The following is a 57671-nucleotide window of genomic DNA, read 5'->3' on the forward strand; positions in this document are numbered from 1 at the left end:
CTTGCTGCTGCTGCATGATTACTTGATCAGCGCGAGCCACACTATTTTGTATCTCTCTTAAACGCGCCACATAAGCTGCGTACTCAACGGTTAATGCCTCAAAGCTAGCCCCCTCGGCGGTCAAGCTCGAAATAGGAGTTAAGCCTCGCACGGTCGCCTCCACTTCCGCGATCAGCCGAGCTCTACGGGCAAGCAGAGCACCAATTTCCTGATCTGCACCCGCGACATTGGCTTTGAAATGGGTATCGTCGAGCTCGACCAAAGCCTCGCCGGCCTTCACCGACTGCCCCTCGCGGACGTAAAGTTTACGAACAATGCCACCCTCTAAGCTTTGAATACGCTGAACAGCAGAAACAGGCTCAACAGCGCCTTCGGCTCTAACAACCTCATCGATGTGGGCAAAAGCCGCCCACAACACCACAAAAACCACTAAACCTGAGCACAACCACACCACTCGACGAGCCCGATAAGCCGCACTTAATTGAGTCATATATGCCATCACACGGTCTCCTTGCGCGGCACCAAACTCACTCCACGCACGGTATGGCGCACTTCATTTTTTCTAGCTGGAGGGCCATCAGCAAGCACTCGACCGTTTTCCAGCACAATAATTCGAGAACACAAAGCTAACAATTGCGGGCGATGCGTTGCCAAAACGATCGTCGTTGACGACGACAAGCCATTCAACATATCGATAACGTTTTGCTCTCGTGCTTGATCCATGGCACTCGTCGGCTCATCGAGTAGCAATAGGGATGGATCACGTAATAAAGCCCTAGCTAGTGCAATGCATTGACGCTGACCGCCAGAAAGGCGCTGACCAAATTCACCGACTGGCGCTGCAAGCCCGCCATCTAATGTTTCTGCCATCGCTGTAATCCCAGTAGCCGAAAGTACGGAACGGAATCGCTCTTCAGGAATTGGGGCGTGTTGGCCTGCGGTTAAGTTATCGAGTACAGAACCAAAAAACAGAACCGGTGTTTGCGCCAACCAGCCACTGTGGCGGCGTAGCTCATCGACCGACCATAACGCGGATTCGAGTCCGTCAAAATACACACGGCCAGAACTCGCTTGTAATTGCCCAGCCAATAACGCTAAGAGCGTGGATTTACCACTCCCCACCGCACCAACGATGCCGATCCGCTCTCCAGCATGAATTTCGAAATTAAGATCGGTCAGCGTAGCTCGCTCAGATCCGGGATAAGTAAAAGAAACCTCAGACAATCGAACCGAACCATCAAAATGCCCCGTATCAACGCCGCTACTCTGACGGCACTCTTGAGGCAATTCAACGATATGCTCTAAACCTTCAAGTGCGGTTCTCGTCTGCTGATAACGCAAGCAGAGCATTGCGATTTGCCCCATTGCAGCAGCTACGCGGCCAGACAACATCGTCAGGGCAATTAGCCCACCCATTGAGAGACTTCCTGCGGCAATAGAGTAAACCCCTCCGACTATCAACGCGGTATTAACCAACTGTTGAACAGATGCCGAAGCGTGCGAGAGTTGATTACTCGCTTCTCGAGCGGAAATATTGGCATCAGCTAATTCTGCGATGAGCTGCTCCCAACGAGCCAGCATCATTGGTTGAGCATTGAGCTGCTTTGTCTCTCCCAACGCCACCAAGTTTTCCAACAAAATGGCTTGCCGCTGACTGGAAAAACGTGAGGCCTCATCAAGCGCTGCTTTCATGCGGCGCTGAACAACAAAGGCATAAGACACCAACCCGATTAATGCAACAATCGGAATCAGCACCAACCAACCACCCAACCAGGCAATCACAGCCAGAAAAATCAGCGTAAACGGCAAATCAATGAGCGCTAACAAAGTGGCACTAGTAAAGAAATCACGAACGCTGTCAAACTCTTGAATTTGCTTGGAGAATGTCGCAACAGACTGCGGGCGATGCTCCATGCGCATACCCAGCACACGCGAAAATAAGATTCGAGATACATTCCGATCAACCTCACGCCCGGTCAGGTCTGAAATTTCAGCTCTGGCCTTTTTTAAAGCGAGATCAAAACCGACCGCAACCACAACAACCAGCGCCAACACCCATAAAGTTTCATAGGCTTGATTGGGCACGACTCTGTCGTACACATTCATAGAAAACAACGGGAGCAGCAAGGCAATAATATTGATGAAAAGCGATGCCAGCAGTAGGTCTCGATACCATGGGCGCAAAACATCTAATTCACGCCAAAGCCAATGCCGCTGAATGCGTTCAGGCAAGAGTGACTTCCCTCTAATATCCAGCGGGTCTGCAATACCTACGTGCCAGGCCCGAGTCACATTCGTTGGGGGCTGAGCAATGACTTGCCATTCCCCCCTTAGCCATAAGCGTAAGGAGTTGGTATCGCGAGCCAATACTCCACATTGACCATCAGCCAGCTCAAGCAATGCGGGCAATAAAGGTAAATTTGACTCTATTGGATCTAGCTTTACGCCATTAGCGGCGGCAAATCGAATTAAGCTTGTGTCATCGTCAGACTCGGGGCGAGCTACTTGTGCAGCTCGCACGCCTAAAACTTGCAAGGCAGCATCAAGTGCTTCAAATCGCTGCATACTCATTGTGTCACCAGCGTTCCTTCGTCAATCAGCTTTTGCAGCAAATCAGCTTCAGACACGCCGGCGGCAGAACCACCATACAAGACATCAAGCGAGACCCCGATCAGCTCGATCTTTTCGGTCACCTGCGCACCATTGGGTTTTATACTCAATGTAGTGATACCACCTGACTCGAGTAAGTCAATTTTCAGATCAGCATCTACACCCGTTGACACGCCTGAGAGCAAGGTTTTGAGATCAATCTTGTCCTCACCGACTGTAAAGTCGGTGATTTGATCTCGAGCTGGCAACTCGGCACTGCCAACATCTGCAGCAGAAAAAACGAATACATCGGCATCAGCGTTGCCAGTCAACGTATCATTTCCAGCACCGCCAGAAATGGTATCTGTACCAGCACTACCAATAAACAGGCCATCAACGGCTTCACCGGCCATCACCGCGCCCGCAGGGTCAAATAAACTCACTTTAATACTTTGGCTGGCGCCAGTAGCTGTCACCCCGGCAAGAGTCGACTCAGGAACCAAAGTCAGCGTGAAATTATTCACTACACCCATACTGGAGAATGTGAGTGATGCAACATCGCTTTGATTCACTAACCAATCGCTACCGTCACGCTCACCCGCACTGAGTGCAAAACGATCTGGTAAACCTTGTATACGTAGCAAAGCGCTCTCGCCGGGAGCTGGATTATCCAGCGCCAAATCAAGTCCTAATGGGACATTGGCTACATCACGCGTAAACAAAATTTCGCCATACTCGCTAGTCAATATCGGAGGAGATGCAACAGGTGTGAGATCAATCGTCAGATTGAGTGACACTACATCACTATCATCTGTCTGCTCGACACCTCCTACCAGCGCCCGATCATGGCTATACACCCCGATCTCAACATCCAATCGGCCAAACGCAGAAGCGCCAGGGAATAGCGTGATCGACTCCAGTACAGACTGTGGAATCAGGCCATCCGCGAGCATCGTATGTGGCACGATCAAATCAGCCTCGAATCCACCCGCAACCGCTTTAAATTCAGAAGAGAGCCGTGAATTCGGTCCAACGATACGTCCTGAGAGAATTCCCTCAAGTGCACTGGCATCAGAGCTATCTTTAATCAGGACGCTAATCCGAATACCCTCGTTACCGTTTGGATTTTCAGTGGTTTCGGCGCCCAGCTTGAGATTGATCGAACTACCTTCAGGACTAGACAGGCTGCCACTAGGGTGAGTGAGTTGCACCCCATCAGCGATAGGCATTACCTGCACAACAAATGGCGCTGCAACTGCTTTCACATCGGTGACCGCACCACTTTCTACCGTAGTTGCCACTAACTCAAGAGCTAAATCCCCCGCAAAATTTTTCGGCGGCAACAACCTTAAATTGCCAATATCTGCCGCGGCAAAGCCCCAGCTATAGGTAACACCACCATCGGTAGAGCCATTATTGGCACACTGTTCTAGTACACCTCCCCGATCAACAAACAAGACCGCATCCGCAGGAAGCCCCGTCAACCTTAAAGTCATTGATTCGGTAGAAATATTGCCATTGGTATCAAATAATTGCGCCGACAGCCCAGTCAACGCGATGTAGCTGTCTTCATCACCAATGCTATTTTGCGCTGCCACCGTTGCCAAGTCAGTCACGGGCTGCAATAAAATATCAATCGTGGCGGTTACATTTCGAACATGCGTTGCAGGGACTGTGCTAACCCCAGTTGTCGTGTCGGTAATTTCCAGCGTAACCGGCACTTTAATCACATCACTGACATTCAGCGGTGGGTGAAAAATTACAAGATTAAGTTGAGTTGGATCATCCAATACCCATTTCGCACCATCTTGAGTTAAGACCCCGGCCGGAGCGGACAACGTACCTAAACGACCATCGGCAGGAAGCTCAAAAATTAGCTTAGTAATTGTTTCTTTACCCTGAGCAGACTCATTGAGTTCATCATTCAATAAACTATTCAGATCAAGTCGAATATTAGTTGCCAAATCTTCACGCCACACGATTTGGTCCAGCGCACCAATATCGTCAACGCGAGGTTCAACCTCCAAAATCATGGTTTCTGAAGTTTCTTTTACATCACCAGATGGATCGGTGGAGACTTTATAAATAGGGAAGGAAATACGCCCTGCAAAATCCTCATCTAAGCCTACAATTTGCAAACTCGACAAAGTCGCTGGCGTAAATACATATTCAATAATGGCCTTGCCCTGCGGGCCAAATTTGTAATGCATGTCTGCCCCAGCTAAGCCCGCGCCATAGGGCAGATCGGATGCCATCACGCGGAAGGTCACCACATCGTTTGCATCACCAGCCGCACTGGTATTGATATGACCAGTCGTTGAGATGGGGGGAGTGACACCATCTTCGCTATTATCCATCCCCTCAACTGCATCCACCACCGAGAGCACAAGCTGACTTACCTCGCTGGCCTCACCCGCAACATGGCCTGTGAACTCCAAGTGGATTTTCGCGGTAACGACTTCAGCATCTACACCATCAAGTACACGCACCTTCACCAAAAGATCAATATTGCTCGTTGGATTATCTGCATGCCGCACCACTCGTAAGTTATCCAAAATACTCACGGCCGTATCAATAGTCGATGCGGATGTTAAATTGCTACCCAACTGCAGCAACCAGTTTCCATGACCATCGTGCAAAGCTCCAGGATAATCGATATACCAACCATCGCCCGCCGGCAATTGCAGTTCGATTTGATCGATATATTCCGAACCATCAATATCATCTTCGCTAAATGTAATGCCTGAAAGCGTAATGGCCCCTGAGCCGCTATCGGAGTAAGTCGATAACAAAGACTCAATTCGAGTGAGGATTGGTGAATCAACCGCGGTGTTATCCACTTGCTTCCATACATTCACATTGAGTTGAGTATCAATTAGCGCAGTGGCGGTTGCTCCGGTTTCCGACGTATCGGTGATGCTGTATTGGGCGCTCAGCAAGAAATGACCCGAAGCATCTTCTGGCCCCACCCATGTTAAACGGCCGGCATTGATCAATTGCTCCAACGTCAAGCCATTTTTCGCTGCCAACTGCGCTAGGTCTAAGCCCGCACCTACAGCGAGTATTTGACCATCCCAACGCAAGCTACCACCTGCATCGCTTTTAATCACAATGCCTGTGATCTTCTCACTGCCATCGATATCACGTAAGCCGGTGAGTCCATCCCACGGAGCCAGCCCTAAATTGAGCACGACGGGAATATCTTCGGCCGCTCGCGTATTAATCTCGGTGATGTTGACGGTATCCACCACGGGTAATAGCTCGATATGAATCTGATGAACAAACCGAGCGACGTCCCCATCTGGCTCTGTATTTATTTGCGTCAGGCGAGGCTCAAACTGAGCGCCACTGAAGTCTGCTAATGGTTTGAAATAAACCGATGCCAGTTGCGCCAAGGTCAATTGATAAACAGGAAGCCCATCCTCTGAGCCGACGATCGGCAATAACAATGGGTTACCTGCCGCATCGCTGAGCTGAACAGCCAATGGTACATGCGACAATAAGAAAGAAATGGATTCTGTGTTTTGATTGTCTTTTGTCGCAAGCTGGATATTGAGTTGGATTAACTCATCTTCGTTGAAAGTTCCGCTAATCACCCGACTGGCTTCATCATATGTCCAGCCATGACCATCTGTGACTAATGGTTCATCGGCAATCCCCTTGAGGGCGACCGTTACATTTTTGGTCGTGATTGCAGTGACAGGGCTTGGCGATAGACCATCTTGTACAGATTCGGTCGCAATCGCCGTAACTGTCAGAGTAAACTTCCCTCCTGCAATATCGTTCGAACTCCAATCTTCGGCCGGAATTAGCTTCACGCGGCCCGCGGTTAAATCTGTCGCCGAAAAAAGCAGATTTCCACTGGCATCGGGCGTCACGGCAACACCATTCACACTCACGCCCCAGCCAGCAGGACCACGTACGCTAAACGATAATGTCTCAGATCCATCACGATCGGTGAGCGCACTTTGGGTAATTAGCTCACGCATATCAATCGGCACATCCTCGGTACCCGCCACATTACGTACCGTTAAGGTCGGTGTATCAGCCGCAGGGATGACATTGATCGTGATGAGTTTGTTATTTGAGGCGCTATCGTTATTGTCTTTCTCCGTCGCGGTTGCAATTAGTTCAAAACTGAGCTTTCCTGCGCTACCCGCCTCAGGTATTGCTACCAATGCATGGACCTGAGCCTCAGTTAGCGACATACCATTAGTTACAACGGTTGAACCTGTTTTTAGTGATAAGCCAGCACTAATGCCATCAATCCGATAGCTCAGTTTTTCTGAACCGTCGGTATCAAACAAATTGGCATCTAAGATTAACGGTAAGGCTGCGCCATCCTCAGCCGTGTTGTACGTGAATTGCGAATTCGTAGACCATTCCGGCTCATCAGCACTGCTGGTGACCACTACTTTGCGCGAAGCCTGCACCTGATGATCGGGGCCAACGTCTACCGCAATGGTCGCCGCAGCCTGAATCACCGGCTTAGATTGCGGCGAAGCATAGGAAGATTGGGACGTATTCAGTGCCGGTGTGAACGTCAACAAGCCATTCGGACGGACCAAATCATCCGAGCCAATCGCCAACTGCGCCGCATCGAGATAAGGATTACCGCTTGCATCTACAGACAACAGCACACCATTAAAACGCAGCGTGCCCCCGGCGAGCTTGCCAGCATCAAAAGTAATCCGAGTAACGGTTTCTCCGTTATCCAAGTCTCCGCGATCAACATAGAGGCTAATCAATTGCACCCGATCTTCAATCGTCGATATCGGCTCAATCACTATCTTGCCGTCATTGTCACGCACATCGAGCTTGATAAAACTCTCAACAACATCGCCGTCACCATCGGTTACCCGATAGGTGAGATGATCAATAATATCCACCCCACCTAGATTAAATGCGGTATTGGCCTTGACCTCGACACGGCCATCAGACCACATCGTCAGGGCACCATAGCCATTACCTAGGTCGTCCACCAGAGCAAGATCGACCGAACCATCAGCAGGAATTACATAGGTATTTCCGCGATAGATAATTGATGTGATTGCGCCATCATCAGCACCAAGCAATTGATTGTCTTGCAGTAGGTTTTCGGAAAGCGATTGCCCCTCTGTGACCTCTGCCTCCACACTTTGAGATACCGGGACATCATCAACCACGCCTACTTGCAGACGCATTGGTGGGCTCAGGTCTCCATCGACATCCTTCATTCGTACATCGAACAGCACGTCGAGGGTGTTCTTACCATCCCCTGCGGGATGGTCAAGGGGGCCAAGCAGCTCAAAATCCACTTCCCCATTGCTCTTCAAACGAGCACGGAAGACCGAGTTGCCCGCCGCATCCTGCGCCATCCACCAACCATCCACCCCAACTGCCGTTGCTATTGAGACCGCTCGGCCACCGCTTGTCAAAGTACTAACGAGCGTAAATTCGGCATTGGTCGTCGCATCACTCCCCTTGAGCCCCAAAATGACCCCAGTATCGATTGTGCCCACATTGGTTTGCAAACCATCCTCATCCACCAGCAAGGGGGGTAAATCCACCAAAATCGGGTCACGCCCATCATGAATGGTGACTCGAACCTGCCCCACCCCCAGAGAGCCATCACTATCGAGCAGATAAATTGGTACGGCCAAAACGATGGCATCAGAGCTGGCCACACCGGGCAGGTGATCCAAAGCGCCGTACAATTCAGCGGTAACGATCACTTTGCTCGTTTGATCAATCGGAGAACTCACGGGCTCAGTGATAATGAGACGAATGACCTCAACGCGTGTACTTGAGAGCACTGCCGAAATGCTGCCGTCGCCATTCATACGCCAAATCAGCGCAACCCCCGCTTGCGTTAGGGGCACGCCACTATCATTGCAAACCGCAAGACCATCTTCGATGCCAAACCCCGCATCAATCACAGGATCTTGGGCTGCACTCACCTCTAGACTGACCGATTGTTTAGTGACCCACGCCTGGCCTAAAGCCACAGGGTGCTCGCCCAGTTCCAGCTCAACATTGCCAACGGTAGGATTTGCACCATCATGCACTTTGATATCCAACGGCACCGCGGTGGTGTCGTGATCAAAATCTTCGATATCAACCACAATAGGCACAGCAATAAATGCTTGATGCTGCAGCCCGATTAACTGATCTAAAGCCGCCAATAATGTAAATTGATAGTTCACAGTGGAGCCCGTTTCTGCGGCTAGGCTACCTATCAATTGAACTGTAAAAATCTCTTCGCGAATTGAGCCATTCAGCGTAAATCCGCGCAAGGTAAGCCCATCGCCAGATAGCTCAAACTGCACACGCAAGCCGTTGCTATATAATTCCGGCTGGAGAGAAGCTTCAGCAAAAGCCATCGATCTGATTGAGTCCGAGCCAATCGCTATCGCCAAGGTGCCAGTCGCATTCTGAGCCTCGGGTAACGCCGTCTCACTGACTTCAACACCTTGCGTGCAACTAGCACTTGGATTAGCTCCATCATTCAGGGCAACGCTAAACAAGCCTGTTCGTGTTGGGGTACCATCCGAGTCCAACGCTTGTACCGGCAGGACTAAAGTAAAACTTTCTCGTCCAATATGATCGATAGGACGTAACCAGGTGATTTTGCCGTTCGCAGCCAAATCCCCATTTGCCTCAACCGTTGCTGACAACGCCAAGGTCATAACAATCGCGCCCGCAGCTTTTGCAACAATCGTATTGGGCCCCGCAAATTCGTATGCAAGATTAACTCCGCCACTTTTCAGGCCTAGCGCCGTTAAATCAACCAGTAGTGAACCTAAAGGGTCGGCAAACTGGAGCGTGCTAGGATCCAAATTATCCGACCCCGCCGTAACAGTGAACGCATAATTGCTTTCTTTCGGCGTACCAAATTGTGCTTCAGTAAAGCTACCCGCTGCGTCAGACAAACTACCGGGCTCTCCATCCAGCACCGTAATATTGACCTTGGCCAACGAAACATCACCATCGGCGTCCTTCGCGGCATAATGGAACGATACAATTTGATCGATCTGATGATCTAAATTGCGATGAGCGACGAAGCTCCAGCTACCATCCGAGCCGATCGTGAGGTTGCCTTGCACAAACGGGATCAGCGATGGGGTGCCTGGATTGACCGCATAGCGCGTACCACCACTCACCGTACCATCCGAGTTAACGGTTCCACCAACAATAATTTCGTAAACGCTAAACGGCGGTTCCGTCGAAATATCATTGGCCAAGACAGTCCCAGAAGTTGAGTCACCTTCGAGAACCGTTGCAAAATCATCCACCGAGAAGGGCTCAGCATCGCCAATGCCGAATGACACTTTAGCGAGAATGGTGTCGGTATCACTTGCGCCATGGTAGGTTTCGTTCTGCGTCATCTCGACGTTGACATAATTCACCAACAGCGGTGCTCCGGCAGCATCATCAACCGGGTGCATTAACTCCGCTTTAATCGAAACGCCCTGCAACACCAAGCGCAGAACAATTTCACCATCGGAACGCGTGAGAGTCAGTGTTTGACCATCGGGAGCCAGCGCCAAAGTCGTCGCCATGCCTTGCGAAGTAATGCCATTGAGTTGTGTTTGGTCAGCTGCAAAACGAATCGCATTGGCGCCAGTCACTCGAAGCAGCGATGTATCCTCGGCCACCTGATCCAAGGCAAGCTGATCTTCACTCAGATACAGCACTTCCGACATAGCAATGCTTGGGGTCTCATCACTAGCACTATTGCCAGCTAAGTCTTGCACAGCAGCCTGCAGCGTCCAATCTCTGACGACGTCCAAGCCACTGCGATCGATTGCTGCCGTCCAGCGCCCAGCAGCAACAAGGCCAGTGAAGGATTTGCTCGTGATTCCATCCGATAAGGTGACGGTCACTGTTTGACCATCTTCGACTTGGAAAACAGAGCCCTTAATCTCATGAATCAGGCCCGCCTTGATCGCCCAAACATCAATACCTTGATCGCCGGAAGTGGCAATATCGTAATCAGTATCAATATCGATAAATGCTGAGCGATCTATCGCGGCAAGATCGCTTGCAGTTGCAGGATTCCCAGCCCGATCCTCGGTCCAAGCTTCAACGCGCAACTGCCCCTCGGCCAACGAAGCAAAGTCAAAAACATTACTCGTCCAGAGACCACCCGCAATAACAATCCCTTCTTGTGTAATGGTTTTATTATTGCTGTCGGTAATGACGATCCGAACAGTCTGGCCATCCTCAACATCGATAACAGAACCACTAACACGCCCGGTTGATTGCTCGGCAAAGCTGTATATATCATCACCGCCTTCATTCACAAAACGAACGGTAATTTGCGCCTGCGTATCTTTTATCAGCGTTTCTGCCATTACCGCAGGATTGCCAGCATAATCGGTCGCAGCACTTTGAATGCTAATGACCCCATCACTGAGTGTGGACACATCCAATCCCACCAAGCGCCACTGGCCATCGGCCTCAATCGTGGCAGTTCCTGCGACCTCTACACCATTCACATCGCGCAACACCACCGACACAATACGACCGGCCTCAATATGTGCTGCCTGACCAGTTAATGACAACGCTGAAACTTCAAATTGATTAATCACGGGGCCAGCATTGCTGCTTGTCGCGGGCAGAATATCCGCTAAGGTATCGTGAATGATCGTATCGCTTGCGCTAGCCCTGTTGCCTGCAAGATCGGAAACAAGCGCATCGACCGTCAACACCCCTTCGGCTAACCCTGCAAGTTGCAGCGTTGAAACGGAATAGGTACCGCCACTGACGATCGCCGACAAAATCCGGCTCGCCCCGATCGAATCGGTCACGGTTAAGGTGACTATTTGCCCATCCTCAATCCCGTTCACGGTTCCCCGAATCACGGTTTGATCGTCTTCAAGCCGATTTAAATATTCAGGATACCGCCCCTCATGAACGTAACTATCGACAAATTCAACCGTAATTGTGCCGTAGGTATCTTTGTAAAATTGAGCCGTTGCTGTTGCCAGATTGCCCGCATAGTCAGTACCGCTTGCGGTAAGAGTGAGCTGGCCTTCTTGAAGTACACTCAGATCCACATTTGGCCACAGCCAACTTCCATCAGGGGCAACAATGACTTTCCCTGAGAGGGTTACAAGCCCATCGCTCAGGTTTAAAGCGATTTCACGACCGGGTTCAATATCGATAACTCGCCCAGTGAATATCACCGCAGTTTGCTCGGCCAGACTGATTCCCTGCCCCTGATTACTCGCTAAATCAATAACTTGAGCGACAGGATCATAAACAATCGTATCGTTTGCTAGCGCGGTATTACCAGCTAGGTCAGTCACACTGGCCTGCAGGCTTAACACGCCAGGCGCTAACGACGAAAAATCAGCCCCCTCTACACGCCAACTGCCTCCTTGCCAATCGCCGTTCACATCCTGAACTGCACCCGCAGTCACGGCGGTAAAAGTCAAAATTCGCCCCGCCGCATCAGTCACGGTTAGCGTCACAGTCCGACCATTTTCTACATCATTGATCGTGCCAAACAATGCCTCGCCACGGCCTTCAACTGCATTAAGTAGCTCAGGATAAGCCCCCTCGTGGATATAGTCATCTGCAAAAGTCGCAGTTACCAAGGCACCACTTTCTCGGTACAAAGTCGCGGTGTTTTGTGCTGGATTACCCGCAAGATCGACCGTCGAAGCGATCACGGTGACAGGACCATCCACAAAGTGCGAGAGATCGAGAACTCCCGTGCTCCATCCCCCATTCACAATCAACAAACCTGTGAGCCTAATGACTTGACCAGAGGCATCTTGCACCGTGACATCCACGCGCTGACCATCTTGTACATGCGTCACAGACCCAGCAATCTCGGTGTTACGGCTTTCGTCCGTCGCGATATAAATATCGCCACCTTGCTGGGTTAACATTACCGGAGAGACTTCTGCCAAGGTATCTTTTACGCTGTCATCAATCGCGCTCACCACATTGCCATAAGGGTCAGCGGCCGTAGCCTTTACCCGAATCGGACCTTCGGCCAGACGAGATAAATCCACATCATTAAGCTGGTAATAACCGCCTAAATCGTAGGTGGTCAGAATAAGCTGACGGCCTTCGATGTCAGTGAGCACCAAAGTAATCAGCTGCCCCACCAATAATTCGCTCGTGGTCCCAGATAAGTCCACTTGCGGTGTTTCGCGGCGATTAATCCAACCATCGCCGCCATCGGCGATTTTGACCGTAATGGTCGCGTTGTCAGGGATCAGATCAGCTGGAATTGCATTTTGTTGTACTACATCAAGATCAATAGGCTGCTCTAAATGGCGCGTTTGATAACCCGAATCAGCAATCGTTTCATCCGCAGTTCGTTCGATCAAAGCCACAATACTTGCCAGATTGCTGGTACTCAATACTGGAGGCGTATTGCTGCTAGGATTAGATCGACTTGATGAATTAGCTCGGACCGCAGCTTCTGCCTCAACCTTTGCCGCGCCTTCTGGGCTGAGCTTGGCAAGCTCGGCACCATAATCAATATCAATGATCCGCGCATTGACTGGCAATGGCTCATTGTCACCAACTAGCTCCAGCACCCCCTCCGGCAACAGGCGCCATAGTTGATCGCCAATTAGCAAATAAATTACGCCACTTTCGAGTTGTGCCATCAGGACCACCTGTTACAAGCAATATATTCTTTCCAAGCCTGTAACAATACAAGATGACGTTTTCATGTTAACTAGGGAAATCCCTTACTTTTACTTAAAAATTCCAAGAAAATTTTGTCAGATTGCAAACAAGGTAATCACTATGATTTAGCACACATCCACTATCACACCCGCAGTACACCTTACACAGCTAAGCTCACCATTTTGCTGGTCGATAATAAAAAAAAGCCTTGGTGAACCCCAAGGCTTTGCTAAATCGTTTAAATCAAAATTATTATTCGGCTTCCGAGGTTTTTTGCCGCGCAAAATAAAATTGCCCATTTCGAATTGTTGCCTCAAGTAAACGCCGACCGTAGCCCAACATTAACCCCGCTTGCTGATCTTGTTCACCAATCGCCAAAACACGTTCAGCGCCCTCTGGCATTTGCACCACTAACTGCGTAAGTTCTAGCCAGTCTTCCAGTGAATTTGAATAGGTCATCATGCTCTGTTCCTCCTTAACTGCGAGTTCAATGCAAATACCACCATCCAGTACATCAGCTCACTGCACCTGATTAATCTATCGGAAAATAAACTCAGAGATTAAGCGCGCTGCGAAAACTCAAGCCAGTATATCGAGCGTTGGACGCGGCAAAAGTGAAGAATTCGTTAATTTAACTCAGCACTGACTCCACACCTCGATTGGCCAATTGGTCGGCGCGCTCGTTACCTGGATTGCCCGCGTGCCCTTTCACCCAGCGCCATTGCACCGTGTGCCGCGCAACTTGTTCATCGAGCGCACGCCATAAATCTTCGTTTTTAACTGGCTGTTTGGCCGCGGTTTTCCAGCCGTTTTTTTTCCAGCCATGAATCCATGTTTCGATGCCGTTTTTTACGTATTGCGAATCGGTGTGGATCGTCACTTCGCATTGGCGCGTTAAGGCTTGCAGCGCGGAAATTACCGCGAGCAGCTCCATCCGATTATTTGTGGTGTGCGCTTCGCCACCAAATAAGTCTTTTTCATGCGCACCGTAGCGCAAAAATGCGCCCCAGCCTCCCGGGCCTGGGTTGCCTTTACAAGCGCCATCGGTATAAATTTCGACCATGATTCAAACTCTCTTTTCAATTGGGGCAGCACAATGCTAAAAACGATCACCGCTATTTTACTCGCAAGCAGTGCCAGCTACACCCTCGCCAGCCCATTTTGCCCATGGAAACTCCCCAGCGCTGATGCAAAATCAGACAAGTACATCAATTTAACCGTGGTGCAATTTATTCAGCTAAACGATGAAGAATTACAAATTAGCTATGGCGGTGGCAATTTGGGTAGTGGACATGATGTTCGCCTACCAACCAAAAATCGGGAAGAAGGCACAAAACTACTGAAAAGCATGAGCGACACCGCCAAACAGTGCGACAAATAAGGCAATGTATATGCCTGAAGGCCATATACAGAAATCATTACACCGCAATACCCTCAGACCCGTTTCATACCAATTAGGGTAAACCACAACCCGGCGTGAAAGACCAAGCCCAGATAATAAGCAAGCAGATAACGCGCAGGGTCTTTTAGCAGCCAAGGTGCATACAGATAGCCCACGCACATTAGCAACGAAAACCAGCGCCAATGCGGAGATCTAATCCAAGCCCAGCGCTGAACGATCAGCCCGACACAAAGTGAAACAGAGAACAAACTTGCCGCAGATAGTGCTGGCAACAGCCAATAGCGCCCCAGCTCGTCTCCAGTGAAGGCATAAAAAGAAATCAGCCAAACTTGCCAACCAAAAAATTGGCTCTGGTTTTCTAAAATGCGCATTTCCAGAAAGGGCAGACACAAGGTCAGCACAAAACACAGCACCAGCGCGATACCGATTTTGCGCGCTTGCTCACTGCTTAGCATTATTTGCATCTATCCTTTTTGGCCTGCAATTGCATTTTTTCCGCCACGGCTGCAGCACTGCGCTTGGGTACGACGATTTGACTCCAATCGGGCTCAATCACATTCATGCCGCGTACACGCTTAACAACATCTAGACAGTAAATCCCGCCACCAGCCGGCCACAACTTATCGCCGGCTTGCTCCAAGAATCGACTTTTATCCAACCAGCCTTTACGCTGCAGCGGCGGGCGGTAGCATAAAAATTCGCCGCGAACCAATTGCAAATCCAGTAAGGACAGCCAGTCTTTCAGTCGGTGCAGCGCCAAAAACTGACCCTGCCAAGCCACTTCGTTAGCGCGCAAACGGCGCAAGCCCCATAAACTCCACGGATTAAACCCAGTGATTAGCACTCGGCCTTCGGGGCGCATCACGCGCTCAGCTTCACGCAGTACAGAGTGAGGGTCGCTGGAAAAATCGAGGGTATGCGGCATCACAAGCAAATCGAGGCTTTGCTCAGCAAAGGGCAGAGATTCTGCAGAGCAGCGAATTTGAGTGCCTGCAGTTTCCCCTACGATGCGGCGCCATGGCATGCGATTGGCGCGCAAGCAATCGAACTGCGGCAATTCAAGCTGCATGGCTTTGTAGCCAAAAATATCGACCGTGGTACGGTCAAACCATGCTGCTTCGCTATCGCGCAGATATTGCCCTAGCGGAGTCGCGAGCCAAGCGGCAAAATGATCAATAGCTGCAGTCATACAACGTCCAAGGAAGTAAGCCCATGCTCAATATCAGCGCCATTCCAATCTTTGAAGATAATTATATCTGGGCGCTAGAGCAAAATGGCAAGGTGATTGCGGTCGATCCGGGTGAGGCGGCACCGTTGCAAAGTTGGCTAACACAACAGCAATTTGAATTGGCGGCCATCCTGATTACCCATCATCATGCCGATCATATAGGCGGTTTAGCCAGTTTAGCGCATCCGGACCTACCGATTTATGGGCCTGCGCACATTGATTACATTAATAGACCACTACACGGCGGGGAAAGTTTAGCGCTACTCGGAGAACAGTTTCAGGTGATCGCTACGCCTGGGCACACGTTAAATCATCTTTGTTACTTTGGAGCAGGTTTGCTCTTGGCGGGAGACACGCTTTTTTCGGCGGGCTGCGGCCGATTATTTGAAGGTACGCCAGCTCAAATGTATGCCAGCTTAACTAGCTTGGCACAGCTACCGCACGATACTTTGCTGTGCTGCACGCATGAATACACGCAAAGCAATCTTCGCTTTGCGCTCGCCGTAGAGCCGAACAACCTCGCCTTGCAACAACGAGCCAAACAAGTCGCTGAGCTGCGAAGCTTAGGTCAACCTAGCCTGCCTTCGACAATCGCGATCGAATTGGCGAGCAATCCATTCTTACGTTCCGAGCAGATGGCGGTTCAACAACGGGTACGTGAACAAATTCCAGAGGCGAATACACCAGAACAAGTTTTTGCTGCTTTGCGAAAATGGAAAGATAACTTTCGCTAAACCACTATCCAAACTGAATAAAATCGCCCCATTCATCGGTTAAAAGTCGCAAAAGCAGCAATTGCACTCTGATCATACTCTTTTATCAGTAGTGGCTGATTGACAGTCGCGGAAAGCGGCCTTTACTATCGTGCAATTCAGTATTTTTCAGGAAACGGGCCAATGAATCTTCGCCTGTGCGCCGCACTTCTTTCCGCCCTATTTGCTTTGCCGGCTTTCGCACTCGAAGCGGGCAAACTCGATTACCAGCTCAATAGCATCAACCCACCGCTGTCAGCGAACACCCAAGCCGCAATTAGCCAATTATTTAGTGACGCCGACCCGCTGGCCGAACGCGATTTATGGGTACGGGTGCGCAATGGTTTTGCCATTCCCGATATTGATAGCCCGCTAGTGACTAAATGGGAAAACTATTACGCTAGCCGCCCCGAATATTTAAATCGAATTATCGATCGCAGTAATCGCTATCTATTCCATGTGGTTGAAGAAGTCGAAAAACGCGGCATGCCGATGGAATTTGCACTACTGCCGATGATTGAATCAGCATACAACCCCAAAGCCGAGTCGCACGCTAAAGCGGCGGGTATGTGGCAGTTTATCCCTGATACCGGCAAACGTTATGGCTTGGAGCGCACCTGGTGGTACGACGGGCGCCGTGACGTGGTTGCCGCCACCGACGCTGCGCTGACCTATCTGCAAGACATTCACGGCATGTTTGACGATTGGCAACTGGCATTAGCCTCATACAATTGGGGCGAAAACGCCGTTAAACGCGCACGTGATCGCAATCTGGATGCAGGCCTACCCGCCAATTACGTTGATCTGCGTATGCCGGATGAAACGCGTAATTACGTGCCTAAATTATTAGCAATTCGCAATATCATCGCCGATCCTGCGGCGTATGGCGTCAAACTGCGCGACATCCCCAATAAACCGTACTTTACGACACTGCAGCCGGGCAAACATATGGATGTCTCGGTCGCGGCTAAATTGGCAGAAATCAGCGTCGACGAATTATTACGCCTGAACCCTGGCTTTATCCGCCCAGTGATCGCACATAAAGACGATAGAAAACTGGTGTTACCGATCGAGAAAAAAGCCGTTTTCGAGCGCAATTTGGCCAATTACGACAAACCGCTACTCAATTGGCAACCGTACGTAACACAACAAGGCGAGAGCTTTGACCAATTAGCCGATAACTTTGGCATTGAATTGGCAGAGCTGCGCGATATCAACGATTTGGGCAGCGCTAGCAAATCAGCGCGCGGCCAAACGATCTTGGTACCAAAAGTGGCGGGGCTGGATATTTCCGAACGCCAAACGCTCGCCGCGCTACATAAAAATCGCGAATCTGAAGCGATTGATACCGGCGAAAAAGACGCGCCTAAACCTGTGCTGATTGCCGCCAAAACCAGCAGCAAAGTGGGTCGTGAACATAAAGTGGCCAAAGGCGATACGCTATTTAATATCGCCAAACGCTATAACCTGAGCGTAGCCGAACTCAAAGCGATGAACGATTTGAAAGGCACAACGGTCGCTTTAGGCGACACGCTGCGTGTGGGTAACGCGAGCGAGACGCCAAAATCCTACGTCGTGAAGCGTGGCGATACGCTGGCCTCGATTGCGAAAAAGCTCAATGTTGACCTCGGCGATTTAAAGAAAATGAATCGCAAACCTATTACACCGGGAATGACCTTGGTAATGAAATAAACCCCTTCAGGCCGCGACACTCTCCACAGTGCGCGGCCTTTGGGTATTTTGCTGTAAATCACATCGGCATTAGGCTATAAGGCAATACACGGCAGCGTATTGCAAAAGAGGCGTTCAATGGTCAGCTGGGTTTTGGCAATTTTAGGTGTCATTTATGGTTTGCTATCGCATGAAGTAGAAACGGGGCTGATCCTCGCCATTGTCGGCTACCTAATAGGCCGTTGGTTTGAAAAACGCAGCGCAACAGCACCCGCCGCCCCGGTACGCAGTTTGTCTGCCGAGATGCAAGAACTCAAACAGCGTGTCAGCCAATTAGAAGCTGAGCTTGCTCAACTAAAAGCAATCAAACACAGCACCAGCGTAGAAAACCCCGCTGAGCAAACTACAAACGACGACGTTTTGGTGGCGAGCGCGATAATGCCAGCTCAAACCCACTTGTCGATGGATGAGCCCGTCAAAACTCAGGCAGCCAACGAACTTGAAACCACGCTCGCAACGCTAGCGCCCCGACCCACACCAGCTCGCCCAACACCCAAACCCGCCACACCGAACTTGATCGAGCAGGGTATTAACGCCGCTAAAGAATGGCTGCTCGGCGGCAATACCGTCGTGCGTTTAGGGATGATTATTCTGTTTTTCGGCGTCAGCTTTTTGCTCAAGTTTGCTGCCGATAATCAGCTGCTGCCGATTGAGCTACGCCTCGCTGGATTATCACTCGGTGCGGCGGTGATTTTTGTCATCGGCTGGCATTTGCGTGAAACGCGGCGTAGTTACGCGCTGATTATGCAGGGCGGCGCGCTGGGGCTGTTGTATTTCACGATTTACGGCGCGCTCAAACTCTATCACCTACTACCCGCCTCGCTCGCCTTCCCGCTGCTGGTATTGCTCGGCGTTGCCGCTGCGCTGTTATCCATCCGGCAAGATGCCAGTGCACTGGCGGTGATGGGGATTTTGGGTGGATTTCTAGCCCCGATTTTAACCAGCGATGGCAGCGGCAATTATGTGCTGCTGTTTAGCTATTTTGCGGTACTCAATGCCGGTATCTTTGCGATTGCGTGGTTTAAGGCTTGGCGACTGCTTAATTTACTGGGCTTTGTTTTTACCTATGTGATTGCCACGGCATGGGGCCTGTTTGACTATCGCAGCGAGATGCGCGCCAGCGTTCAGCCTTTTGTCGTGATTTATTGGCTGTTTTTTGCTGGTATTAGCACGCTGTACGCGATTCATCGCAGCCACAACCTGCGCAGCATCGTTGATGACACGTTGGTATTTGGCACACCAATCGTCACACTGGCGATCCAAGCTCAACTAATGCACGGCACAGAATATGGTTTGAGTGTCAGCGCGCTGATTGGCGCAGGCTATTATTTGGCCATCGCGACATGGCTGCACGGCAAACGTGATCAACAATTGCAGTTATTTTTTGAGAGCCAATTGGCCATCGGCGTTTTGCTCGCCACCTTGGCGATTCCCTTTGCGTTTGATGGCAATATCACCGCCGCGATGTGGGCGGTAGAAGGCGCTTGCGTGGTTTGGGTGAGTTTGCGGCAGCAAAAAAAGCTGGCGCTCGGCTTTGGCTTAATTTTGCAATTTGCCGCTGGGTTGGCTGTCATTAGCGCTAGCGATTACTACACCAGCACCGCCATTTTGAACGGCGTTTATCTGGCGGATCTACTGCTCGCGCTCTCTGGGCTATTTTGCGCTTGGCAATTGCACGAGAGCCAAAGCGATTGGGCTTTAAAACAGGCACTCATCCAAGCCGGTTGGCTATTGGGCGCGTGGGGTTTGCTATGGTGGGGCTACGCCAATTGGAGCGAGGCGCAGCGCTTTTTGGAGCGCGATGCCGGTTTCAATCTGGCGCTATTGCTGGCTGTCGCCACCGCAGCGCTGTTTCAGCAATTGTTTTTGCGTGGCATCTGGCGCAATGCGCGCTTTGTCGCCATCGCACTAGCGCCAATTTTGCTCTACGCGGCGATCGAGCTTTTCCCGCTTTACCCGCATTTCTTAAGCCTATGGGCTTGGCCTATCGTACTACTAGGTTTGTTTGCCCTACTCTATCAACAAGACCAATCCGAGCAAGGTTGCGAGACGTGGCAACACGTGAGTGCCGCATGGCTAACATGGGGTATCTTTGTCAACGAAACGTATTACATGGCCTACCAGAATATACATAATGATGTATTCTCATTATCGCTGTTTGCCATCGTAGCCTGCGTCGCCATTGTTGCTGTCCGCCAACTCGCTTGGCCGATCAAGCCGCATTGGCGAGCGTATTGGGTTTATGGCACAGCTCCGGTAAGCGCATTATTATTTGCCTGGAGTTTTTATAGTGCGCTCTCAGGCGGGCATTCAGCCTTGCCGATTCTGAATGCACTCGACTCGGCACAAATCGCCGTGTTTGCTGCGCTGATTTACTGGGCGAGGCTGGCGCTGTTCGCACTAAAAATACCGCGCATTCAACCCGCGCTTTTTGCCAGCTTGGGCGCCGCTATTTTTGTCTGGCTCAACGCGATGTTGCTCCGCACACTGCATCACTGGCAGGGCGTGCAATACAACTTTGACGCGTTACGTGCCTCAACCCAAGTGCAGATGAGTTTATCGATTTTCTGGGCTTTGATTGCGCTGGCGCTGATGTTTGCCGCGACACGATACTTTGGCCGCGTGCTGTGGCTAGCCGGCGCCAGCTTGCTGGGCATCGTCGTCATTAAATTATTTGCCCTCGATCTTTCACACATCAGCGGTATTGAGCGCATTATTTCATTTATCGGCGTTGGGCTATTGCTGCTAATGATCGGCTACCTTGCGCCAATCCCACCACAACAAGATGAATCCATATTAGAAAAACTTAACAACAGAAATAAATAAGAAATATATAAGAAAGCTAGATTGAAGTTAAAACAAAGCTAGCCTAAAATCTCTACCCAATAAAAAATGATTTTAGGGTGGAAAAATGGGTCGCGTAACAATCAAAAAAACCGTCACTACGGGCATTAGCCTCTTGGCGAGTGCACTCTTGATTGCATGTGGTGGCGGCGGCGGGATGGAAAACTCTCGTTTATTACAGCCAGACCCAATGAACCCCAATGGGGGCGGATCATCATCCGATGGTGGCTCAGCCCCAACTGCAGCGGTTTGCGCCACAAATAACCCTTACAAAGCGGATGCAGGCAGCACCACCGTAGGCACACTAAAGAATGAAAAAGCTTGGGTTAAAGACTATGTTAACTCGGCCTATTTGTGGTACCAAGATACGCCGCAGTTCGACAGCAATGCAGCTCAATTTAGCGATGAAAGTGCCGTTTATACTTCGCTCAATAATTACTTTGAAGCGCTCAAAACCCCATTAAAAACGGCGAGTGGTGCCAAAAAAGATAAATTTAGTTTTATTTATCCAACCAAGAAATGGGAAGAATTATTCTCATCAGGCACAACATTCAATTACGGTATTGAATGGAAATACAGCAGTAAAACTGCACCATGGTCCATGCAAGTAGCCTATGTAACACCAAACTCACCTGCAGCTAACGCCGGTGTTTTGCGTGGTGACACTCTGATATCAATTGATGGACTAGCTGCAAATGGGACTGCAAATGAAACGGCATTCAATGCCGCGATGTATCCAAGTTCTAGCGCGAAACACGCCTTCGTATTTGCTCGCAGCGGAGCCAATGACATAAGCGTAGATATCACGCCCGGCAGCGTGACGGCGCAACCTGTGTTACTCAGTAAATCAATCGAATATGAACCAGGTAAAAAAGCAGGCTACATCGTCTTTAACGAACACATTGCAACGGCGGAAAATCAATTAGTTTCTGCCGTTAAATCGCTCAAAACCGACAATGTCGATACTCTGATCTTGGATTTGCGCTACAACGGCGGCGGTTATTTATATATTGCCAGCCAGCTGGCTTACATGATTGCGGGTGATGCGGCCGCCAACGGTAAAGTGTTTGAACAATTGCAGTACAACGACAAACGCGCCGCAGACACCGCCAAAGGCAAGTCGCTATTCGAAACAACCACTTGCGACTTAAAAGGGCAAAGTTGCGCCAAAGTTGAGCCACTACCCAGCTTAAATTTAAAACAAGTCTTTGTGATTGCCAGCGGCGACACTTGTTCAGCCAGTGAAGCTATTATCAATGGCTTGCGCGGAATCGATGTTGATGTGCAAATCATCGGTAACACGACCTGCGGTAAACCATACGGCTTTGTTGGTAAATCGAACTGCGGCATTTCTTACTTCCCAATGGAATTCCAAGGTGTGAATGCCAAAGGTTTTGGCGATTATGCCGATGGTTTTAGCGCGCAATGCAGCGCGACTGACGATTTGAGCAAACCATTGGGTGACACTAGCGAAGGCATGCTCGCTGCGGCGCTTTACAAAAAAACCAATGGTTCTTGCAAAACCGCAGCGGCACACGCCTTAACGCTTGGCAATTCTGATGAAGCCCATCTGCGCCGCCCTGTTGTACTGGAAAACAAATTTTGGATCGCACGTTAATCCTTAGCCTAGGGCTTGCGCTCGCACTCAGTGCGTGCGCAAGCCCGCAGCCTGCTCAGCTGGAAAGCAGCTCGACTAATTGCAAAGCAGAAATACAGTCTTTTGTTGCAACTGCAACGGGGCAAAATGTCGCACTTGCCGACGATTTATTCCTGACGAGCAATACATTACTGCTAGAGCCAAGTACTGCTTTAAAATTAAGTGGTCGAGTATTGGGTAAGCCAGTTGCTTTTCAGTTAAAAAAGCAAGGCAATCAATGCTGGATTGAAGGACAAAACCAGAAAACCAAATTAGAACACTGCCAATGCAAAACGCCCTGAACGGGCGTTTTTTGTTGGGTTTAGATTAACGCGGCGGTGAGGTGCGTGCGGGTTTGAGTTGTCGATCAACTTCTTTCCAACGAGCGTGATGTTCACGAATCAGATGGATCGCATCTTCGATCGTATCGACGACGATCGGAATTTGCATATCAACTGGGCTGGCCAAACCCGCTTCGTTGCTGACCATATAATGCTGTGCCCAATCAACCAGTTCGTGCCACATTTCGCCAACCAAAATCAGCGGCGTGTCGTACAGTTTGCGCACTTGTAACAGCTGCCAAACCATAGAGAGTTCTAGCAAAGTACCAATCCCACCGGAAGTCACGATAAACGCGTTCGAGCGCAAAATAAAGTGGTGCAGGCGCGAGAAGAAGGTTTTGTGTTCAAACACACGACCGACAAAATCGTTTACGTTTTGCTCAAAATCCAGATCAATGCGAATCCCAACGGAGGCTTCAGGCTTATTCGGTGCGCCTTGGCTTGCGCCTTCGTTGGCGGCTTGCATCAAGCCCGGGCCGCCACCAGTCACAATATGGCAGCCCATCGCAGCCAATTGCGCGGCGAGTTGCTTCACAGCTTCGTAGCGCGGTGTATTTTCTTCGATCCGCGCAGAGCCAAAAATGGTCACATGATAATCAGGGGTATGTGCTGGACGTAGACGCGATAAATCATCGACTGCATCCCATAGTTTCAACACTGCTTCACCTACAATATCGAGTGCTTCATCATCGTCAATGACACCAATGGGTTTGTTATACGAATTAATCATGATTGCCCCTTCTTGTTCTTGTATTGTCGACTTCGACCCTTTCAGCTTAGGCGCAAACACATGGGCTTGTACAGGTATTTACGCCGCGCTAAACCAACCTAGCTCAGTGGATAGAAGCATTTAGGCTAGAATAAGTTCCTTGTTCCCCACCAAGTCAAATTCATCGTGGAAAACAACTTAAAACTGAATAATACTGCGCTACTACGTCAAGACTGCCTGATTGTTGGGCAATGGCACAAGGGTAAAACGCACATCGATGTACGCAACCCAGCCAATCAAGCGCTGCTGGCGCACGTGCCACGCTTTGGAAAAGTTGAAACCGAACAAGCCATCTTGGCAGCCAACGCGGCACTGCCAGCATGGCGAGACTTATCTGGCAAAGCGCGTAGCCAGATTTTACGGCGCTGGTTTGAGCTAATCCGCGAGCATCAAGACGATCTGGCGCAGATTATAACGGCCGAGCAAGGTAAGCCACTGATTGAGGCGCGCGGAGAAATCGCCTACGCGGCCAGTTTTATTGAATGGTTTGGCGAAGAGGCCAAGCGAGTGTATGGCGACGTGACGCCGCACCCGCAAGCGGGCTCGCACATTATCACGCTCAAACAGCCAATCGGCGTGTGCGCGGCGATTACGCCGTGGAATTTCCCGGCCGCGATGATTACGCGCAAAGTGGGGCCCGCTCTCGCGGCTGGCTGCACCATCATCGTCAAACCCGCCTCGCAAACGCCGCTGACCGCGCTGGCTTTGGGCGAATTGGCGCAGCAGGCCGGCATTCCCGCTGGCGTGCTCAATATCATTACCGGCTCAGGCCAAGAGATTGGCGCGGCGCTGGCTGAGAGCGAGATCGTGCGCAAAATTTCGTTTACCGGTTCAACCGAAATCGGCCGTCAACTGATGGCGCAAAGCGCGCCAACGATTAAAAAACTCTCGCTCGAACTGGGCGGCAACGCGCCGTTTATTGTTTTCGCCGATGCTGATCTGGATGCGGCCGTCACAGGCGCCATCGCCAGCAAATTTCGCAACGCAGGGCAAACTTGTGTGTGCGCTAACCGCTTTTTAGTTGCGGATGAAATCTATAATCAATTCGCGAACAAATTGGCGCATGCCATCGGGCAACTCAGAGTGGGGTATGGGCATGAAGATCAAACCCATATTGGCCCACTGATCGATACCCATGCCATTAAAAAAGTTGAAACGCATATTGCCGACGCGCTGGCGCAAGGCGCGAAACTCGCGTGCGGTGGACGTCGTCACGCGCTGGGTGGCACATTTTTTGAACCCACCTTACTTACCGAAGTCCCCGCCAGCGCAGTAATCAATCGCGAAGAAACCTTCGGCCCCGTGGCCGCGCTGGTGCGATTTAGCAGCGAACAAGAAGCGATTGCGCTCGCCAACGATACGGAATATGGTCTTGCTGCGTATTTTTATACGCAAAATTTAGCGCGCACGCTGCGCGTGGCCGCTGCACTTGAAGCGGGCATGGTCGGCATTAATACGGGGCTGATTAGCAACGAAGTTGCGCCGTTTGGCGGTATTAAGCAATCGGGCCTAGGGCGGGAAGGATCGAAATACGGCATCGACGAATACATGGAAACCAAGTATTTGTGTATTGCCGGATAAAAAAATCCGCACGGGCTTTCGCCCTGTGCGGTAGAGGATGGAGTCTGTAATCCTGAAGTCGAAAACTCTAGGATGAAACGTAAAGCCCAATCAAAACAGCACCTCATCTTCAGATCAGGTGCTGTATTAATCGATGGGTCACTTTAGCCAGAATTGCGTCATCCTCAAATAAGCAAATCTCCCATCAGGTATTCACCTGAAACCAATTATGCTTTTGCGCCAATACCATTATTGGCGCATGGCTTCCTGCTGTTTTTTCACTTTGGCCTTGATTTCATTTAACTGTGCAGCTGGTAAATCGGGGCTAAATGTCGCCCCACCCATACCGTCGGCTTTAAATGCAATCGGCACCGAGAACGTTTTGCCGCAAGCTTTGCCTACCCAAATTTCTTGCCACTGACCACGAATCATCATCTGACGCGTTGGTTTATCAAGCTTGAGCGTAAAATACTCACCACCAGTAACGGGTTTGCCGATTTTAAAATCAATGGGTGTGATGTCTTCTTTGGTACAGTTTTCTTTGGTCGCCAATTGCTGGAACACTTCAGTCACCACTGGGTCACGCATCACTTCGCGGCGTAAATTCAGTGGCGCAATGCTATTGCCAATTTCGCTGGCGCGCGCCCAAGCGTCTTTATTGCTGCATTTACGATACCAGTTAGCGCGCTCTTTACTGCTAAAAGCTGTGACCGAGCTGGTAATGTCGTTACAGACCGACTCAATCGCCAAGTTAAAACCTTGTTGCGCAGATTTATACATCAGCTCGGCTGCGTAGCGTTCTGTTTCACGCTCTTTGAGTGAACGGGCAGCCATCGCTTGATAACGTGCGGGATCAATTTGGCCATTCGCTTTAATTAGCCCATTCATCGCCTCTTGTTTGAGCAAATTCGACATCATCAGCTGTGCTTCTGGCAGGTTTTTAGCGACCATCGGATCGAGTATGGCGCGGGCTGCAGGAATATTTTTCGCCGTGCCTTTGCCCATCATATACATTTGCGCCAATAGCACCTTGGTTGGGTTACTAGCTTTACCCGCTTTCACATCACTACTGGCTATTTTAAACGCTTGCTGATAATCATCTTTGGCAATCGCCTCGTTTAAGCTGACATCGTCGGCCCAAGCCAGTGACGCACTTAAGCCCAACAATAGCAAGCCTACTTGGATCTGCTTTTTCATACTGCCTCCATCCTTTTTAATTATGCGGCTATCTTACTGTAGTCAGCCCGCTTCGCCTACAAAGCCAGTGGTGTAAGCCACAGCGTGTTGACGTTCGGCACGGTATTTTTGCGCATTTATGAGCCAATACCAGTAAAAATTGGGCTATTTACTGAGGCGTGCTATTCAGCGCCCGCCAAACTACCTATTATGCTTTCTTCGCTGTTTGAGATCTTGGTATGAGCGCCACCCCTGCCCTATTACGTAACCGCAATTTTATTTTGCTCTGGCTCGCCTCGATCGTCGGCAATTTTGCGCTCGCCGTCGCGATGCTGGCCGAGACTTGGTACGTGGTCAAAACCTTGGGCGCCAAAGAGCAATTGGGCTTGGTGATGATCGCCGGATCAGTACCGAGAATTGCACTGATGGCAGTCGGCGGCGTCTTGGCCGATCGAATGAAGCGCAGCAAGATTATTTTGGTTTCGCTCGGGGCACGCGTGCTGATGCTATTCGGGCTAGTCGGTTTATTGGCAATTAATCGACTCGATATCTGGGCCTTAACCGCATTTGCTTTTTTATACGGCGCGCTAGATGCCTTTTTCTGGCCAGCACGTGATGCCTTGATTCCCGCCATTGTGCCCGAGCAAGATTTAACCCGCGCCAACTCGATCATGCTCACCACCAATCAAGTCGGCTTGGTGTTTGGCCCTGTACTTGGTGGTGTGCTGCTGGCGATGATGAGCTATGAAATGATTTTCAGCCTAACAGGGGGTATGCTCGCGCTAGCCACGGCCTGTATAGCGCTCATCAATGAACCCTTCGTTAAAAAAGTACGCGAAGTCGGTAGCACGATGCTGATCGAACTCAAAGAAGGCGTGCAATATGCGATTAAAACACCGGTGCTGCGCGCCTTAATGCTGATTTACGCCGCAGCCAATTTGCTGTTTATGGGCCCGCTGGCGCTCGGTATCCCGATTATTGTTACCGAGAATCTCAATGGCGAACCGGCTACGCTGTCCTTCTTGCAAAGCGCCTTTGCCGCCGGCATGGTGATCGGCGGCATTTTGCTAACGATGTACCCGCCAACGAAAAAACGTCTGCTGATGATTACGATCATCATCGGGCTGGAAGGCGTCTTTTTATCGCTCTTGGCGCATACGCATTGGGTTTGGGTGGCGGTGGGCCTGCAAGCGCTGATTGGGCTGGGCGTCGCCGGCAATAATGTGCCGATGATGTCGCTAATTCAGCAGTATTCCGACAAAGACAAACTCGGCCGCGTGATGAGCCTGAACAGCATGGCCTCTATGGGGCTGACGCCAATTTCGTATGCAATGGTCACGGGTCTGCTATCGATTCATCTATCAATGGCATGGATCATGCCGATTTTTGGCCTGACGATGGCAGCATTAATGCTGTTGTTGACACTCAAAATGCCTATCGTGCGTGAAGCCAATTAAGGGCTAAACGATGGGCTTGGACACGGTTGAATTGGTGATGGCGATTGAAAAAGAATTTGCCGTCACCATCGCCGACGAGGATGCGGCTCAGATCTTTACCGTTGGGCAACTGTGTCATTACGTTCAACTTAGGCTGGTTGCCGAGCACGGTTTAGTAGTGACGAGCCAAGATGCGATCTTGCGAAAAATCGCGCAAATTCTCAGCCGCGAATTTGGCATCACGTCCGATCAGATTCATCCGAACGCCCGTTTTATTGACGACCTAGGCTTAGATTAGCGGCGTCATTCGTGAAAACTGCAACACCACAATCAGCCATAAACAACTGAGTAATAACGACATTAATATAAAACTGTCGTCATTCATGAATTGAAGCCCAGCTACAATTCCCAATTGGCATATCCCTAGGCATAGTGATACTTCGTTTCGCGGAGCCCACTATGTATCGCCGTTTTACCGCCCTCTGTTTACTGTTGTTGCCCTGCATCAGCTCTGCCGCCAATCTGCAAATTCAGACGTGGTACGGCGGTGCTAAAGGCGCACACACGATTGCGCACGATGATTATTGCAGCAGCGTCACCACTGGCATTGAGCAAAATGCCATTCCGATTTTGAATCAGCGCGGCCTCAAAGCCAGCCTAGGCCTAATTGCCGGATCATGCTCGGATGCGCAATGGCAAACGCTGAAAACCCGTATCAAGCAAGGCCATGAGCTGTTTAACCACACGCTCACGCATCGCGGCATGCTCGAGCCTGGCTCGCTTGCGCCAATTAGCGGTTGGGATAATGTCAAAGAAATCGTTAGCGCTCAGCAATTAGTCCAAAGCAAGCTTGGCTACACAATGCATTTTGTCGCCTTCCCGAGCGATTTAGCGACGCCTGAGGCCAAAGCCTTTGTTGAAGCCCTGCCCGACACGCTCGGCGTGCGCGCGGCCAAGCATCTTTACGATGGCAAAGCAGCAGGGATCAACGAGGCCGACGATGTACAGCCGATGTTTGTGAAGTGGGATAGCTATTGGCGCGACGGCAAATGGTCGCTGTATAAACCCAATCGCGGCAATATCTTAATCCAACACGCGCAAGCGGCAATCGATGATGGCGTGTGGACTTATAGCACGATGCATGGCGTTGCCGATGCGTCTTGGGAATCGGTACCAGTAGATCAATACACTGCATATGCCGATTTTCTGGCCGCCAAAGTCAAATCAGGCGAACTGTGGGTGGCGGGCCCGAGCGATATTTTGCGCTATCAAATGACGCGGCAATTCTGTGGCATTCAGCTCAATGGCGACACGATTAAAGCCGATCTGAGCGACTGGCGTTGCAGCCGCTACGCCAGCGCAGTTACCGTCGATATTAAACTGACAGATCAACAACAAGGGGTTTTCACCCAACAGGGAAAACCCTTGGTGAGCCAGATGCTGGATAAAAAAACCGCACGCCTCGCATATAACCCGAAATTAGGAGAAGTAAAAATTAATTAAGGGTATATGCCGCTAGAGCATAACCCAAAAGAATTACCGGGCAATACCCAACATGGAGTGAATCTGATGCCGGTAGCAGATCACTCAAGCCAAAAAGAAGGATGGAGAAAATGCAATCTAAGCAGTTCAGCCAAGTACTGGTGATCGCGCTGCTGGCTAGCGCGGGCTTTAGCAGCGGCCTCGCTCACGCCTTAAGCCCAACGCCAAACCCGACGGTGCAGCCTAGCTACCCAAGCTGGGATAATGCCGCAGTCTATAACGGTGGTCAGCGCGTCACTTACAATGGTGCAGTCTATGAAGCGCGTTGGTGGACCCAAGGTAATAACCCAGCCGAATCAGGCGAATGGGGGCCATGGAAACTGGTTTCGGGCGTGCAAATTACCCCAACACCGAGTCCGTCACCAACACCGAGCACTCTAGTCACCGAATCACTGACGACGACGCGCCCGACCATGGGCGGCACCTGCAGCAAGCCAAGCCCTAGCAACTGGCAAGTAGGGCAACAGATCAACGCAGGTGAAGTGGTGTCAGTTGGAGGCGGTCTTTCCAGCAACGGCGGAATGATCGTCTTCAAAGCCATCGTCGCCCATCTAAGCAGCGCACTGAACAAACCACAGGTGAACAGCACCAGCGTGACTTACGACAGTGCCATTTGGCAATCGGGCACTTGGAATATTCCGCCTTGCCCACCACCAACCCCCACCCCATCAGCGCCACCAGTGAATCAGGCGCCAAGCATTAGCTTTAGCACTGCCCAAAGCGTGAGCTGCCAAACCCCATTCTGGCTAAATGCCAATGCCAGCGACAGCGATGGCAGCGTGGCCAAAGTCGAGTTTTACATTGATAACAATCTGGTCGGCAGCAAAACCAGTGCGCCATACGAGCTAACCGTTAACAATAGCAATGGCTGCTCGTCTATTGGCAGCAAAAAAACCATGTACGCGATTGCCACCGATAATCTGGGCTTGCAAACTCGCTCTGCGACCGTGACCGTCACCATCATCAGCGACGTACTGCCGACACCAAGCCCAACACCAGGGCTGAGCTACGCGGCATGGAATGCAACCGTGGCCTACACCACAGGCCAGCGTGTTAGCTACAACGGCCGTGCATTTGAAGCCAAATGGTGGACCCAAGGCCAAACGCCGAATGCGGCCGATCAATGGGGACCGTGGAAGGATTTGGGCTTAATCGCTAACGCTACGCCTAGCCCAACGCCAACCATCACCTCTTCACCAAGCCCAACGCCGAGCACGACACCTAGCGGTCCAGCCGTAGTGAGCTCAGTGCAAGTCACCACGTGGAAAAATGGTGCGAAAGGCGCGTATTCATTGGTGCACGATGATTACTGCTCGATGTATTACGCCAACGATCCGTACATCAAGATTATTGATCCGGAATTGAGCAAGCGCGGCTTGGTGGCCAGCTTTGGCATGATCACCAGCAATTGCTCGGACCAGCATTGGGCGGCAGCGAAAGAATTTATGAGCCGTGGGCATGAAATCGTCAACCACAGCCGTAGCCATCCAAACCCGTATATTCCAGATGCCAGCCTTGAGGCTGAAATCACTGGCGCCACGGCGGATATGGCGGCCAAGCTCGATGGGTACAAACCTAGCTACTTTATCTGGCCGGGTGACGTGGCTTCAACGAAAGCGATCGACTTTATCAAAGCGCAGCCCAACTTCATTGGTGGTCGTGCCACGCACTTGGTCGATGGCTCAGGCCCGAACAATGCGGTTGACTACACCACGATGCCAGCGGGCGTAAACCCAGCCAACTTCGATAACCCATATCGCGTGAAGTGGGATTTGTTTACTGCTGATGGCAAATGGTCGTTGTATCCGATGGGCAGTGAGATCTTGAATCTGCACATTGATGCGGCGATTAGCCAAGGCGGCTGGGCAACTCGCACCTCGCACAGCGTCGACACCGGTTATTACGAGGTGATTCCGCTCGATCGTTACATCAAACACCTCGACTACGCGAAAGCCAAAGTCGACAGTGGCGAGCTGTGGATGGATACGCCAAGCAATGTGATCAAGTATCGCTATGCACGAGAGCACTGCAGAGTAATCGCACCGGCTTCGACGCAATTTGCTGCCATTGCTTTTGATACCAGCTCGGCTGAATGTAAAAAATACGCGACGCCAATCACGCTGCAAGTCAAAGCCATCTATCAAGGCGGCGGTTTAAGCGCGCTGCAAAATGGCAAAGCCTTACCAGTACGAAAAGCAGAGAACGAAACTTACTATGTCACGGCAGACCCGCTCGCCGGCTCAGTGAGCTTTGCATATTATTTGCCATAAAACTAGATAGTTAATCACCTTTAATCCCCAGCGCTAGTCCTTCTGGCGTATGGGGATTTTTTCCTTGCGCTGCACATGGTAAGCTGCGCACCTTGTCGGTTTGAAATTGAATTGTTGTGGTTACATTAAAGAAACGAAACGTCATTACCGTCACCGACCTAGATCGCACTGAAACATGGGTAAAGTATTACAATGGTTTATGCGAAGATTGTGTCGGCAGCTGCTGTACGATGCCGGTGGAGGTGAAAATCGTCGATTTAATCCGCATGGGCGTGGTCGATGAGTTTGACGCGGTTGAGCCGGCCAAAAACATTGCCAAGCGCTTGATGAAAGCGCGCATTATTGAGCATTTCAATTTCAAAAATGAAATCTACACCTTAGCGCGCCGTAGCAATAATGACTGTATTTATCTCGATGCCACTACGCGGCTATGCACGATTTACGAAGATCGCCCCAATACTTGCCGCAAACACCCGCAAGTTGGCCCGCGCCCCGGTTACTGCGCCTACAATCAGAAAAAATAAGGGTATATTGCGCTAGGGCCTTATAGAAAATAGTCTTGCTCATATACCCTACCAGCGATCGTCTTTTTTATCCCACTCGTCTAGCTTGGCTTGCTCGGTTTCTTGTTGCGCTTTGCGCGCAGCTTGGAGTTGCTGACTGGCAGCAGCTAAAGCAGACTGACACTGCTCTCGTTGCCAATCGTCCATTTTGGACTTGAGTAATTCAAGTTGGACGGCGGATTGATATGCAATCAGTGGATTTTCATCACGAAGGCCAAAGATCAAATCGCCGAATTGTGAAGGATGAACAGACATCTAAATTCTCAAAATCAAATCCTAGATCATCGTTGGGAATGGCTAAATTGGCAACTAGGTGCAAATTAAAACAGCTCTTCCCCACCACTTTCGATTTCAACTTGCGGCAGGCTATCATAAAAAATCATTTGATTACGGCCACCGTCTTTGGCGGCATACAAGGCCTGATCGGCGCGGCCTAAGGTGACACTCAGCACTTCGTAGGGGCGAATATCGGTAATGCCGCCACTGATGGTGACTTGGCCAATTTGCGGAAAATTATGCGCGGCCACTTTTTTGCGAAAACGCTCCACCGCCATACTGGCGCCTTCGCGGGTTTGCGGCCCAAGAATAATTACAAACTCTTCACCCCCAAAGCGAAACAATCGATCATTGGTGCGAAAACAGCCACGCATTAACTGCGCCATAATCAGCAGCACTTCATCGCCGTATAAATGGCCCAATTTATCGTTAATTCGCTTGAAATGATCAATATCGAGCACGACCAGAAAATAATACGCCAGCCCATTTTCTTGTCGCCGCCCAGCTTGCAGCGGGTGCACACCGGGCAGGTTTTGTAAGGCGGTGACGATTTTGAAAAACTGACGTTCCAGTGTTTTGCGATTCAGTAGCCCAGTTAAGGTATCGGTTTCACCATAATCGAGCAGCGCGATGTGATTTTCATAAATGCGCGCCATGCCTTGCAGCATACGAAAATCGGAAGGCACCAAGCCTTTATGCAGCCGCAAATCAAGCAAGGCATAAACTTCGTTTTGCCGATGCAGGCCTAAAATCACTCGGCTGCCGTTGGCATCCACCTGCAATGAGCTTTCCGACACCAAAGCGCCGTGTAGTAATGGATCAATATCACCAGGCTGTGATTTTTTTGGATCATTCAGGCTTTCAGCCGAATGCTGGCGAATCCCCCCCTCGTCAAATTCGACCAATAGACCCAAGCGTTGTTGCTTATTACCTGAGAGAGTGCGATAGAAGCGCAATGATGCACAAGGCAGCATTTCAAACAGCGTTAAGCACATACTAACGGCCAAGTCGTCACGATCGATCAAGCCGGTAAATTCCGCGAGCGATTGGACAAGATCCTGAGGTGATTTTGTACTGACCGTCATAATCGTTCAAAGAGGGGGTCTAGAAACTTCACCATAGACACCGCGAGCCCTACTCGCAATAAGCAAATCACCGCATCCGTACAAGCTAAACGGCGATAACGGCCTCTGCACACTGAAACCATTGCGGGTAATCACGTTTCAGGCGGGCAATATACTGGCGTGACACAGGCACGGTTTCGTTAGCCGCCAATAGCACCCAACCTTCGCGCCCGCGTTTTTGCGCGCCCTTTACTTTCTTGGGGTTCACCAGATACGAGCGGTGCACTTGAATCAATTGCGCTTCATCGAAATACAGACGAATGGCGCGCAGTCGCAAAGTGATATAAGCGGGCGCGCGTAAATCTTGCGCCACAATCGCGCTATAGCCTTTTTCTGCGCGGATAAACTGCAATTTATCGCGCCGCGAGGCGATTTCGTACAATTCCGCTAATAATTGCGGCTGCCGGGCCAGCGCATACAGGCTACGTCGCACCACCTGCAATTGTTCCAGCACACTTTGAAAGTACGCCTGCTCGCGCTCGCTTAAGCGGGATTTAAATTCAATACTCAGCAAGTAATCGTCCAACTCGCTGCACAGCGCCCCCGCATCAGCAGTTGGTGCTTGCTCAGCGCCCTCGTCGTCGAGCAAACGCCAGTGGGCCGCCGCCACCCGCGGGTCTTCAGCCAAAAATTGCGCAGTGACTTCCAGCATTTTTTCTAAACTGCGTTGCTCGTTTAAGCGTTGGCTAAATTGGCTAAACGCAGTCAGTGTCGCCATTTCGCTAGGTGCATCTGACGACAGCAACTCAGTCGGCGCAAGCGACTCCTCCACGCTAAGCAAGGGTATTGCCACAGCAGAATTCACTGCATTGAGCTGCCAAGCCATACCCTCAGCATTAATATGCAATTGCTGCAACACGGTTTGCGCTGGTGCTGGTAGCTCTGCAATCGCAGGTGCTTGAGTTAAATCGCTCAAGCGGGCTAATTGCGCGGGCAATACTTCGATCACGTCTTTAATTTGGCGCACTTGCTGCCATTGCCATTGTGCCTGTTGGCGCGCGCGATGCAGCCGCCAGCCGAACAAGGCCAAGCCAATCAGCATCAAGCACAACAGCGCCGAGCCCACGGCGGCAATCACGCTTGGGTTTTGCTGCCACCAAATACGCACATCATTGCGATAAGCGCGCAGCGGCACGGCGGCGACTTCGATTTGGCGCAATAAGCTATGCGCGCGCGCATCGCTGGTGATTTCCCATAAGGCGATGCCCTGCAAGCCACGGCGCTGCACATAATCGAGCTTGGCTGCCAGTGCGCGCTCGGTTTCGATGCTGATAAATTGCTGCGCCCTTGGGCTATAAAAATAGCTCTCCTGCGCCAGCGCATCCCAATGCTCGACAAAACCTTGCCCTTGCTGCAGCGCGGCGATTTCATCTTGGCCAAACACGCCAGTCGGGCCAGTTTGCGCGTTATCCCATGAGCCCATACTGACGCCGCCGTGCGTTTGCGCCAGCCCATTGCCCTGTGCGTTCACACCATTAAAACTGACACCTTGGCTGGGGATCATCAAGGCCAGCTGATTGGCTGGCAAACCGGCATCAATCAGGGTATTGACCGCTAAGTCAATACTCAGCCGGCCTGCAGGCATATACAGTGGTGATTTGTGCGAAGTTTTGCCACTCCAAGCACCGACAAAATCGGTGGCAATCAGCATCACATAATCGCAATGCGGCGCCAGTTCGCGCCATGGGCTAGCAGCAATAATGGCCGGCTGTACGGCCGAAGTCAGGCCAATAATCAGCTGCGGCGCTGCTTGACGCAGCGCGCGAACAAATTGCAGCAAATGAGCGCCGTCTTGCAAGCTGGCCGAATTACCGTCGCGCCCGCCACCGCCCGGATAGCGCCAATCGATCTCAATCCCGTCAAAGCCGTGTTGCTGCAAAAATTGCAACGTCGATTGCACCGCGCGTTGCCGCAACACAGGGTCAGCCAACACGGCCGAAAATTGCGCCGAATAATTCCAGCCGCCGACGGCCAATACGGTTTTTAACTGCGGATATTGCGGCTTGATCGCTTTGAGCAGCGCATAATTGCCGCGCAACAGTGTGCCATCGGCTTGCGGATAGGGTTTATTTAAATCGGCAAACGCATCACCCGCTTGCAACTGGCCTTGCGCATCAAAGTAGGCAAAAGCGTAGGTGAGCTGATCGAGCCGCGCCAGCGGCAAATCGGCCAGCGCCTTGGTTTGGCTGTAGCTCACCCAAAATGGATAATAAGCCCGTACGCGCTCGGCGGCCTGCGCAGCCGCGCCTAGCCAGCCCAACAGCACGCAGAGCATGAATAACTTGCGCATCATTCCTCCCAGTCACGATCTTTTTATGCCGTCGTGATTTGAGGCGCTAGCTTACAAGCTTATTCCGTGCTTGACCATGTGATGCCCGGCAAACTCGCCGATCGGCTGCCCGACTGTGGCAAATTGTCACTGGCGTGATAGCTAAACACCAGCGAATATTTGGTTTTTTCCGTGCTATTGCGACTGGCCGCGTGGAAAGTGCGCGCGTCAAATAGCACCACATCACCCGCGCTCAGCGTCGGAAACTCGGCCTTGTCCACCCACGGCGCAGCATCGGGATGAGTCGCCAATAAAAACTCGCGCTCATCAAACGCAGCATCGGGGAAATTGACCAAATGCGAGCCGGCAATAAAGCCCAAACCGCCATTGGCCGGCGATTCATCGCCCAGCGCCAGCCAGCTTGACACCAGCTCAGGGCGCGCAAAGCGCCAGTAACGCACATCGCGGTGCCACAAGGTATCGCTACTAAAACTCGGCTGCTTGGTCATCAGGCTATTGTGATGCGCTTGCGTCAGCGTGATCTCGTTGCTGCCCAGCAATTGGCCGATCAGTTGCAAGGCATTACGCTGCCCCGCCCAATTGAGAAACACCTCGCCGCGCCCCGCCATGCCGCGCAAACGGCGTATCGTCGCCCCGCCCTGCTCATCACTCGATTTGGGCGCGCCCGGGTAACCCAATTCGGCTTCTAACTCCAACGGCGGCAGGCGCAATTCAAGCTGGCGCATCGCCTCAGCACGAATCGCCGCCACTTGTTCCGCCGGCGCAAAGCCACGCAAAATCACCACGCCATCACGCGCAAAAGCACTGGCAATCGCACCGACATCGGCAAAATCGGAAAAAGAAGTAATAGCCACGAGCATCAATCCAAAAGACAGAGGTTGATTGTACTGCAATGACAAGCACAAGCCCATGCGCAAAACCCCATCATTGCTAGCCGTACAGCGCAAACGGCGATGGGCTCCAATGTCGATTGATTCAAATTCCACGCAAGAAGATCGCCGAATTTTCGAATTCATCATGCGACGTACAGCCTGCTGGCGCAGGCGGTGAACCGGCGTTCGAGCACCGGACGACTATTTTTATGCGGCGTAGCCGCAAATATCTTAATGCGCGTTCCGCCGCGCGGGCAGGTAGGGGGCTTTGCTTCTCCAAAGCCCCCTACACCCCAAAAGAGCCCCGATCGCCGCGAAACCCCGCTTGAAAAAGCCATGGCGAGGCGCCGCTTCAACTCGCCACGCGCTAACGTCGCGTGGCTCAAACAAATCGCGTCTTAAAACCTCGCCATAACTTTTTCAAACGGCGCGGCTCCACGGGCAATTCGTCCTAATTGGCTGTACCTGTAGGGTCGGCTTCTGCCGACCGGCTCAGATCAAAATGATCAACTACATGAATTGCACCTTAAAGCGAAGCCAATCTTACGGGTATATCTAGCTGATTCAGATAATGATTGATCCCTAGCGCAACACCACGGTCGGTATATACCGCGATGGTTGATCTGGGGCTTGAATTCCCGTTAAAGCGAAGGCCGAGTGAGGAGCGAGACCTAGGCCCGCGACGATTGAGGCCACGGCGGAGCCGACTTCGCCTCGGGGCGCCTTTGGGGTGCAGGGGGCTTTGGCGAAGCAAAGCTCCCTGCCTGTCTGCGCGGCGGAACGCGCACCAAAAACATCGTGCCGTAGGCACTGAAAATCATTACAATCGTTGAAATAAAATTGGCTGCAATCGGGCAATAGCAGACCTAAAGATTGTAGAGTCGCTATTGGAAGAAAACTCGGGGCGAAGATAATTTGCTTAGCTTGCGGCATCCTACTGATTTATTTTCCGAGGGAAATATGGACTCTCACTTACGTGAACAATTTCAGAATCTTCGAGTTAGTATTAGTCCAAGTAAAGCTGGAAATTGTATTTACCAATTGTTCGTTCAAAATACTGGTAACTTTCCATTAAGTGAAATTTCAATTCATTATGGGCCACTCCTGCATCCGGGCTATTTTGGCTTAGATGCCACCCATATGCCTCGTGATATATGGGTGAAGCCAGCAATCTTCATCGCGAGCCTTTTGCCTAGCCAAACAATCATAATGGATGTTGAAGGGTCTGATGCTCATGAGAGATATGACGGGCCAGAGGTTACGAGAGTAGCTATTGATATGCAACTTCACACAGAAAACGGCCAAGAAATGGGTTATTTCCTTGCACCAGTTAACGTAACACTCTTGAATGCACGAAAAAATAATTATTACTATTAAGTGTCCGTATTGGGTCGAAAGCCGCCCAATGTAACGACCAGCTAAGTAATTAACAACACCAAGATGATCAAACAAAGCCCTTTCTGGCCACACCTTCGCCGCCAGTTGGCACACCGCGCACTATGGCTGGCCTTGCTGGGGCTGCTGTTGACAAGTTTGGCGGGGCTGGCTTGGTGGCTGGAATTATTTAGCCATTTTTTGCCGTTTTATCTGCTGCTTGCCCTCGCGGGTTTGCTGCTCGCCAGCCGCCTGCGCGAGCGGATTTTTGGCTTGGTTTTAGTTGCCACAATCGGCGCAGTATGTGGCTGGACGCTATATACGCCAACCGCTATAGGCACATACCAGCCCATCAAAGTGATTGCATTTAACTTATTGTTTTCCAACACGCAATACCAAAAGGCCGAGCAATGGTTAACCGCGCAAGGTGCGGATGTGATTTTGCTGACTGAGGCCACCACGGAGTGGCAAAGCCAATTAGCCGCATTGCAGCAAACGCTGCCGTATGGCTGTGCGGCGTGGGAAGACAGCCCGTTTGGCATTGCGGTCTTGCTCAAGCAGGCGCCGCGCCGTTGTGAAGTGCGCTTTGCGCCCGCCATGCCACAACAATTTCCCCACCTGCGGGTCGAGCTTGCCGGTGGCCTAGTCGTGTACGGCATTCATCCGCCGCCACCGCTCGGTGCCGAATTGGCCGCGGCGCGCGATCAGCAATTGCGCTATTTGGCGCAACAAATCGCGCAAGAAACCGCGCCAGTGTTAGTGCTGGGCGACTTCAATATCACACCCTTTTCGCCAATTTACCGTGAATTTCGATCGCAAGCCGCTTTGGCTGAACTGGGTTTTAATTTTGCACCCAGCTGGTCACCGATCATTGGCTGGCCGCTACTGCCGCTGGATCGCGCCTTGGCGCGCGGCATCAGCGTGCAATTGACGATCGGGCCAGCCTTGGGGTCGGATCATCGGCCGATTGTTGTTACCACACAGTAATCGAGCTCGATTAAGACGCGGGCAGCGTAATCATCGCCTGCAATCCGCCTTCGGGATGATTGCTCAGCACCAGCTCGCCGCCGTGCGCTTGGATGATATTACGCGCGATGCCAAGCCCGAGGCCGTGGCCGTGGCTGTTGCTGTGGCGGCCGTGTTCGAGCCGCACGTAAGGGTCGAACAAGGTGTGCAACGCGTCTTCTGGCACACCCGGCCCATGATCGCGAATCACAATCACGCATTTGCCGACGCCTTCGTAAACGCTGATTTCGGCGCTTTGGCCGTAATACAGCGCATTGTCGAGCAGATTGCCAATCGCCCGTTTTAGCGCCAACGGCTTGCCTTTCACGCGCAGGCCACAGCGGGTAAACGCCACTTCGTGCCCAGATAGGCGCGCGTCGCGCACCATGCGCCCGAGCATGGCATCCAAACTAATTGCAGTGTGATTTTCGTGAATATCGCTGTCTTTCACGCTTTGCAACGCGCCCTTGACCATCATATCGAGCTCGTCGAGGTCTTCGTGGAACTCGGCGCGCGCCGCGTCGTCATCGAGCATTTCGGTGCGCAGTTTCAGTCGCGTAATTGGCGTGCGTAAATCGTGGCTGATCGCGGTAAAGAGTTTTTCACGGTCTTCCAGATAGCGCACGATCCGTTCGCGCATTGCAGCAAACGCTTGCGCTGTGCGCACAAACTCCACGCTGCCGGTTTCAGGCAGAATGGGCGATTCGCCGCGACCAAAGGCTTCAGCAGCGTTCGATAGCGCCGCCAGCGGCCCCGTAATCCAGCGCACGACAACCCAACTGAGCAGCAACACCGTCACCAAGGTGACAAATTGCAGCAGCCAGCGTTCAGGCGGCAGCGGGTCGCTATTGTCCAAAAAGAATGGATCGGGCATTAAGGTGGCCAAATACAGCCATTGCCCCGGCTCGATTTGCGCTTGAATCACCAAAATCGGCGCAGGCCGCGGTTGGATCAGCAGCGTGTTTTTAATCCAATGATCGGGCAGCTCGCTAATTTGCGTGCCGGCATTATTCACGACCAAGCGTTCTGGCTGCGCAAAGCTGACTTTAAGCGCATAAAGTTGCGGCAGTCGCTCCAATACATCCCGATGTATTTCATTCAAAACCATATTGGATAATGGCTTTGGCGATATACCGTCAAAAACAACCTCATCGGTATTGGCGCTAATAAAAAAGCGCGTGCCGCCCATTTCGCGCATTTGCTCGATCACCAGTTGGCGGTAATTAAGCGGCAGGCTGTGAAAATACTGAATCGCACTGATTGCGCCCGTGGCGACGTGCATCGACGCCTGTTTAACTTCTTGCTCAGATTTTCCTTTGAGGTATGTGGCCCAAATCAAGTTACCCAGCAACTGGGAAGCCAATACCCCCAAGGACATCACCAATAAAAAGCGGGCCAGCAAGCTGGCCGGCAATAGGCGCTCAAACCAATTGGGCGCACGGCGGCCCAGCCACGAGCTGAGCCAAGCGCGCCAGCGCGGTACGCTGGCTTTGCTGGCGCTGAGTTCCTGCCCCGCTTCGATCATCGCCGCCGTGGTGCGTGGGTCAGACATTGCTGAGGCTCACCTCAGCCGAGAGCACATAACCCGCGCCGCGCACGGTTTTAATCAAGCTAGGCTGTTTGCCATCATCGGATAAGCGCTGGCGCAAGCGGCTAACTTGCACGTCGAGCGAGCGATCGAGCGGGCCAATATCGCGCCCGCGCGTTTCTTCGGCCAATTGGCTGCGATCCAGAATCTGCCCCGGATGCTCCAAAAAGAATTTCAGCAACTGAAAATCCAAACCGGTGAGTTTGACCGAATCGCCGCTCGGTGATTGCAAAGTGCGCTCCACGGTATCCAGCGTAAAGCCAACAAAGCGGAAATAACGCCCGCCCGCGCTGACATTATCCAAACCAGCGCGGCGATGGATGGCTTTGATCCGCGCCAGTAATTCGCGCGGATTGTACGGTTTGGCGATGTAGTCGTCGGCACCGAGCTCCAATCCAACGATGCGGTCGGTGTCGTCCGAGCTGGCGGTCAGCATAATAATCGGCACATTGCATTGCTTGCGCACCGCTTGGCACAGCACAAAACCGTCGGTATCGGGCAACATCACATCTAAAATCACCAAGCTCAGGTCATCGCGGCAGCGCTCGAATTCTTGATAAAAGCTCTCGCCATCGTGCGCCAAACGCACTTCGTACTGATTGCGCTCGAGATACGCTTTGAGCAGCATGCGGGTTTTTTGGTCGTCATCAACAATCAGAATTTTTCTCATTGTTCGGTATTTCCTTCTTGAATATTCAGTGCCCGCACCATTGCCGCCATGCGCTGTTGGTTTTCCTGCACGCTGATGCTGTCATCGAGATAGAATTTTTGAATCTGCGCCACCATGGCGTCTTTAAATTTTTCATCGGCGGCCATACGGTGCACCAAGCTGGGCGCCTGCATGGCTTTGCCACGGTTAAATGTTTGCCATGAGCTTTGCGCGCAACGATCCATCGCGGCCAGGGCTTTTTGATCGAGATCTCGACGCACGCTCACCGAACCTTTAATGCGGTTATAGCCTTGTTGAATCGCCGGCGAGACCATCAATTGCGCGACTTTTTCTTGCGCGGTTTGCTGCGAATAATCGCCGCTAAACATCACAAATGAATCAATACTGTACAGATGATAATTTTGGGTATTAGGCACCGTGGTACACGCAAATTGCTGCTCGAGCTTTTGCCCCATCGTGAGTAATTCACCTTTAAACCAATCGCCCATAATCACCATACCCACTTGGCCATTGGCAAATTGCTGGGCAATGTCGGTCCACGATAATTCGCGTTGTGATTTATTGCTGGCATACGCGGTATAAGCCCGCATCTGGCGCAAGCGATTCAAAGCACGGGCAAATTTGGGGTCAAGATAAGCATTGGCATTGCGCCGTACAAACACATCACGGTAAAAAGCGGGGCCACCTTCCATCAGCACCAGCGTTTCAAACAAGGTCGCCACCTGCCACGCTTCGGTACTTTGCCCTAAGGGTGTGATATTGGCGGCGGATAAACGCAAAGCCGCGCGCTTAAAATCATCCATTGTTTTCGGTTCGGCAATGCCCAATTCGCGAAATAACTTAGCGTTGTAATACAAATTGTTAATGCGGTGCACCCCCAGTGGTGCCGCCACCGTATGGCCTCGATGCAATAATAATTCGTTCACGGTCGGCGAAAGCGTTTTGGGCCAAGCATTGTTTTTGGCCACATTATCGAGCTCTAAAATCAAACCCAAATCGGCCCACTCGGCAATCGCCGGGCCAATCAATTGGGCCACAGCCGGTTGCTTGCCGGCTAAGACACGACTTTTGAGCACGCGCATCGCACCGATACCGCCGCCGCCCGGAATCGCGGCATCGCGCCATTCAATTTTGTCCTCAAGGAGCTTGCTCTGCAAAAAACGCACGGCTCCACGCTCGCTGGTGGAAGTCCACCAATGCAAGACATCGACCGAATCGTTCGCAAAAGCTTGGCTGCAAAACAGCAAAGCGACTGCGCTGATTTTTGCTTTGTTTTCAAACACCTGTTGTTTACCCCACCATAATGGCATGACTATAACGTAAGCAAGAGAAGTAAATTGTAAAGAATCATCTCATACTCTTACCGAGTGCTAACACAATGCAAGACAGAAAAACCCCATCTAAGCCTTATTTTTGCTGATCAGCCCCCAGTTGGCGATCGGGGCTTTCGTTAACATTTGTAATCAAAAAAAATCGACTACACATAAAAACCAGAACAGTGCTCCTTTAAATTCAACAACTTAACTTATATCAGGGTTTTCAGCAGCCAAAAATCGTGTTGCAAAAATGATCGTGCTAACTTGTGCTCACCGTGGCGACAAGATCACGGCTCACTCAAGGATATTCGATCATGCAAAACACGAAGTACACCGCAGCAGCTCGCGCTGCGCTTGCCGCAACACTGTTAGCCAGCGCCGCAGCGCAAGCAGGTACTGTCACCATTGAATCATGGCGCGTTGATGACAAAACGCTATGGGAAGATGTATTGATTCCTGCTTTCCAAAAGAAAAACCCGGGCATTCAAGTTAAATTTGCCCCGACCGCCCCAACGGAATATGACTCATCGTTGACCGCCCGCCTCACAGGCGGTACGGCTGGCGATTTGATTACTTGCCGCCCATTTGATAAATCGCTCGATTTATTCAAAAAAGGCCAGTTGGAAAAACTTGACGGCAAAGCGGGCATGGAAAACTTCCCCGCTTCAGCCAAAGTAGCGTGGCAAACGGATGATGGCAAAGATACTTATTGCATGCCGATGGCTTCAGTCATTCATGGTTTTTTCTACAACAAAAAGATTTTCAAAGATCTGAATCTGAAAGAGCCAAAAACCCAGGCTGAATTCTTTGCAACACTCGAGGCGTTAAAGAAAGCCGGCAAAACGCCGCTGGCGCTAGGCACTGCCGATCAATGGGAATCTAACCAGATCGTCTTCACCAGCATTGGCGCCAATTACTGGAAAGGCGAAGAAGGCCGTAAAGCACTGATCGCCGGTAAAGCTAAATTTACCGACCCACAATTTGTGGCGGCGTGGGAGCAAATGGCCAAATGGGGCCCGTACATGGGCAAAGGCGCGTCAGCACAAACTTATGCCGACAGCCAAAACTTGTTCGCCATGGGCAAAGCGGGTATCTACCCAGCGGGCTCGTGGGATATTGCCTACTTTAACCAGCAAGGTCTAGATTTCGGCGCTTTCCCACCACCAGTAGCGAAAGCCGGTGACAAATGCCAGATTTCGGATCACACCGACATCGGTATGGGCGTAAACCCGAAAGCGAAAAACAAAGCCGACGCATATAAATTCCTCGCGTGGCTCGGTTCGCAAGAATTCGCTGATTTGTACACTAACAAAGTCACCGGCTTCTTCTCGCTGTCGAATCACCTGATTTCGGTGAAAGACCCTGTTGCCAAGCAAATGATCGACTGGCGCAAAACTTGCGGCTCAACCATCCGCCTGAACGCGCAAATCATGAACCGTGGCGAGCCAGCGATGGAAAACGAATTGTGGAATGTCAGCTCACAAGTCTTGAACGGCAAAATGGCGCCGAAAGACGCAGCAGCCAAAATCCAGACTGGTTTTGCGAAATGGTATAAACCACAGCAACGCAAATAAGAAAGTCATAAGGGTATTGCTATCAATCTCATTACTGGATTGGTTCATTGCGCAATACCCCAAACCCTTCTCCTCCTCTCACTCGCTGAGTGAGTATTGGCCGGCGGTGTTTAACACCACTGCCGGCTCTTTTTACGCCTGAAACTTCCTACTGCACACCGATGCGCAGCGGGAGAGCTTTTGTTTGGGAGCTTGCGATGAAACGCATGCCTTGGCATATCGCCGTCTTTTTAGCACCCGCGGTGCTGATTTACTCCATTTTTAGCGCGCTACCGCTGCTCGATACGCTGCGACTGGGCTTTTTCACCAGCAATGATGCGGGCCATTTTAGTTTTGTCGGCCTCGCCAATTATCTGACCATTCTGACCGACCCGGCCTGGTCGGAATCGTTCTGGAATGCGATGTGGAATAACTGTAAGTTCTTCCTGATTCATTTACTGATTCAAAACCCAATCGGTTTGATTTTGGCGACGTTGTTGTCGCTGAAAGGACTGAAAGGCGCGCGCCACTACCGCACGCTGATTTTCCTGCCAACGCTGTTGTCGGTGGTGATTATCGGCTTTATCTGGCAGCTGATTCTGTCACCACTGTGGGGCGTGTCCGAAGGCCTGATGGGCAAAGTCGGCTTGGCGGACTATTTCGCGCCGTGGCTCGGTGAAGAAGGCTCGGCCTTGATTACGCTGGCGCTGATTTCAGTCTGGCAGTTTGTCGGTATTCCGATGATGTTGATTTATGCCGCGCTGCTCGCCGTACCCGAAGACATTATCGAAGCCGCGCACGTTGAAGGCGCTTCGGCTTGGCGCATTTTCTGGGAAATTAAACTGCCGCTGATTTTACCGACGCTGGGCTTGGTGACGATCCTGACCTTTGTCGGCAACTTTAATGCCTTCGATTTGATTTACTCGGTCAAAGGCGCGATCGCTGGCCCGAACTACAGCACCGATATTCTCGGCACCTTGTTCTACCGCACCTTCTTTGGCTATCAAAGCCAAGTCGGCAGCCCGACGATGGGCGCTGCGGTGGCGACGCTGATGTTCTTGGTGATTCTGGCGGGTGTTGGCACCTATTTCTATTTTGTTCAGCGCAAGCTGACGCGCTACGAGCTGTGAGGCCGCGAGATGAAAAAACATAAGATCACCCAACCCCTCTCCAGCGCGGGCGTGCACCTGATGCTCGGCGGCTACACGCTGCTGGCACTGTTCCCGATTGCGCTGATTTTGATTAACGCGTTTAAAAGCCGCGCCGGCATTTTTGATGACCCGCTCGCACTGCCGAACGCCGAAACCTTCTTCATCGGCGGCTTTGAGAAGGTGCTCGCCAAATCGAACTTCATGCTGTATTTCGGCAATAGCCTGACGGTGACGCTGATTTCCTTGGCGCTGATTTTACTGTTCGGCGCGATGGCGGCGTGGGCGCTGTCCGAATACAAATTTCGCGGCAATCGCCTGCTGGCCTTGTATATGGCGATCGGCATTATGGTGCCGATTCGCCTTGGCACCGTGTCGATTCTGGAGCTGATCGTCAAACTCGATCTGATCAATACGCTGACCGCGCTGGTGCTGGTTTACACCGCGCAGGGCCTGCCGCTGGCGATCATGATCTTGAGCGAATTTATGTCGCAAATTCCGAAAGAACTCAAAGAAGCGGCGCGCTGCGATGGCGTTGGCGAATTCAAGATTTTCTTCCAGATCATCTTGCCGCTGATTCGCCCTGCGGTGGCGACTGTGGCGGTGTTTACGATGATTCCGGTCTGGAACGATTTGTGGTTCCCGCTGATTTTGGCGCCGGGTGAAGAAACCCAAACTGTCACGCTGGGCGTACAGCAGTTTATCGGTCAATACGTCACCGATTGGAACGCCGTGCTCGCGAGCCTGAGCTTGGCGGTGATTCCGGTGCTGATTATGTACACGATCTTCTCGCGCCAACTGATCCGCGGGCTGACTTCGGGTGCGGTGAAATAAGTTTGTGTTTTATAGGCTCAACAACGAAGCGCGCTGTTTGGGCTGGGGCTTAAAACCCCGTATAGCGAAAACCGCGGCGAGGAGAGAGACAAACAGTTTCATCGTTTGGCTCACGACGACGCAAGGGCAGCGCGGAGCGCTTTTCGCCCGGGTCGCCTTTCTTTGCTTCCTTTCTTTGGCGAAGCAAAGAAAGGAAGTCCCCGTCGCGGATTGCGACTGCAAAACAGCGTGCCGAAGGCACTAAACCTAAAAATATGACACGTTCGCAATACCATCACGGGTATTGCTATCAAGAACAAATAGAAATTGACCTCTCTGGCTATACCCAGAAGATCGCAATAGGAGTACGCAGATGGCAACAGTCAAACTCAATAATCTATCCAAATCCTACGACGGCAAAGCCAAAGTGTTGGATGGCATCAATCTCGATATTAAACACGGCGAATTCGTGGTGCTGGTTGGCCCGTCGGGCTGCGGCAAATCGACGCTATTACGCATGTTGTCGGGCCTCGAATCGATCACCGGCGGTGAGCTGTCGATTGGCGATGCGGTGGTGAATGATTTGCCACCGGCCGAGCGCGGCATCGCGATGGTGTTCCAAAGCTACGCGCTGTACCCGCATATGAGCGTGTATAAAAACATGGCGTTTGGTCTGAAGATCGCCGGCGAAGACAAAGCACAAATCGATGTACGCATCAAAAACGCCGCCAAAATCCTGAAAATCGATCATTTACTGCAACGCCTGCCGCGCGAATTGTCGGGCGGTCAGCGCCAGCGCGTGGCGATTGGCCGTGCGATTGTGCGTGAGCCGAAATTGTTCTTGTTTGACGAACCGCTATCGAACTTGGACGCCGCACTGCGCGTGCAAACTCGCCTCGAAATCGCCAAGCTGCACCGCGACTTGAACGCAACGATGGTGTATGTCACGCACGATCAAGTTGAAGCGATGACCTTGGGCGACAAAATTGTCGTGATGCACGACGGGCATATTCAGCAAGCGGGTACGCCGCTTGAGCTGTACCAACAACCGGCCAACCTCTTCGTGGCGACCTTTATCGGTTCGCCAAAAATGAATTTGTTAAAAGGACGCGTGATTTCACTCGATGCTGATGGCGCACATATTGCGCTCAAAGGTGGGCAGGAAATTCGGGCGACGGTCGATGCCAGCGCGCTAAAAATCAACGACAACGTGACGGTAGGCATCCGCGCCGAGCATTTAGTTGAGGGGACGGGAGCCAGCGAGACTTTCACAGGCAAAGTCAATTTAATCGAACATTTGGGCGAAGCCAATTATCTGTATCTAACGCTGGAAAATGGTGATGATATTGTGGTGCGTGGCGATGGCGAGCGCGAAGTGGCGCTCGGCAGTGAGATCGAAATCAGCGCGGCCAGCACCTCGTTCCATGTGTTTGATCAACAAGACCGCGCATTGCGCCGCCTCAAACCAGGCAATATGCGCTCTTCGCGTCACAGTTAAGCTGTTTCAAACAAGGTAGCGTAGCCGCACTCGGGCAAGTCGGCTATGCTGCTTTATCGTTTTTCGCAGGCAGCCTATTTCGCCTAGCACCATGTCTTACTCAAGCCAGATTTCGGATGAACTCGCCGCGCGCTTGGCGCGCATTCAAGCGAGTTACCATCAAGACCCCGACACTGCACGCAGCGAATGCGAAGCTTTAATCAATTACGCCCGCGCACACCGAGCCACTTTATTACAAATTTACGCCGCAGAGCTGTACGGCAAAATCATGGATCATGCGGGTGAAGCCCAGCTGGCGCGTAATTTTTTATATGAAGCATTGCAGCAAGCACAAGCCATCCATAATTTCATACTTGAAGCTAGGGTATGTGAGCAAATTGCACGCTCTTATTACACTTCAGGCCAATACTCACAAGCATTGCACAACTGGTTACGCTGTATCGAGTTAGCCGAATTCAAGCAAGGCGAAGCCGCAATCTGGATGCTGGCCAAAGTGGGCGTGGGACAAATTTATGATGCTCAGGGTGAGCAAGAAACCGCGCTGCTGTTTCACAACACCGCCTTGGCGCGGATTGCCGAAGTTGACGACCCGTATTTACACGCCAAAATCTTAATCAATATTGGCGTGGTTCAGCTCAAACTCAATCGGTTTGCTGAAGCTAAAACGGCTTTATTGGCCGCACAGCACATTTGTCTGGCGCACCACTATGCCGATTACGCCGCGACAACTTATTCCCGCCTAGCTGAAATTGCCTTGGCCCACAACGAACTCGATCCGGCCATGAATCTGCTAGCACAGGCTTTGTGCTATGCGCGCCAAGTCAAGTATGTTTGGGGGGAGGCCAATATCTTAAATAATATGGCGCAAATCCATACCCGCCGAGCTCAATACCCTGCGGCTTTGGAATGTATTTTCGCGGCGCAACAAATTGCCAAGACGCATCATTTTTCACCTGTGTTGCTGCGCCTGCATCAAGCCGCCGCACATAATGCCGAGTTGGCTGGTCAAACTGAACTGGCAATTACCGAAATCAAAGCATCGATTGGATTGCAAGCCCTGCGGCTGCAGGAGACACAAAACGAGCAATACAAATTAGCGATTCAAAAAACCGAGGTAAGATCGTCCAGCAGCAGCAAATTATTAAAGCTCATGAATCACCCCGAAATTGAGCGCGGCGATAGCCAGCGTTTTTGGCCCCTGATTGCGCAAGCAAGCGCCGATATTTTACAAGTTGCGCAGTTGAGTATTTGGCGGATCAATGCCGACGACGAATACATCGACTGCATGCTGCGCTACCCAGTCGACGTCCCGAGCAGGCCACAACGATTAACCCGGCAAGACATGCCCGTATTTTTTGCCAGCTTGCAGCATCGACAGCCGATTATTGCCCACGACGCCGCACATCATCATTTTGCCTGGGATTTATCGCAGGCTTATTTGAAACAACAGCAAATTCACTCGGTGATGGCCTTTATGGTGCAGCATAACCAAGAGCAGTATTTATTGCTGTTTAAGCACTTGGGCTCACAACGTAATTGGCTGCCAGAAGAAATTCAACTGGCCAATCAATTAACCCACATCATCTCGCGGGCACTCAATCATCAAGCACGGCATCAATATCAGCATGAAATTCATCTGCTTAATGCACGTTTAAGCCAATCACACCAAGAGCTGGAACAACGCGTACAGGAACGTACCGAAGGCTTGCGACGCACCAATCAAGAGCTTGAATATACGATGCAACAATTGGTGCAAAGCGAAAAACTGGCCGCCCTTGGGCGCTTAGTCAATGGCTTTGCCGGCGAGTTAATTCCCCCGCTGATCGATGCACTGCAACTCAGTCATTCCTTGGGGCGCAGCAGTCAAGACATTGCGACTTTATTGGCCAGAGGCGAATTAAAACGCTCTGGCCTGCAGCACTATTTAAGCACGACACAAAATTACGCCCAGTTAATCGAGCAAAAAATCACGCGTAGTAGCGAACTGGTGGCGCAGTTTAAATTAGTCGCCGTCGACACCAGCAGCGAACGACGCCGGCAATTTAATTTGCAGCGCACTGTCTGCAACTTAGCCAATATTTTTCGTAGTCAGCGCAGCAATACGGCTTACCAAATTGAGCTAAATATTCCCGCTTCGATCGAGCTTGATAGCTATCCTGGGCCACTCGAGCAAGTGCTAAGCCATTTAATTCAAAACGCCTTGCTCCATGGTTTTAAAAATCGCGCCCACGGCAAGATCACGATCAGCGCCGAACACGATGGCAATGAGCTGATCATCCGCTGTCATGACAATGGTTGTGGCATTGCGCAGGCCCATTTCCCGCCGCTGAGCGAGCCGTTTTATAGCCCCAAGCCAGATCCGCAACATCGCGGCTTGGGGTTGTATATTTCCAATAACATACTGAACAAGGTATTAGCTGGAAACCTAGAATTAGAAAGCATTACAGAGCAATACACCCAGGTAGTAATCCGAATGCCGCACATTTCCCCGCCCGCAGTAAGGCCGTAAGCGACCAGCGAGATAATGCGCCAAAAATTGGGGGTGGATGCTTGCAAATGTGCCAAACTAATATCAGCTTGGCGATCAAACAATGGCGATCTTATGAGCAGATCGCAAGGCGCGAGCAATTAACGAGAATAGACAGCAATGGTGATCACCCAGATAACTGAAACTCAGCTCATTGCGCAATTAAAGCAAATCGCAGAAGTCTGGCATTTAGAGCCCGAGCGAGCACGCTTAGCCTGCCTTGAACTAATTGAACACGCCCGCCAGCTGCGGTTGCCGTATTACCAAATTTGCGCAGCCGAATTGTATGGCCAAATCATGGATCACGAGGGCAAAGCCTTTGAAGCCCGAAATGTACTATATGAAGCAGTACAACAAGCGCAAGCCCTGCATAATTTTCAGCTAGAGGCGCGCATTTACGAACAAATTGCGCGGCTGCACTATAGCAAAGGCGATTATCGTACCGCTTTGCAAGATTGGCTAACCTGTATTGAGCTCGCGAATGATGATCCAAAAACATGGATGTTGGCCAAAGTGGGCGTGGGCCAAGTGTATGATGCGCTCGACGATGCTGCATCCGCGATTCTGTTTCACCAGGCTGCTGCGAGCCGAATTACTGAAGTCGATGATCCTTATCTTGAAGCCAAGATTCAAATTAATTTAGCCGTTAATTTGCATCGTTGTCAGCGCAATGACGAAGCCAGAGTAGCCCTCGATCGCGCCCTACACATTTGCTTGGCCCAACATTTTCCAGACTACGCCGCCGAATCATATTATCGCCTTGCCGAAATCGATATTGATGACGGGCATTTGGATCAGGCGATGGACTTACTGCAAAAAGGACAAACCCTCGCCAGCCAAGTTGGCTATCAATGGGGTTTGGCGAATATCCTGAGTGCGATGGCGGTGATTCATGCACAGCGTAAGGATTGGAGCACCGCACTCGAAGTCATTCATGCGGGGCAAATTATTTCGCGGGCTAATAATTTCTCGCACATCTTGATGCGCCAACATTTAGCGGCGGCGCAGTATGCCGAAGCCTTATTTGACTCCCACCTGGCTTTGCAAGAATTAAAAGCGGGGTTTGCCTCCCAACAGCAAATTCACGCCAGTGCTCAACCTGAAAAACGCAGTGAGTTAGAGCAAAAAACCGGTTTGCGGCTCAGTGTCGGTACGCTGTTGATTAATTTAGCTAACCACCCTGCCATTGAGCATGGCAAATTAGTGGAATTCGCCCCTGTGATTAGTAAAGCGGCCAGCGAGATCTTAAACGTACAAAGAGCCGGCTTGTGGCAACTAAATGAGGATCGTTTGGATCCGGTGAGCATTTACGATCAAAAACAAGACCAATTTATCACCGCAATCAGTATTGAGCAGCAGCAAGCACCCGTCTTTTTTAATGCGATGAATCGGGGAAAGACCTTGATCGCACACGATGCATTGCATCACCCAGAAGCTTGGGATTTAGCCGAGCGCTATTTACGCCCCACCCACACGTCATCCATCTTAGCCTTACCAGCATTTAGTAATAATTATCGCTGCCTACTGATTTTTGAACACATAGGTGAGCAAAGAAACTGGATTCCAGACGAAATCCAATCGGCGAGCCAAATTGCAGAAATTACCATTCGGGCAATGACCAACCAAGAACGCCGCGAATTTCAACGCGAAATCCATGATCTTAATGTGAGACTCATGCAGGCCAATGAAGAGCTAGAGCAGCGCGTACAAGAACGTACGCAGCAATTGGCGAAAAGTAATCAGGATTTACACAAGGCGATGGATCAATTGGTGCAATCAGAAAAGCTGGCTGCTTTGGGCAGCTTGGTTGCCGGGATCGCCCATGAACTCAATACCCCACTGGGGGCTGCATTAACCTGCAGCTCAACGCTGAGTGCACAAAGCCAAGAGATTCAGCAAAAGCTAGCGAACAGCACCCTCAAAAAATCAGCACTTGATGAATTTATTGATAACAACCTAAGCGCAACACAATTAATTGAACGCAACATCCAGCGCGCGAGCGATCTGGTGGCCAACTTCAAACAAGTAGCCATCGATACCGATAGCACACGGCGGCGGGAATTTGATTTATCAGAAACGATTGATGAAGTGCTCACCATGCTGCAGCTGCAATTGGAGCGCACACCGTATCAATTTGAAAATGGGGTGCCAAAAGGTATTATTTTTGACAGCTTCCCAGGGCCGTTAGAGCAAATTATCAGCAATTTAATTCTCAACAGCGTGACACATGGCTTTGAAAATCGTAGCTACGGCAAAGTGACGCTCTATTCAGAGCCAGTGAACTCGCAATGGCAGCGGCTGATTTTTGAGGACAATGGCTGTGGGATGAGCCCAGAAATCCAGAAAAGGGTTTTTGATCCCTTTTTCACCACCAAACTAGGAAAAGGCGGCAGCGGCTTAGGCTTATATATTACCTACAACATTGTCTGTAATATTTTGGGGGGCGAGTTAGAACTAGAAAGCGAGCTTGGACGCTTTACCCGCTTTATCATTACCCTACCACGGCAAGCGCCACTAAATAATAATGTATCTAGCTAACGGTATAACCCTAGAGACCAATATTTTCCTGATCTAGCGGCATATACGTAAAAAGCCATCGCAGACTGCGATGGCTTTTCTGTTGTGATTCACGGGAATTATTTTTTCGCGTTCAACATTTCTTCGATTTTTTCTTTCGGAATAGCACCGGAGACAATTTGACCGTTGGCAAAAATCAAAGCAGGTGTGCCAGAAATGCCTAATGACTCACCCAAGGCCATATTGCGCTGCACCGGGTTGTCACATTCTGGACTATTGTCGGGCAATTTGCCGTCAAAGAACCAGCCTCGCCACGCCGCGTTTTGATCTTTACTGCACCAAATCATCGCCGATTTGCGCGCAGCATCGGGGTGCAGGCCAGGTAATGGCATCAGGAAGTTATAAATCGTGACATTATCAATGCCAGCCAAACTTTGCTGCTCTAAGCGTTTGCAAAATGGGCAATCGGGATCAGTAAACACGGCCATTTTGCGCGAACCATCGCCGCGCACAATTTTAACCGCGTCAGCCAATGGCAATTTGGCAAAATCGGTGGTCATCATTTCCGCAATACGGCGCTCGGTGATGCTTTCCTTTTTGGCCACATCAACCATTTCGCCAACAAATGCATACTCACCCTTGGCATCGGTATAAATAATTTGGCGCTTGCCCATCACAACTTCATAAATACCTTTCACTGGCGTTGGATTCACCGCATCAACAGGACGGCCAAGCTTTTTCGCGATTGTCGCTTTCAAGTCTTTTGGCGGCGTATCGGCCTGTGCACTGCACGCAACCATCGCCAAAATACCGGCAGCCATCATAATACGAGTCAGATATTTCATTTCAATCCTTAGGAATCCATTGCATGCCGAATCAGTTGGCGTTTGATCCATGGTGCAGAGTTGGTGAGATTGAGGCCAATATTACGCAAAGATTTGAGAATTGGCTTGTCATTATTAAACAAAACTTGTAATCCATCGCACACCGTTTGCATCAGCAAAACCGATTCACGCCGAGCACGCTCGTAGCGGCGCAGCACCAGCGCATCGCCAATACGTTCGGGATGCACTTCGGCCAATACTTTGGCCAGCTCGGCGACATCGCCAAAGCCCAAATTCACGCCCTGCCCCGCCAATGGATGCACGGTATGCGCAGCATCGCCCACCAAGGCCACACGCGAGCGGGTAATGTGTTCAAGCTGCGTTAATTTGAGCGGAAATGCCGCTGGCGGCGTAATGAGTTTGAGCTCACCTAAGCGCGATTGTCCGGCTTGCGCGACTTGCTTAGCGAGTTCGTCTGCTGAAAGGGCCAAAAGTTCATCTCGGCGGTCTTGGTAGCACGACCAAACCATCGACATTTGCTGATTCGGCAGCGGCAACCAAGCTAAGATGCCATCCGCCATAAACCATTGCTGTGCAACGCCGTAATGCGGCTTTTCGCACGCGAAGTTGGCTACCACACCAAATTGCTGATACGGCTTGCTACTCGCTTCAATTTGCAATTGCTGGCGCACCCAAGAGTTCGCTCCATCGGCACCGATAATCAATTTCGCGCTCAAACGCTGACCATCGGCCAAAGTTAAATACGCTGCATCAGCTTGAATATCGAGCGCTTGCGCAGTCAGGCCGGTCATCACGCGCACATTGCTGCATTGCGCCAAGGCCAGCCATAAGGCGCGCTGCAGTTCGCGGTTTTCGACGATAAACGCCAATTCATCGACACCACTTTCGAGCGCCGAAAATTCCAAGCGACTATTGGGTTCGTCACCGGCTATTTTCATCGCGGATACGGGGCAGAGGCGCTCGGCGCGCGCCAAAGGCCAAGCGCCAATCTCGGTCAGTAAACGTCGGCTGGCGCGGCTAATCGCGTAAACACGCTGATCCCAGCTCTCGAGCGGCCAATCGAGCTGCGGCTCGCGACCTTCCAGCAACACAATATCGAGTGTGGTGTTTTTCAGCGCCAAAGCCAAAGCCGCGCCGACCAAACCGCCACCAACAATAATTAAATCTGCGTCATAGGTTTTCATGGCCACAGTTTAACATCGTCTCTGGCGAGGCAACACCGTCGCAGCATTGATAAGCGCGTGTGAGAACTGCACAGCACGATACGGCAACCCGTATTACGCGATAGCGCTCATCAGGATTGGCTCAGCAGCCTATACGTCATGTTTGAAAGGGGAAATTAGGAAAACGGCAAGATTGGACAGTAGAAATAAAAAAAGCCGAACCTTTCGGATCGACTGTCTTTTATCTATTTGCCAAACTGTTTTGGCGTCCCCACGGGGAATCGAACCCCGGCCGCCGCCGTGAAAGGGCAGTGTTCTAACCGCTAAACTATAGGGACCTGGTAAAACTATCAAACTTTAAACTGGTGCGCCCGGAGCGATTCGAACGCCCGACCCTTTGGTTCGTAGCCAAATACTCTATCCAACTGAGCTACGGGCGCACTGATTTAAAATTTGCTTGAAATTGTTGGCGTCCCCACGGGGAATCGAACCCCGGCCGCCGCCGTGAAAGGGCAGTGTTCTAACCGCTAAACTATAGGGACATTTACAATTTCTATCTGCATTGTGATGTTGGTGCGCCCGGAGCGATTCGAACGCCCGACCCTTTGGTTCGTAGCCAAATACTCTATCCAACTGAGCTACGGGCGCACACTACACAACAATTACAGCCTCTGGCGGAGACGGAGGGATTCGAACCCTCGATACAGGTTTTAGCCCGTATGTCTCCTTAGCAGGGAGGTGATTTCAGCCACTCATCCACGTCTCCGTTCAGAGAAGCGAGATAATACCCACCCCCCAGAACCCCGTCAACACTTATCGTCAATTTTTTTGGCTCAGTTGCATAAGTACCTCACTAGAAAGGCAAAATTTTTACAATCTGCGGTTAAGCTTTCAACTACACGCGCATCCACACAAAATGCAGCAGCAACAACCATAAAAAAAGCCGCCGACTGCATCAGCAGTAGCGGCGGCTAGTTTGAAGCAAGGGCAATTAGCCTTGCTGATCCAGGCCGAATGCCTTGTGCAGTACACGTACAGCCAACTCGAGGTATTTCTCGTCCACAACCACAGAGATTTTGATTTCTGAAGTTGAAATCATTTGGATATTGATGCCTTCTTCCGCCAGAGTGCGGAACATCGTTGATGCAACACCCACGTGAGAGCGCATACCTACGCCGACGATCGATACTTTACAAATCTTGTCGTCGCCAGAAACCGATTTACCACCGATTTGGCTTTGTACGCCTTCCAGCACTTTCACTGCACGTGCCATTTCACCTTTTGGTACGGTGAATGAGAAATCAGTAGTACCATCTTGACCCACGTTTTGAATGATCATATCAACGTCGATATTCGCATCCGCTACTGGGCCTAAGATTTGGTAAGCAATGCCTGGTTTGTCAGGAACACCGATCACATTGATGCGGGCTTCGTCGCGATTAAAGGCGATGCCAGAGATGACTGGTTTTTCCACGGTAGAGTCTTCCTCAAAAGTAATCAACGTACCCTCGCCTTCTTCTTGGAACGAGGACAGTACGCGCAATTTCACATTGTATTTACCTGCAAACTCAACCGAGCGAATTTGCAAAATCTTTGAGCCCAAGCTCGCCATTTCGAGCATTTCTTCAAACGTAATCGTTTTGAGCTTTTTCGCTTCTGGCACCACGCGTGGGTCAGTGGTATAAACCCCATCCACGTCGGTATAAATTTGGCATTCATCCGCCTTCAAGGCCGCAGCCAACGCCACGCCCGAAGTATCCGAACCACCACGACCCAAGGTCGTGATATTGCCGTTTGGATCTACACCTTGGAAACCAGCAACCACCACCACGCGACCAGCATTCAAATCAGCGCGCATATTCGCGTCGTCGATGTGTTGGATACGCGCTTTGGTGTGCGAGCTATCGGTCAAGATTTTAACTTGAGCACCAGTATACGAAACCGCATCCAAACCAATCTCTTTTAATGCCATCACCAGCAAGCCAATCGTAACTTGCTCACCGGTAGAAACGATCACGTCGAGTTCACGTGGATCAGGATTCGCTTGAACTTCTTTAGCCAGAGCGATCAGACGGTTGGTTTCGCCTGACATCGCAGACACTACCACCACCAAGTCATGCCCTTGGGCTTTAAACTTGGCGACGCGGCGCGCTACATTTTTGATGCGATCAGGAGACCCAACCGATGTGCCGCCATATTTTTGGACGATCAATGCCATGATTAACCTGCAGGCTGGAAAAAAATTAATAAAACCGGATTATTGTAATTGAAACCACAGCTTGTTGGGATAATCAAACCGCAAATACCCCGACTTACTGCACACATTTAATCCAAACGTATTGATACTCGCTGTGTAATTGCACACATTAATTCGTAGGCAATCGTGCCTGCGGCTTGCGCCACCGCATCAATAGACAAGTGCGCCCCCCAAAGTTCCACCTCACTATCAATCTGAGCCTGAGGGATATCCGTCAGATCAACGCACAACATATCCATCGAGACGCGACCTAAAATCCGCGTCGTTTGCCCTGCAACGATGACAGGTGTACCCGTTGGGGCGTGGCGTGGATAGCCATCAGCATAGCCGCAGGCCACCACACCAATCCGCATTTCACGAT

39 protein-coding genes, 5 tRNA genes and 1 pseudogene (2 of these 45 only partly in view) are annotated in these 57671 nt (G+C 51.1%); 20 read left to right on the forward strand and 25 right to left on the reverse strand.

Going from position 1 to position 57671, the window contains the following annotated elements; all coding sequences use genetic code 11:
- The 5 genes from NT239_06100 to rnhA all read right to left on the reverse strand — a co-directional run.
- On the reverse strand, window positions 1-499 hold the start of the coding sequence (locus NT239_06100) for an HlyD family type I secretion periplasmic adaptor subunit (protein ID XGA72404.1). It extends 782 nt beyond the left edge of the window; only the first 499 of its 1281 coding nucleotides appear in the window; it begins with the start codon at window positions 497-499; its stop codon lies beyond the left edge, outside the window.
- Window positions 499-2571 (reverse strand): type I secretion system permease/ATPase, encoded by a 2073-nt coding sequence (locus tag NT239_06105; GenBank protein XGA72405.1) that lies wholly within the window; start codon window positions 2569-2571, stop codon window positions 499-501. Before NT239_06105 ends, NT239_06100 begins: the two co-directional genes overlap by 1 nt.
- Window positions 2568-13202, reverse strand: a complete 10635-nt coding sequence (locus NT239_06110; protein XGA72406.1) for a type I secretion C-terminal target domain-containing protein — start codon at window positions 13200-13202, stop codon at window positions 2568-2570. The genes NT239_06105 and NT239_06110 overlap by 4 nt, the downstream gene beginning before the upstream one ends.
- Window positions 13203-13476: 274 nt before the next feature.
- Entirely contained in the window at window positions 13477-13686 is a 210-nt protein-coding gene (locus NT239_06115; GenBank protein XGA72407.1) for a hypothetical protein, read from the reverse strand.
- 169 nt (window positions 13687-13855) lie between these two features.
- The gene (gene rnhA / locus NT239_06120; protein ID XGA72408.1) at window positions 13856-14287 is read right to left on the reverse strand and encodes a ribonuclease HI; all 432 of its coding nucleotides are present in this window, start codon (window positions 14285-14287) and stop codon (window positions 13856-13858) included.
- A 33-nt stretch (window positions 14288-14320) separates the two neighbouring features.
- Between rnhA and NT239_06125 the strand changes: the two genes are divergently transcribed.
- Entirely contained in the window at window positions 14321-14605 is a 285-nt protein-coding gene (locus tag NT239_06125; protein XGA72409.1) for a hypothetical protein, read from the forward strand.
- Window positions 14606-14658: 53 nt separating this feature from the next.
- Here NT239_06125 and NT239_06130 read toward each other — a convergent pair whose 3' ends face one another.
- Together NT239_06130 and NT239_06135 are read right to left on the reverse strand one after the other, a co-directional pair.
- The gene (locus NT239_06130; protein XGA72410.1) at window positions 14659-15090 is read right to left on the reverse strand and encodes a hypothetical protein; all 432 of its coding nucleotides are present in this window, start codon (window positions 15088-15090) and stop codon (window positions 14659-14661) included.
- On the reverse strand, window positions 15081-15815 hold the full coding sequence (locus tag NT239_06135; GenBank protein ID XGA72411.1) for a class I SAM-dependent methyltransferase: 735 nt from the start codon (window positions 15813-15815) through the stop codon (window positions 15081-15083). The genes NT239_06130 and NT239_06135 overlap by 10 nt, the downstream gene beginning before the upstream one ends.
- Before the next feature lie 23 nt (window positions 15816-15838).
- Between NT239_06135 and gloB the strand changes: the two genes are divergently transcribed.
- The 5 genes from gloB (at window position 15839) to NT239_06160 (ending at window position 23119) form a co-directional block, all read left to right on the forward strand.
- Window positions 15839-16588 (forward strand): hydroxyacylglutathione hydrolase, encoded by a 750-nt coding sequence (gene gloB / locus NT239_06140; protein ID XGA72412.1) that lies wholly within the window; start codon window positions 15839-15841, stop codon window positions 16586-16588.
- A gap of 162 nt (window positions 16589-16750) precedes the next feature.
- Window positions 16751-18298 carry a LysM peptidoglycan-binding domain-containing protein gene (locus tag NT239_06145; GenBank protein ID XGA72413.1) on the forward strand — a complete coding sequence of 516 codons (1548 nt, stop codon included), beginning with the start codon at window positions 16751-16753 and terminating at the stop codon, window positions 18296-18298.
- A gap of 117 nt (window positions 18299-18415) precedes the next feature.
- Window positions 18416-21163, forward strand: coding sequence for a DUF2339 domain-containing protein (locus tag NT239_06150; protein XGA72414.1), 2748 nt, complete (start codon window positions 18416-18418; stop codon window positions 21161-21163).
- Window positions 21164-21248: 85 nt separating this feature from the next.
- On the forward strand, window positions 21249-22799 hold the full coding sequence (locus NT239_06155; GenBank protein XGA72415.1) for a S41 family peptidase: 1551 nt from the start codon (window positions 21249-21251) through the stop codon (window positions 22797-22799).
- Window positions 22784-23119, forward strand: coding sequence for a hypothetical protein (locus NT239_06160; protein XGA72416.1), 336 nt, complete (start codon window positions 22784-22786; stop codon window positions 23117-23119). The genes NT239_06155 and NT239_06160 overlap by 16 nt, the downstream gene beginning before the upstream one ends.
- 25 nt (window positions 23120-23144) lie before the next feature.
- Here NT239_06160 and NT239_06165 read toward each other — a convergent pair whose 3' ends face one another.
- Window positions 23145-23888, reverse strand: a complete 744-nt coding sequence (locus tag NT239_06165) for an LOG family protein (protein ID XGA72417.1) — start codon at window positions 23886-23888, stop codon at window positions 23145-23147.
- A gap of 165 nt (window positions 23889-24053) precedes the next feature.
- Here NT239_06165 and NT239_06170 point away from each other — a divergent pair, with 165 nt between their 5' ends.
- Window positions 24054-25508 carry an NAD-dependent succinate-semialdehyde dehydrogenase gene (locus tag NT239_06170; protein ID XGA72418.1) on the forward strand — a complete coding sequence of 485 codons (1455 nt, stop codon included), beginning with the start codon at window positions 24054-24056 and terminating at the stop codon, window positions 25506-25508.
- Between the two features lie 228 nt (window positions 25509-25736).
- Here NT239_06170 and NT239_06175 read toward each other — a convergent pair whose 3' ends face one another.
- Complete coding sequence (locus NT239_06175) at window positions 25737-26684, reverse strand: hypothetical protein (protein ID XGA72419.1); 948 nt, start codon at window positions 26682-26684, stop codon at window positions 25737-25739.
- Between the two features lie 218 nt (window positions 26685-26902).
- On the opposite strand from NT239_06175, the gene NT239_06180 reads away from it, so the two are divergent.
- From NT239_06180 to NT239_06200, 5 genes and pseudogenes are all read left to right on the forward strand, one after another.
- Window positions 26903-28120 (forward strand): MFS transporter, encoded by a 1218-nt coding sequence (locus NT239_06180; protein XGA72420.1) that lies wholly within the window; start codon window positions 26903-26905, stop codon window positions 28118-28120.
- Window positions 28121-28136: 16 nt separating this feature from the next.
- A pseudogene (locus tag NT239_06185) lies at window positions 28137-28397 on the forward strand (phosphopantetheine-binding protein).
- Between the two features lie 161 nt (window positions 28398-28558).
- The gene (locus NT239_06190; GenBank protein ID XGA72421.1) at window positions 28559-29602 is read left to right on the forward strand and encodes a polysaccharide deacetylase family protein; all 1044 of its coding nucleotides are present in this window, start codon (window positions 28559-28561) and stop codon (window positions 29600-29602) included.
- Window positions 29603-29712: 110 nt separating this feature from the next.
- On the forward strand, window positions 29713-31911 hold the full coding sequence (locus NT239_06195; GenBank protein XGA72422.1) for a carbohydrate-binding protein: 2199 nt from the start codon (window positions 29713-29715) through the stop codon (window positions 31909-31911).
- 116 nt (window positions 31912-32027) lie between these two features.
- Window positions 32028-32435 carry a YkgJ family cysteine cluster protein gene (locus NT239_06200; GenBank protein XGA72423.1) on the forward strand — a complete coding sequence of 136 codons (408 nt, stop codon included), beginning with the start codon at window positions 32028-32030 and terminating at the stop codon, window positions 32433-32435.
- 48 nt (window positions 32436-32483) lie between these two features.
- Here the strand turns inward: NT239_06200 and NT239_06205 are convergent, their stop codons facing one another.
- The 4 genes from NT239_06205 to NT239_06220 all read right to left on the reverse strand — a co-directional run bounded on the left by NT239_06205 (window position 32484) and on the right by NT239_06220 (window position 37018).
- The gene (locus tag NT239_06205; GenBank protein XGA72424.1) at window positions 32484-32729 is read right to left on the reverse strand and encodes a hypothetical protein; all 246 of its coding nucleotides are present in this window, start codon (window positions 32727-32729) and stop codon (window positions 32484-32486) included.
- Window positions 32730-32794: 65 nt separating this feature from the next.
- Window positions 32795-33835 (reverse strand): GGDEF domain-containing protein, encoded by a 1041-nt coding sequence (locus NT239_06210; GenBank protein ID XGA72425.1) that lies wholly within the window; start codon window positions 33833-33835, stop codon window positions 32795-32797.
- 85 nt (window positions 33836-33920) lie between these two features.
- Window positions 33921-36167 carry a glycosyl hydrolase family 18 protein gene (locus NT239_06215; GenBank protein ID XGA72426.1) on the reverse strand — a complete coding sequence of 749 codons (2247 nt, stop codon included), beginning with the start codon at window positions 36165-36167 and terminating at the stop codon, window positions 33921-33923.
- 56 nt (window positions 36168-36223) lie between these two features.
- Window positions 36224-37018, reverse strand: coding sequence for a phytanoyl-CoA dioxygenase family protein (locus NT239_06220; protein ID XGA72427.1), 795 nt, complete (start codon window positions 37016-37018; stop codon window positions 36224-36226).
- 978 nt (window positions 37019-37996) lie between these two features.
- On the opposite strand from NT239_06220, the gene NT239_06225 reads away from it, so the two are divergent.
- Both NT239_06225 and NT239_06230 read left to right on the forward strand, forming a co-directional pair.
- Entirely contained in the window at window positions 37997-38413 is a 417-nt protein-coding gene (locus NT239_06225) for a hypothetical protein (protein ID XGA72428.1), read from the forward strand.
- Between the two features lie 63 nt (window positions 38414-38476).
- Entirely contained in the window at window positions 38477-39397 is a 921-nt protein-coding gene (locus tag NT239_06230; protein XGA72429.1) for an endonuclease/exonuclease/phosphatase family protein, read from the forward strand.
- Between the two features lie 10 nt (window positions 39398-39407).
- Here NT239_06230 and NT239_06235 read toward each other — a convergent pair whose 3' ends face one another.
- From NT239_06235 to NT239_06245, 3 genes are read right to left on the reverse strand one after another with little or no spacing between them, the layout of a single operon-like run.
- Entirely contained in the window at window positions 39408-40967 is a 1560-nt protein-coding gene (locus NT239_06235) for an ATP-binding protein (GenBank protein XGA72430.1), read from the reverse strand.
- The gene (locus NT239_06240; GenBank protein ID XGA72431.1) at window positions 40960-41673 is read right to left on the reverse strand and encodes a response regulator transcription factor; all 714 of its coding nucleotides are present in this window, start codon (window positions 41671-41673) and stop codon (window positions 40960-40962) included. The genes NT239_06235 and NT239_06240 overlap by 8 nt, the downstream gene beginning before the upstream one ends.
- On the reverse strand, window positions 41670-42983 hold the full coding sequence (locus tag NT239_06245) for an ABC transporter substrate-binding protein (protein ID XGA72432.1): 1314 nt from the start codon (window positions 42981-42983) through the stop codon (window positions 41670-41672). The genes NT239_06240 and NT239_06245 overlap by 4 nt, the downstream gene beginning before the upstream one ends.
- A 320-nt stretch (window positions 42984-43303) precedes the next feature.
- Between NT239_06245 and NT239_06250 the strand changes: the two genes are divergently transcribed.
- The 6 genes from NT239_06250 to NT239_06275 all read left to right on the forward strand — a co-directional run bounded on the left by NT239_06250 (window position 43304) and on the right by NT239_06275 (window position 53066).
- Window positions 43304-44563: an extracellular solute-binding protein gene (locus tag NT239_06250; protein ID XGA72433.1), complete on the forward strand. Its 1260-nt coding sequence runs from the start codon at window positions 43304-43306 to the stop codon at window positions 44561-44563.
- A 197-nt stretch (window positions 44564-44760) separates the two neighbouring features.
- The gene (locus tag NT239_06255; GenBank protein XGA72434.1) at window positions 44761-45672 is read left to right on the forward strand and encodes a sugar ABC transporter permease; all 912 of its coding nucleotides are present in this window, start codon (window positions 44761-44763) and stop codon (window positions 45670-45672) included.
- 9 nt (window positions 45673-45681) lie between these two features.
- Complete coding sequence (locus NT239_06260; protein XGA72435.1) at window positions 45682-46524, forward strand: carbohydrate ABC transporter permease; 843 nt, start codon at window positions 45682-45684, stop codon at window positions 46522-46524.
- Window positions 46525-46876: 352 nt separating this feature from the next.
- Window positions 46877-48001 carry a sn-glycerol-3-phosphate ABC transporter ATP-binding protein UgpC gene (gene ugpC / locus NT239_06265; GenBank protein XGA72436.1) on the forward strand — a complete coding sequence of 375 codons (1125 nt, stop codon included), beginning with the start codon at window positions 46877-46879 and terminating at the stop codon, window positions 47999-48001.
- Window positions 48002-48092: 91 nt separating this feature from the next.
- Complete coding sequence (locus NT239_06270) at window positions 48093-50510, forward strand: ATP-binding protein (protein XGA72437.1); 2418 nt, start codon at window positions 48093-48095, stop codon at window positions 50508-50510.
- Window positions 50511-50648: 138 nt separating this feature from the next.
- Window positions 50649-53066, forward strand: coding sequence for an ATP-binding protein (locus NT239_06275; GenBank protein ID XGA72438.1), 2418 nt, complete (start codon window positions 50649-50651; stop codon window positions 53064-53066).
- A gap of 98 nt (window positions 53067-53164) precedes the next feature.
- On the opposite strand, the gene NT239_06280 is transcribed toward NT239_06275, so the two are convergent.
- The 9 genes from NT239_06280 to alr form a co-directional block, all read right to left on the reverse strand.
- Complete coding sequence (locus tag NT239_06280) at window positions 53165-53890, reverse strand: DsbC family protein (GenBank protein ID XGA72439.1); 726 nt, start codon at window positions 53888-53890, stop codon at window positions 53165-53167.
- A gap of 8 nt (window positions 53891-53898) precedes the next feature.
- On the reverse strand, window positions 53899-55074 hold the full coding sequence (locus tag NT239_06285) for a UbiH/UbiF family hydroxylase (protein XGA72440.1): 1176 nt from the start codon (window positions 55072-55074) through the stop codon (window positions 53899-53901).
- Window positions 55075-55316: 242 nt separating this feature from the next.
- Window positions 55317-55391: transfer RNA gene (locus NT239_06290), tRNA-Glu, on the reverse strand.
- A 25-nt stretch (window positions 55392-55416) separates the two neighbouring features.
- Window positions 55417-55493 (reverse strand) — tRNA-Arg (locus NT239_06295).
- Window positions 55494-55520: 27 nt separating this feature from the next.
- Window positions 55521-55595: transfer RNA gene (locus NT239_06300), tRNA-Glu, on the reverse strand.
- Between the two features lie 29 nt (window positions 55596-55624).
- Window positions 55625-55701: transfer RNA gene (locus tag NT239_06305), tRNA-Arg, on the reverse strand.
- Window positions 55702-55725: 24 nt separating this feature from the next.
- Window positions 55726-55819, reverse strand: a tRNA-Ser gene (locus NT239_06310).
- Window positions 55820-56044: 225 nt separating this feature from the next.
- Complete coding sequence (locus NT239_06315; GenBank protein XGA72441.1) at window positions 56045-57271, reverse strand: aspartate kinase; 1227 nt, start codon at window positions 57269-57271, stop codon at window positions 56045-56047.
- A gap of 107 nt (window positions 57272-57378) precedes the next feature.
- A protein-coding gene (gene alr / locus NT239_06320) for an alanine racemase (protein XGA72442.1) crosses the window boundary here: on the reverse strand, window positions 57379-57671 show its end. 778 nt of this gene lie beyond the right edge of the window; the window shows 293 of its 1071 coding nt (coding positions 779-1071); its start codon lies off the right edge, out of view — the gene reads right to left on this strand; its stop codon occupies window positions 57379-57381.

This window comes from Chitinibacter sp. SCUT-21 (genome assembly GCA_041874755.1).
Classification (GTDB): domain Bacteria; phylum Pseudomonadota; class Gammaproteobacteria; order Burkholderiales; family Chitinibacteraceae; genus Chitinibacter.

Coding starts and splice junctions, on each gene's coding strand:
- NT239_06115 (XGA72407.1), bottom strand. CDS start 13,686: ATGATGACCTATTCAAATTCACTGGAAGACTGGCTAGAACTTACGCAG.
- ugpC (XGA72436.1), top strand. CDS start 46,877: ATGGCAACAGTCAAACTCAATAATCTATCCAAATCCTACGACGGCAAA.
- NT239_06270 (XGA72437.1), top strand. CDS start 48,093: ATGTCTTACTCAAGCCAGATTTCGGATGAACTCGCCGCGCGCTTGGCG.
- NT239_06165 (XGA72417.1), bottom strand. CDS start 23,888: ATGATTAATTCGTATAACAAACCCATTGGTGTCATTGACGATGATGAA.
- NT239_06250 (XGA72433.1), top strand. CDS start 43,304: ATGCAAAACACGAAGTACACCGCAGCAGCTCGCGCTGCGCTTGCCGCA.
- NT239_06110 (XGA72406.1), bottom strand. CDS start 13,202: ATGGCACAACTCGAAAGTGGCGTAATTTATTTGCTAATTGGCGATCAA.
- gloB (XGA72412.1), top strand. CDS start 15,839: ATGCTCAATATCAGCGCCATTCCAATCTTTGAAGATAATTATATCTGG.
- NT239_06155 (XGA72415.1), top strand. CDS start 21,249: ATGGGTCGCGTAACAATCAAAAAAACCGTCACTACGGGCATTAGCCTC.
- NT239_06275 (XGA72438.1), top strand. CDS start 50,649: ATGGTGATCACCCAGATAACTGAAACTCAGCTCATTGCGCAATTAAAG.
- NT239_06105 (XGA72405.1), bottom strand. CDS start 2,571: ATGAGTATGCAGCGATTTGAAGCACTTGATGCTGCCTTGCAAGTTTTA.
- NT239_06240 (XGA72431.1), bottom strand. CDS start 41,673: ATGAGAAAAATTCTGATTGTTGATGACGACCAAAAAACCCGCATGCTG.
- NT239_06225 (XGA72428.1), top strand. CDS start 37,997: ATGGACTCTCACTTACGTGAACAATTTCAGAATCTTCGAGTTAGTATT.
- NT239_06210 (XGA72425.1), bottom strand. CDS start 33,835: ATGACGGTCAGTACAAAATCACCTCAGGATCTTGTCCAATCGCTCGCG.
- NT239_06125 (XGA72409.1), top strand. CDS start 14,321: ATGCTAAAAACGATCACCGCTATTTTACTCGCAAGCAGTGCCAGCTAC.
- NT239_06130 (XGA72410.1), bottom strand. CDS start 15,090: ATGCAAATAATGCTAAGCAGTGAGCAAGCGCGCAAAATCGGTATCGCG.
- NT239_06285 (XGA72440.1), bottom strand. CDS start 55,074: ATGAAAACCTATGACGCAGATTTAATTATTGTTGGTGGCGGTTTGGTC.
- NT239_06235 (XGA72430.1), bottom strand. CDS start 40,967: ATGTCTGACCCACGCACCACGGCGGCGATGATCGAAGCGGGGCAGGAA.
- NT239_06150 (XGA72414.1), top strand. CDS start 18,416: ATGGTCAGCTGGGTTTTGGCAATTTTAGGTGTCATTTATGGTTTGCTA.
- NT239_06260 (XGA72435.1), top strand. CDS start 45,682: ATGAAAAAACATAAGATCACCCAACCCCTCTCCAGCGCGGGCGTGCAC.
- NT239_06280 (XGA72439.1), bottom strand. CDS start 53,890: ATGAAATATCTGACTCGTATTATGATGGCTGCCGGTATTTTGGCGATG.
- NT239_06190 (XGA72421.1), top strand. CDS start 28,559: ATGTATCGCCGTTTTACCGCCCTCTGTTTACTGTTGTTGCCCTGCATC.
- NT239_06255 (XGA72434.1), top strand. CDS start 44,761: ATGAAACGCATGCCTTGGCATATCGCCGTCTTTTTAGCACCCGCGGTG.
- NT239_06315 (XGA72441.1), bottom strand. CDS start 57,271: ATGGCATTGATCGTCCAAAAATATGGCGGCACATCGGTTGGGTCTCCT.
- rnhA (XGA72408.1), bottom strand. CDS start 14,287: ATGGTCGAAATTTATACCGATGGCGCTTGTAAAGGCAACCCAGGCCCG.
- NT239_06215 (XGA72426.1), bottom strand. CDS start 36,167: ATGATGCGCAAGTTATTCATGCTCTGCGTGCTGTTGGGCTGGCTAGGC.
- NT239_06195 (XGA72422.1), top strand. CDS start 29,713: ATGCAATCTAAGCAGTTCAGCCAAGTACTGGTGATCGCGCTGCTGGCT.
- NT239_06245 (XGA72432.1), bottom strand. CDS start 42,983: ATGCCATTATGGTGGGGTAAACAACAGGTGTTTGAAAACAAAGCAAAA.
- NT239_06205 (XGA72424.1), bottom strand. CDS start 32,729: ATGTCTGTTCATCCTTCACAATTCGGCGATTTGATCTTTGGCCTTCGT.
- NT239_06175 (XGA72419.1), bottom strand. CDS start 26,684: ATGAAAAAGCAGATCCAAGTAGGCTTGCTATTGTTGGGCTTAAGTGCG.
- NT239_06180 (XGA72420.1), top strand. CDS start 26,903: ATGAGCGCCACCCCTGCCCTATTACGTAACCGCAATTTTATTTTGCTC.
- NT239_06145 (XGA72413.1), top strand. CDS start 16,751: ATGAATCTTCGCCTGTGCGCCGCACTTCTTTCCGCCCTATTTGCTTTG.
- NT239_06135 (XGA72411.1), bottom strand. CDS start 15,815: ATGACTGCAGCTATTGATCATTTTGCCGCTTGGCTCGCGACTCCGCTA.
- NT239_06230 (XGA72429.1), top strand. CDS start 38,477: ATGATCAAACAAAGCCCTTTCTGGCCACACCTTCGCCGCCAGTTGGCA.